50 protein-coding genes, 2 tRNA genes and 1 riboswitch (2 of these 53 only partly in view) are annotated in these 56,777 nt (G+C 72.1%); of the genes, 20 read left to right on the top strand and 32 right to left on the bottom strand.

Annotated features, from left to right (window positions below; all coding sequences use genetic code 11):
- From OOJ98_RS20005 to OOJ98_RS19980, 6 genes are all read left to right on the top strand, one after another.
- On the top strand, positions 1-65 hold the final stretch of the coding sequence (locus tag OOJ98_RS20005; RefSeq protein ID WP_267056295.1) for an MMPL family transporter. 2,149 nt of this gene lie to the left of the window's left edge; 65 of the gene's 2,214 nt are visible here — the last part of the coding sequence; its start codon lies off the left edge, out of view; its stop codon occupies positions 63-65.
- 33 nt (positions 66-98) lie between these two features.
- Entirely contained in the window at positions 99-1,076 is a 978-nt protein-coding gene (locus OOJ98_RS20000) for a helix-turn-helix transcriptional regulator (protein WP_267056294.1), read from the top strand.
- Positions 1,077-1,220: 144 nt separating this feature from the next.
- Positions 1,221-1,514, top strand: coding sequence for a DUF3311 domain-containing protein (locus OOJ98_RS19995; protein ID WP_267056293.1), 294 nt, complete (start codon positions 1,221-1,223; stop codon positions 1,512-1,514).
- Entirely contained in the window at positions 1,511-3,136 is a 1,626-nt protein-coding gene (gene mctP, locus OOJ98_RS19990; protein WP_267056292.1) for a monocarboxylate uptake permease MctP, read from the top strand. The genes OOJ98_RS19995 and mctP overlap by 4 nt, the downstream gene beginning before the upstream one ends.
- Positions 3,137-3,154: 18 nt before the next feature.
- A riboswitch (cobalamin riboswitch) is annotated at positions 3,155-3,315 on the top strand.
- Positions 3,316-3,439: 124 nt separating this feature from the next.
- The gene (locus tag OOJ98_RS19985; protein ID WP_267056291.1) at positions 3,440-5,845 is read left to right on the top strand and encodes a ribonucleoside-diphosphate reductase subunit alpha; all 2,406 of its coding nucleotides are present in this window, start codon (positions 3,440-3,442) and stop codon (positions 5,843-5,845) included.
- On the top strand, positions 5,845-6,858 hold the full coding sequence (locus OOJ98_RS19980; protein ID WP_267056290.1) for a ribonucleotide-diphosphate reductase subunit beta: 1,014 nt from the start codon (positions 5,845-5,847) through the stop codon (positions 6,856-6,858). The genes OOJ98_RS19985 and OOJ98_RS19980 overlap by 1 nt, the downstream gene beginning before the upstream one ends.
- 79 nt (positions 6,859-6,937) lie before the next feature.
- Here OOJ98_RS19980 and def read toward each other — a convergent pair whose 3' ends face one another.
- The 8 genes from def to OOJ98_RS19940 form a co-directional block, all read right to left on the bottom strand.
- Entirely contained in the window at positions 6,938-7,570 is a 633-nt protein-coding gene (gene def, locus OOJ98_RS19975) for a peptide deformylase (protein WP_267056289.1), read from the bottom strand.
- Between the two features lie 79 nt (positions 7,571-7,649).
- Entirely contained in the window at positions 7,650-8,630 is a 981-nt protein-coding gene (locus OOJ98_RS19970; protein WP_267056288.1) for a hypothetical protein, read from the bottom strand.
- 117 nt (positions 8,631-8,747) lie between these two features.
- Complete coding sequence (locus OOJ98_RS19965; RefSeq protein ID WP_267057036.1) at positions 8,748-9,932, bottom strand: HD-GYP domain-containing protein; 1,185 nt, start codon at positions 9,930-9,932, stop codon at positions 8,748-8,750.
- A 68-nt stretch (positions 9,933-10,000) separates the two neighbouring features.
- Entirely contained in the window at positions 10,001-11,440 is a 1,440-nt protein-coding gene (locus OOJ98_RS19960; protein WP_267056287.1) for an HD-GYP domain-containing protein, read from the bottom strand.
- A gap of 268 nt (positions 11,441-11,708) precedes the next feature.
- Positions 11,709-12,023: a mycothiol system anti-sigma-R factor gene (rsrA, locus tag OOJ98_RS19955; RefSeq protein ID WP_100575009.1), complete on the bottom strand. Its 315-nt coding sequence runs from the start codon at positions 12,021-12,023 to the stop codon at positions 11,709-11,711.
- Positions 12,020-12,829, bottom strand: coding sequence for a sigma-70 family RNA polymerase sigma factor (locus tag OOJ98_RS19950; RefSeq protein WP_267056286.1), 810 nt, complete (start codon positions 12,827-12,829; stop codon positions 12,020-12,022). The genes rsrA and OOJ98_RS19950 overlap by 4 nt, the downstream gene beginning before the upstream one ends.
- A gap of 82 nt (positions 12,830-12,911) precedes the next feature.
- Entirely contained in the window at positions 12,912-13,547 is a 636-nt protein-coding gene (locus OOJ98_RS19945; protein ID WP_267056285.1) for an alpha/beta family hydrolase, read from the bottom strand.
- A gap of 51 nt (positions 13,548-13,598) precedes the next feature.
- Positions 13,599-14,414, bottom strand: a complete 816-nt coding sequence (locus OOJ98_RS19940) for an SOS response-associated peptidase (RefSeq protein ID WP_267056284.1) — start codon at positions 14,412-14,414, stop codon at positions 13,599-13,601.
- A gap of 291 nt (positions 14,415-14,705) precedes the next feature.
- On the opposite strand from OOJ98_RS19940, the gene OOJ98_RS19935 reads away from it, so the two are divergent.
- From OOJ98_RS19935 to OOJ98_RS19920, 4 genes are all read left to right on the top strand, one after another.
- Entirely contained in the window at positions 14,706-15,407 is a 702-nt protein-coding gene (locus tag OOJ98_RS19935; RefSeq protein WP_267056283.1) for a M50 family metallopeptidase, read from the top strand.
- 26 nt (positions 15,408-15,433) lie between these two features.
- Entirely contained in the window at positions 15,434-16,759 is a 1,326-nt protein-coding gene (aroA, locus tag OOJ98_RS19930; protein ID WP_267056282.1) for a 3-phosphoshikimate 1-carboxyvinyltransferase, read from the top strand.
- A 15-nt stretch (positions 16,760-16,774) separates the two neighbouring features.
- Entirely contained in the window at positions 16,775-17,788 is a 1,014-nt protein-coding gene (gene rsgA, locus OOJ98_RS19925) for a ribosome small subunit-dependent GTPase A (protein WP_267056281.1), read from the top strand.
- A gap of 97 nt (positions 17,789-17,885) precedes the next feature.
- Positions 17,886-18,209, top strand: coding sequence for a multidrug efflux SMR transporter (locus OOJ98_RS19920; protein ID WP_267056280.1), 324 nt, complete (start codon positions 17,886-17,888; stop codon positions 18,207-18,209).
- Positions 18,210-18,255: 46 nt separating this feature from the next.
- On the opposite strand, the gene OOJ98_RS19915 is transcribed toward OOJ98_RS19920, so the two are convergent.
- On the bottom strand, positions 18,256-18,873 hold the full coding sequence (locus OOJ98_RS19915) for a TetR/AcrR family transcriptional regulator (RefSeq protein WP_267056279.1): 618 nt from the start codon (positions 18,871-18,873) through the stop codon (positions 18,256-18,258).
- 157 nt (positions 18,874-19,030) lie between these two features.
- On the opposite strand from OOJ98_RS19915, the gene hisN reads away from it, so the two are divergent.
- A complete protein-coding gene (gene hisN / locus OOJ98_RS19910; protein WP_267056278.1) occupies positions 19,031-19,837 on the top strand; it encodes a histidinol-phosphatase in 807 nt (268 codons plus the stop codon).
- 184 nt (positions 19,838-20,021) lie between these two features.
- Positions 20,022-20,420 carry a cyclic nucleotide-binding/CBS domain-containing protein gene (locus OOJ98_RS19905; RefSeq protein ID WP_267056277.1) on the top strand — a complete coding sequence of 133 codons (399 nt, stop codon included), beginning with the start codon at positions 20,022-20,024 and terminating at the stop codon, positions 20,418-20,420.
- Between the two features lie 80 nt (positions 20,421-20,500).
- Here OOJ98_RS19905 and OOJ98_RS19900 read toward each other — a convergent pair whose 3' ends face one another.
- Positions 20,501-21,970 carry a catalase gene (locus OOJ98_RS19900; RefSeq protein WP_267057035.1) on the bottom strand — a complete coding sequence of 490 codons (1,470 nt, stop codon included), beginning with the start codon at positions 21,968-21,970 and terminating at the stop codon, positions 20,501-20,503.
- A gap of 127 nt (positions 21,971-22,097) precedes the next feature.
- Here OOJ98_RS19900 and OOJ98_RS19895 point away from each other — a divergent pair, with 127 nt between their 5' ends.
- Positions 22,098-22,514: a Fur family transcriptional regulator gene (locus OOJ98_RS19895; protein WP_267056276.1), complete on the top strand. Its 417-nt coding sequence runs from the start codon at positions 22,098-22,100 to the stop codon at positions 22,512-22,514.
- A gap of 162 nt (positions 22,515-22,676) precedes the next feature.
- Here the strand turns inward: OOJ98_RS19895 and OOJ98_RS19890 are convergent.
- The 4 genes from OOJ98_RS19890 to OOJ98_RS19875 all read right to left on the bottom strand — a co-directional run bounded on the left by OOJ98_RS19890 (position 22,677) and on the right by OOJ98_RS19875 (position 27,988).
- Positions 22,677-22,750, bottom strand: a tRNA-Met gene (locus tag OOJ98_RS19890).
- Between the two features lie 88 nt (positions 22,751-22,838).
- Entirely contained in the window at positions 22,839-24,671 is a 1,833-nt protein-coding gene (locus OOJ98_RS19885; protein ID WP_267056275.1) for a tetratricopeptide repeat protein, read from the bottom strand.
- 271 nt (positions 24,672-24,942) lie between these two features.
- Positions 24,943-25,016: transfer RNA gene (locus tag OOJ98_RS19880), tRNA-Met, on the bottom strand.
- A gap of 86 nt (positions 25,017-25,102) precedes the next feature.
- Positions 25,103-27,988: a UPF0182 family protein gene (locus OOJ98_RS19875; protein WP_267057034.1), complete on the bottom strand. Its 2,886-nt coding sequence runs from the start codon at positions 27,986-27,988 to the stop codon at positions 25,103-25,105.
- A 135-nt stretch (positions 27,989-28,123) separates the two neighbouring features.
- On the opposite strand from OOJ98_RS19875, the gene OOJ98_RS19870 reads away from it, so the two are divergent.
- Entirely contained in the window at positions 28,124-28,669 is a 546-nt protein-coding gene (locus OOJ98_RS19870) for a PPA1309 family protein (protein WP_267056274.1), read from the top strand.
- Positions 28,670-28,694: 25 nt separating this feature from the next.
- Here OOJ98_RS19870 and OOJ98_RS19865 read toward each other — a convergent pair whose 3' ends face one another.
- From OOJ98_RS19865 to OOJ98_RS19850, 4 genes are all read right to left on the bottom strand, one after another.
- Positions 28,695-29,783: a PDZ domain-containing protein gene (locus OOJ98_RS19865; RefSeq protein WP_267056273.1), complete on the bottom strand. Its 1,089-nt coding sequence runs from the start codon at positions 29,781-29,783 to the stop codon at positions 28,695-28,697.
- A gap of 95 nt (positions 29,784-29,878) precedes the next feature.
- On the bottom strand, positions 29,879-30,100 hold the full coding sequence (locus tag OOJ98_RS19860) for a hypothetical protein (RefSeq protein WP_267056272.1): 222 nt from the start codon (positions 30,098-30,100) through the stop codon (positions 29,879-29,881).
- A gap of 146 nt (positions 30,101-30,246) precedes the next feature.
- Positions 30,247-30,711 (bottom strand): molybdenum cofactor biosynthesis protein MoaE, encoded by a 465-nt coding sequence (locus OOJ98_RS19855; RefSeq protein ID WP_267056271.1) that lies wholly within the window; start codon positions 30,709-30,711, stop codon positions 30,247-30,249.
- Between the two features lie 98 nt (positions 30,712-30,809).
- Complete coding sequence (locus OOJ98_RS19850; protein ID WP_267056270.1) at positions 30,810-31,916, bottom strand: SDR family oxidoreductase; 1,107 nt, start codon at positions 31,914-31,916, stop codon at positions 30,810-30,812.
- A gap of 189 nt (positions 31,917-32,105) precedes the next feature.
- Here OOJ98_RS19850 and OOJ98_RS19845 point away from each other — a divergent pair, with 189 nt between their 5' ends.
- A complete protein-coding gene (locus OOJ98_RS19845) occupies positions 32,106-33,602 on the top strand; it encodes a zinc-dependent metalloprotease (protein ID WP_267056269.1) in 1,497 nt (498 codons plus the stop codon).
- Entirely contained in the window at positions 33,599-34,120 is a 522-nt protein-coding gene (locus OOJ98_RS19840; protein ID WP_267056268.1) for an NUDIX hydrolase, read from the top strand. Before OOJ98_RS19845 ends, OOJ98_RS19840 begins: the two co-directional genes overlap by 4 nt.
- A gap of 264 nt (positions 34,121-34,384) precedes the next feature.
- On the opposite strand, the gene OOJ98_RS19835 is transcribed toward OOJ98_RS19840, so the two are convergent.
- From OOJ98_RS19835 to OOJ98_RS19820, 4 genes are all read right to left on the bottom strand, one after another.
- Positions 34,385-35,140 carry an AIM24 family protein gene (locus OOJ98_RS19835; RefSeq protein WP_267056267.1) on the bottom strand — a complete coding sequence of 252 codons (756 nt, stop codon included), beginning with the start codon at positions 35,138-35,140 and terminating at the stop codon, positions 34,385-34,387.
- 13 nt (positions 35,141-35,153) lie between these two features.
- Positions 35,154-35,834: an AIM24 family protein gene (locus OOJ98_RS19830; protein ID WP_267056266.1), complete on the bottom strand. Its 681-nt coding sequence runs from the start codon at positions 35,832-35,834 to the stop codon at positions 35,154-35,156.
- 14 nt (positions 35,835-35,848) lie between these two features.
- Positions 35,849-37,531 carry a TerD family protein gene (locus OOJ98_RS19825; protein WP_267056265.1) on the bottom strand — a complete coding sequence of 561 codons (1,683 nt, stop codon included), beginning with the start codon at positions 37,529-37,531 and terminating at the stop codon, positions 35,849-35,851.
- Between the two features lie 106 nt (positions 37,532-37,637).
- A complete protein-coding gene (locus OOJ98_RS19820; protein WP_267056264.1) occupies positions 37,638-38,234 on the bottom strand; it encodes a M48 family metallopeptidase in 597 nt (198 codons plus the stop codon).
- 383 nt (positions 38,235-38,617) lie between these two features.
- Between OOJ98_RS19820 and OOJ98_RS19815 the strand changes: the two genes are divergently transcribed.
- Both OOJ98_RS19815 and OOJ98_RS19810 read left to right on the top strand, forming a co-directional pair.
- Positions 38,618-39,742: a ThiF family adenylyltransferase gene (locus tag OOJ98_RS19815; RefSeq protein WP_267056263.1), complete on the top strand. Its 1,125-nt coding sequence runs from the start codon at positions 38,618-38,620 to the stop codon at positions 39,740-39,742.
- A 40-nt stretch (positions 39,743-39,782) separates the two neighbouring features.
- A complete protein-coding gene (locus OOJ98_RS19810) occupies positions 39,783-41,267 on the top strand; it encodes an AarF/ABC1/UbiB kinase family protein (RefSeq protein WP_267056262.1) in 1,485 nt (494 codons plus the stop codon).
- 81 nt (positions 41,268-41,348) lie between these two features.
- On the opposite strand, the gene OOJ98_RS19805 is transcribed toward OOJ98_RS19810, so the two are convergent.
- From OOJ98_RS19805 to OOJ98_RS19785, 5 genes are all read right to left on the bottom strand, one after another.
- Positions 41,349-41,519 carry a hypothetical protein gene (locus OOJ98_RS19805; RefSeq protein ID WP_267056261.1) on the bottom strand — a complete coding sequence of 57 codons (171 nt, stop codon included), beginning with the start codon at positions 41,517-41,519 and terminating at the stop codon, positions 41,349-41,351.
- 143 nt (positions 41,520-41,662) lie between these two features.
- Positions 41,663-41,986, bottom strand: a complete 324-nt coding sequence (locus tag OOJ98_RS19800; protein ID WP_267056260.1) for a hypothetical protein — start codon at positions 41,984-41,986, stop codon at positions 41,663-41,665.
- Positions 41,983-42,351: a WhiB family transcriptional regulator gene (locus tag OOJ98_RS19795; RefSeq protein ID WP_053729898.1), complete on the bottom strand. Its 369-nt coding sequence runs from the start codon at positions 42,349-42,351 to the stop codon at positions 41,983-41,985. Before OOJ98_RS19795 ends, OOJ98_RS19800 begins: the two co-directional genes overlap by 4 nt.
- A gap of 166 nt (positions 42,352-42,517) precedes the next feature.
- On the bottom strand, positions 42,518-42,871 hold the full coding sequence (locus OOJ98_RS19790; RefSeq protein WP_267056259.1) for a hypothetical protein: 354 nt from the start codon (positions 42,869-42,871) through the stop codon (positions 42,518-42,520).
- Between the two features lie 181 nt (positions 42,872-43,052).
- The gene (locus tag OOJ98_RS19785; RefSeq protein ID WP_267056258.1) at positions 43,053-45,236 is read right to left on the bottom strand and encodes an ATP-dependent DNA helicase UvrD2; all 2,184 of its coding nucleotides are present in this window, start codon (positions 45,234-45,236) and stop codon (positions 43,053-43,055) included.
- A gap of 212 nt (positions 45,237-45,448) precedes the next feature.
- On the opposite strand from OOJ98_RS19785, the gene OOJ98_RS19780 reads away from it, so the two are divergent.
- Positions 45,449-45,691: a mycoredoxin gene (locus tag OOJ98_RS19780; protein ID WP_120721504.1), complete on the top strand. Its 243-nt coding sequence runs from the start codon at positions 45,449-45,451 to the stop codon at positions 45,689-45,691.
- A gap of 104 nt (positions 45,692-45,795) precedes the next feature.
- On the opposite strand, the gene nudC is transcribed toward OOJ98_RS19780, so the two are convergent.
- The 5 genes from nudC to OOJ98_RS19755 form a co-directional block, all read right to left on the bottom strand.
- Positions 45,796-46,785: an NAD(+) diphosphatase gene (nudC, locus tag OOJ98_RS19775; protein WP_267056257.1), complete on the bottom strand. Its 990-nt coding sequence runs from the start codon at positions 46,783-46,785 to the stop codon at positions 45,796-45,798.
- A gap of 97 nt (positions 46,786-46,882) precedes the next feature.
- On the bottom strand, positions 46,883-48,310 hold the full coding sequence (locus OOJ98_RS19770) for a dipeptidase (protein ID WP_267056256.1): 1,428 nt from the start codon (positions 48,308-48,310) through the stop codon (positions 46,883-46,885).
- 10 nt (positions 48,311-48,320) lie between these two features.
- Positions 48,321-51,908: a UvrD-helicase domain-containing protein gene (locus tag OOJ98_RS19765; RefSeq protein WP_267056255.1), complete on the bottom strand. Its 3,588-nt coding sequence runs from the start codon at positions 51,906-51,908 to the stop codon at positions 48,321-48,323.
- A 690-nt stretch (positions 51,909-52,598) separates the two neighbouring features.
- Positions 52,599-55,952 carry an ATP-dependent DNA helicase gene (locus OOJ98_RS19760; RefSeq protein WP_267056254.1) on the bottom strand — a complete coding sequence of 1,118 codons (3,354 nt, stop codon included), beginning with the start codon at positions 55,950-55,952 and terminating at the stop codon, positions 52,599-52,601.
- Positions 55,953-56,113: 161 nt separating this feature from the next.
- Entirely contained in the window at positions 56,114-56,524 is a 411-nt protein-coding gene (locus OOJ98_RS19755; RefSeq protein WP_267057033.1) for an MGMT family protein, read from the bottom strand.
- Between the two features lie 209 nt (positions 56,525-56,733).
- On the opposite strand from OOJ98_RS19755, the gene OOJ98_RS19750 reads away from it, so the two are divergent.
- On the top strand, positions 56,734-56,777 hold the 5' end (the start) of the coding sequence (locus OOJ98_RS19750) for a lysylphosphatidylglycerol synthase domain-containing protein (RefSeq protein ID WP_267056253.1). It continues 2,833 nt past the right edge of the window; 44 of the gene's 2,877 nt are visible here — the first part of the coding sequence; its start codon is at positions 56,734-56,736; the stop codon falls past the right edge of the window.

Below are 56,777 nucleotides of genomic sequence, written 5' to 3'. Positions count from 1 at the left end.
CTAGACCTAGATCGTGTCCGAGTCATACGATCCCCCTGGCCGAACCATCGGACCACGCACAGTGACATGACGGCATTCGCGAACCTGGGGGAAAACGCATGCTCGAAGCGCTCGGAATCCAGCAGTCCACCGAAATGGTCTACCGGCTCCTGCTGGAGCAACCCGGATACGGGATACCGGAGTTGGCCGAGCAGCTGGGCTGGCCGGAGGGCGAGGTCAGGGTGGCGCTCACCCACCTCGCCGACCTCCGGCTCGTCCTCATGGACGACGCGTCGGACGGCGTGGCCCCCTTCAACCCCGATGTCGGGTTCGCCTTCCTGCTCTCGCGCGCCGAGGCCGAACTGGCCAAGCGCAGACGCCAGATGGAGCAGGCCGAGCAGGCGGTGACCTCGATCCTCGCCAAGTTCAGCGCGGGCGGCACCTTCCGGCACGACGTCGTCGACCGCATCCACGGGGTGGACGCGGTGCGCGAACGCCTGGAGGACCTCGCCGGCAGCGCCCGCGCCGAGTGCCTCTCCCTGCTGCCGGGCGGCGCCCAGCTGCCCGACACCATGGACGCGAGCCAGCCCCTGGACGAACTCGCGCTGGAACGCGGGGTGAAGATCCGCAGCATCTACCAGGAGAGCTTCCGCAACGACCCGCCCACCCTGGAGTACGTGCGCTGGTACTGCGACCTCGGCGGCGAGGCCCGCACGGTGCCGATCGTGCCGATGCTGATGGTGATCGTCGACCGCAGCGCGGCGCTCGTCCCGGTGGACCCGGGCGACGCGCGGGCCGGAGCGCTGGAGGTCCGCAGCCGCGGCCTGGTCAACGCGCTGGTCGTCCTCTTCGACCATCTGTGGGAGGCGGGCACCCCGTTCGGGGAGTCCCCGCGCCGCAACGAGCACGCTCTCTCGCCCCAGGAACGGGAGTTGCTCCTGCTCCTCGGCATCGGCTGCACGGACGACGTGGCCGCGCGGCGGCTCGGGATCTCGCTGCGCACGGTGCGCCGGATGAATTCGGACCTCATGTCACGCCTGGGCGCCCGCAGTCGGTTCGAGGCCGGCGTCCGGGCCGCCAAGGAGGGGTGGCTCTGACGTCTCGGCAGAGGGCGCGGCGGGCAGTCGCGGCGCGTCCGGAATCCGGACGGGGGTTCCCTTGACCGATTCTCTCCCCTAGATTTCCTCCGCATTGCCAAGTGATCCAACGCACAGGTGATCGTGAGGGGACGGAGCCGCCCAATGCCGGATTCGACGGAAGTGAGGAGACCGGTGATCACGCCCGTGCGTGTGGTCATCGCTCTCTGCCTGGTCGCGCCCTTCGTGGCGATGATGTGGGTGAGCTCGTACGCCAAGGCCGACCCGAAGCTCGGCGGCATCCCGTTCTTCTACTGGTACCAGATGCTCTGGGTGCTCATCTCGACCGCGCTCACCATGCTCGCGTACAAGCTGTGGCAGCACGACCAGCGTTCGCGCGCGACCGGCACGGCCTCCGCGTCCGCCTCCGACGAGAAGAAGGGGGGTGCGTCCAAGTGAAGGACGGCGTGAACGGCGTCGCACTCGGCGTCTTCATCTTCTTCTTCCTGGCCGTCACCGTGATCGGCTTCATGGCCGCCCGCTGGCGCAAGGCCGAGAACGAGGCGAGCCTCGACGAATGGGGCCTGGGCGGCCGGTCGTTCGGCACCTGGGTCACCTGGTTCCTGCTCGGCGGCGACCTCTACACGGCCTATACGTTCGTGGCCGTCCCGGCGGCGATCTACGCGGCGGGCGCGGCGGGCTTCTTCGCGGTCCCGTACACGATCCTGGTCTACCCGCTGATCTTCACCTTCCTGCCGCGTCTGTGGTCGGTCTCGCACAAGCACGGCTACGTCACCACCTCGGACTTCGTGCGCGGCCGGTTCGGCTCCAAGAGTCTCTCGCTCGCGGTGGCCATCACCGGCATCCTCGCCACGATGCCCTACATCGCGCTCCAACTGGTCGGCATCCAGGCCGTGCTCGACGTCATGGGCGTGGGCGGCGAGTCCGGCAACTGGTTCGTCAAGGACCTGCCGCTGCTGATCGCGTTCGCGGTGCTCGCGGCGTACACGTACTCGTCGGGCCTGCGCGCGCCCGCGCTGATCGCGTTCGTGAAGGACGGCCTGATCTACCTGGTGATCGCGGTCGCGATCATCTACATCCCGATCAAGCTGGGCGGCTTCGACGCGATCTTCAGCGCGGCGCAGCACAAGTTCGCGACGCCGAACCCGGCGACCGGGAAGCCGACCGGGGCGCTCGTGCCCGGCGAGGCCGGCCAGTGGACGTACGCGACCCTCGCGCTCGGCTCGGCGCTCGCGCTCTTCATGTATCCGCACTCGATCACGGCGACGCTCTCCTCGCGCAGCCGCAACGTCATCCGCCGCAACACCACGATCCTGCCGCTGTACTCGCTGATGCTCGGCCTGCTCGCGCTGCTCGGCTTCATGGCGATCGCGGCGGGCGTCAAGGTGAGCAACGGCCAGCTGGCCATCCCGCAGCTGTTCGAGGACATGTTCCCGGACTGGTTCGCGGGCGTCGCCTTCGCGGCGATCGGCATCGGCGCGCTGGTCCCGGCGGCGATCATGTCCATCGCGGCCGCGAACCTTTTCACCCGCAACATCTACAAGGACTTCATCAAGCCGGACGCGACGCCGTCGCAGGAGGCCAAGGTCTCCAAGCTGGTCTCCCTGGTGGTGAAGGTCGGCGCGCTGATCTTCGTTCTGACCATGGACAAGACGGTGGCCATCAACTTCCAGCTCCTGGGCGGCATCTGGATCCTCCAGACCTTCCCGGCCCTGGTCGGCGGCTTGTTCACCCGCTGGTTCCACCGCTGGGCGCTGCTCGCCGGCTGGGCGGTCGGCATGGCGTACGGCACGCTCGCCGCGTACGGCGTGGCCTCGCCCACCCAGAAGCACTTCGGCGGCTCCTCCAAGGAGATCCCGGGCATCGGCGAGATCGGCTACATCGGCCTCACCGCGTTCGTCCTGAACGTGGCGGTCACCGTGGTCCTGACCTTCGTCCTGCGCGCCGTGAAGGCACCCGACGGCGTCGACGAGACCTCTCCCGAGGACTACACGGCGGACGCCGGCGACCCGGGTGTCGCCACGGAACTCCCCCCGGCGACGGCGGGCGCGGCTCACTGAGGCCGACCAGCGACACAACATGTGGGGGGTGCCGTCCGCGGCGCCCCCCACATGTATGCTCGACCTCGCTGTCGCCGCAGGGGAATCCGGTGAGAATCCGGAACTGTCCCGCAACGGTATGACCTGTACCTCTTTGTACGGGCCGAGTCCGAAGACCTGCCGATGGCGCATCCGGCTCGACCGATCCGGATGCCAGACGTCCGGGCCTCGCGGTTGGGCCGGTGGACGACGCGCCGAGGGCTGCCCCGAGGCGTGCCGACGCCTCCCCCCAAGGCCCCGTGCCGAGCGAGGGAGTGCCCCCACGTGACCATCGCCCCAGCGGATCCCGCTTCAGCGATCACCGACGAGCTCGCGGATGCCCCCGGGACCGCGCTGCTGCGGACCCTGACGGAGTTCACCGCCGACCTCCCGGACACCGACCCCGGCCGGGTCGCCGCCGCGGCGCTGCGGGGCCGCAACGCCCGCTCCGACGAGGCCGAGCTGCGCGAACTCGCCACCGAGGCCGCCGCGGGGCTCATCTCCGAGGACCCTGCGTACTCCCGCCTCGCCGCCCGCCTGCTCACGGTCACCATCGCCGAAGAGGCCGCGAGCCAGGGCGCGGTGTCGTTCTCCGCGTCCGTGGCCGTCGGCCACCGCGAGGGCCTGATCGCCGACCGCACCGCCGACTTCGTGCTCGCCCACGCGGAGCGCCTCGACGCCCTGGTGGCGGCCGCGCTCGCCGACGGCGCCGACGACCGCTTCGGCTACTTCGGCCTGCGCACCCTCTTCTCCCGCTACCTGCTGCGCCACCCGATCACCCGCAAGGTCGTCGAGACCCCGCAGCACTTCATGCTGCGGGTCGCCTCCGGCCTCGCCGAGGACGGCACCGTACGGGCCCTGGACGAAGTGGCCTCCCTGTACGGCCTGATGAGCCGCCTCGACTACCTGCCGTCCTCCCCCACGCTCTTCAACTCCGGCACCCGCCACCCCCAGATGTCGTCCTGCTACCTGCTCGACTCGCCGCTCGACGAGCTGGACTCCATCTACGACCGCTACCACCAGGTCGCGCGCCTCTCCAAGCACGCCGGCGGCATCGGCCTCTCGTACTCCCGCATCCGCGGCCGCGGTTCGCTGATCCGGGGCACCAACGGCCACTCCAACGGCATCGTGCCGTTCCTCAAGACGCTCGACGCCTCCGTCGCCGCAGTCAACCAGGGCGGCCGGCGCAAGGGCGCGGCCGCGGTGTACCTGGAGACCTGGCACTCCGACATCGAGGAGTTCCTGGAGCTGCGCGACAACACCGGCGAGGACCAGCGCCGTACGCACAACCTGAACCTCGCGCACTGGATCCCCGACGAGTTCATGCGCCGCGTCGACGCCGACGGTACGTGGTCGCTGTTCTCGCCGGCCGACGTGCCCGAGCTTGTCGACCTGTGGGGCGAGGAGTTCGACGCCGCCTACCGCAGGGCCGAGGCCGCCGGGCTCGCCCAGAAGACCATGCCGGCCCGGGACCTGTACGGCCGCATGATGCGCACCCTCGCGCAGACCGGCAACGGCTGGATGACGTTCAAGGACGCCTCCAACCGCACCGCCAACCAGACGGCGGAGCCCGGCCACACGGTCCACTCCTCCAACCTGTGCACCGAGATCCTGGAGGTGACCGACGACGGCGAGACGGCCGTGTGCAACCTCGGCTCGGTCAACCTAGGCGCGTTCGTCGACACCGCCGCCCACGACATCGACTGGGAGCGCCTGGACGAGACGGTCCGCACCGCGGTGACCTTCCTCGACCGGGTCGTCGACATCAACTTCTACCCGACCGAGCAGGCCGGCCGCTCCAACGCCCGGTGGCGTCCGGTGGGCCTGGGCGCGATGGGCCTCCAGGACGTCTTCTTCAAGCTGCGCCTGCCCTTCGACTCCCCCGAGGCGAAGGCCCTGTCGACGAAGCTCTCCGAGCGGATCATGCTGACCGCGTACGAGGCCTCCGCCGACCTCGCTCAGCGGTCGGGCCCGCTGCCCGCCTGGGACAAGACCCGCACCGCACGCGGGGTGCTCCACCCCGACCACTACGACGTCGAGCTGAACTGGCCGGAGCGCTGGGCGGCCCTGCGGGAGCGCATCGCCGCCGTCGGCATGCGCAACTCACTGCTCCTCGCGATCGCGCCGACCGCGACCATCGCGTCCATCGCGGGCGTGTACGAGTGCATCGAGCCGCAGGTGTCCAACCTGTTCAAGCGCGAGACGCTCAGCGGTGAATTCCTCCAGGTCAACGGGTACTTGGTGGAGGAGCTGAAGAAGCTCGGCGTGTGGGACGCGCAGTCCCGCGAGGCGCTGCGCGAGGCGAGCGGCTCGGTGCAGGGCTTCGGCTGGATCCCGGCCGACGTGCGCGCCCTGTACCGCACGGCGTGGGAGATCCCGCAGCGCGGCCTGATCGACATGGCCGCCGCGCGCACCCCCTTCCTCGACCAGTCGCAGTCGCTCAACCTGTTCCTGGAGACGCCCACCATCGGCAAGCTGTCGTCGATGTACGCGTACGCCTGGAAGCAGGGGCTGAAGACGACGTACTACCTGCGCTCGCGCCCGGCGACCCGGATCGCCCGCGCCGCGCAGGCCGCCACCATCCTCCCCCTGCCTTCGGCGGGGGGACCCCCAGTCCAGCAGGCCGCGCCCGACGCCGACGCGGTCGCCTGCTCCCTGGAAAACCCCGAGTCCTGCGAGGCCTGCCAGTAATGAGCTCCACCGACAAGAATCTCCTCGACCCGGGCTTCGAGCTGACCCTGCGTCCCATGCGCTACCCGGACTTCTACGAGCGCTACCGGGACGCGATCAAGAACACCTGGACCGTCGAGGAGGTCGACCTCCACTCCGACGTCGCCGACCTCGCGAAGCTGACGCCGGGCGAGCAGCACATGATCGGCCGGCTCGTCGCGTTCTTCGCCACGGGCGACTCGATCGTCTCGAACAATCTGGTGCTCACGCTCTACAAGCACATCAACTCCCCCGAGGCGCGGCTGTACTTGAGCCGTCAGCTCTTCGAGGAGGCCGTGCACGTCCAGTTCTATCTGACGCTGCTCGACACCTACCTGCCCGACCCGCAGGACCGCGCGGCCGCGTTCGACGCGGTCGAGGAGATCCCCTCGATCCGCGAGAAGGCGCAGTTCTGCTTCAAGTGGATCAACGAGGTCGAGAAGCTCGACCGCCTGGAGACCAAGGCCGACCGGCGCCGTTTCCTGCTCAACCTGATCTGCTTCGCGGCGTGCATCGAGGGCCTGTTCTTCTACGGGGCCTTCGCCTACGTCTACTGGTTCCGCAGCCGGGGTCTGCTGCACGGCCTCGCGACCGGCACCAACTGGGTGTTCCGCGACGAGACGATGCACATGAACTTCGCCTTCGAGGTCGTGGACACCGTCCGCAAGGAGGAGCCCGAGCTCTTCGACGACGAGCTGGAGCGGGAGGTCACCGACATGCTGAAGGAGGCGGTCGCCGCCGAGCTGCAGTTCGGCCGTGACCTGTGCGGCGAGGGCCTGCCCGGCATGAACACCGAGTCGATGCGCGAGTACCTGGAGTGCGTCGCCGACCAGCGTCTGACGCGGCTCGGCTTCCCCGCGGTGTACGGCTCGTCGAACCCGTTCTCGTTCATGGAGCTCCAGGGCGTCCAGGAGCTGACGAACTTCTTCGAGCGCCGCCCGTCCGCCTACCAGGTGGCGGTCGAGGGCTCGGTCGGCTTCGACGAGGAGTTCTAGCCGACGGCTGCCCGCCGGACACGGTCGAGGCCCCGCTCCCACGGGGGAGAGCGGGGCCTCGACTCATGGGCCTGCTACGTCAGTTGTTCGGGACCGTCTCGTAGCGGGCGGTGCCCTCCTCCATCTGACGGAGCGCGTCCTTGCGGTCGCGCTTGGAGAGGCGGTCGATGTAGAGCCGCCCGTAGAGGTGGTCCGTCTCGTGCTGGAGGCAGCGCGCGAAGTAGCCGGTGCCGCGCACCTTGATCGGGTTGCCCTCGGCGTCCTGGCCGCTGACCTCCGCGTAGTCGGGGCGGGCGAGCTCGGCGTAGGCGGTCGGCACCGAGAGGCAGCCCTCGTTGGACTCGTCCAGGACGCGCAGCTCGGCCGGGAGCTCCTCGACGACCGGGTTGCACACCAGGCCCACGTGGCGCACGCCCTCGTCGTCGAGGCAGTCGTACACGAAGACCTTCAGGTCCACGCCGATCTGGTTGGCCGCGAGACCGACGCCCTCGGCCGCCTTCTGGCTGGCGAACATGTCGTCGACCAGCTTGGCCAGCTCGCCGTCGAAGGCGGTGACGTCCTTGCACTCCTTGTGGAGGACCGGGTTGCCGACGACCGTGATCGGGCGGGCGGTGCCGCGCTCGCGGTAGGCCAGCTCACGCGCCTCGCAGTCCTCTGTGTCCACGACGAACCCGTCGTTCTCGACCTGCTGGTCCGTCTGCTGCTGCGCCATGTCCGCCGTAAGCCTTCCTGAAAACCCGATTCCGATCCCGTACAGCCTAAGGCCCGGCCCGGCCGAGGTCCTCTGAAGCTCAGCAGACTTCCTCAAGATCTCGCCACTCGCGGCTGTCCGGGTTGTCGGCGACCCAGCCGTCGAGGAGCCCGCGCACCAGGCCGGCGGGGGCCGCGAGGCCGCATTCGCGCTCCGGGACCCACAGGTCGCCGTTGGTGCGGTGGCCGAGCGGGCCGGGGTGGCCGGGCTCGCTGTGGTCGTGCGGGTCGAGATGCTCGCCGTCGCCCTCGTCGCTCGGCATCTGCGACTCGGAGCAGGCCCGGCACAGCAGCCGCACCGACGACGACCAGTCCTCGGCGGCGAAGCCGGCGTCGGCCGCGAGGCGCTCCAGGGCGTCCCGGTCGGCCTCGGTGGCCGCCTCCAGGAGGACCACCCAGGTCGGCACGGGTGAGGGTGCCCACAGCTCGATCTCGTCGAACACCGGGAACGACGGGCCCGCGGCGGTGGTGCGCTCGCCGTGCGGGACGCCGTCGTGCAGCACGACCTCGCCCCAGCGGCGCCCCGAGGACGGCAGCGGAATGGAGAGCACTTCCATCCGGGCCGGGTCGAGCCTGCGGCCCCACACCACCTCGGCCTCGCCCTCGGGCGAGAGCCGCACGGCGGCGCTGCCCAGCTCCATGCCGACGGGTTCGCCGCTGCCGGTGGCCTCGCCGGGCACCTTCAGGCCGTACGCCTGCCAGGCGCGGCGGGCCAGCGGCCAGTCCTGGAGGGCGGTGGCCGCGATGCCCACGTTCCACCAGTCGGGGGCCCCGGACTCCTTGTCGAGCAGCGCCACGGCGCGCAGCCCGGCGGCCCGCGCCTGCTCCCAGTCGTGCCGGAACTTGTGCAGGAGCGCCAGGTTGAACCAGGACTCCGACAGCCAGGGCTCCAGGTCCGCGGCGCGCGTCAGCAGCGCGCCGGCGTCCTCGTACCTGCCGTCGCCGATCAGCGTGAACGCACGGTCTGTGGCCTGCCGCCACGAGGCGGAGGGCCGGTGCCGTCCCTTGCCGAAGATCCTCACGATTCCCGCCTGCCCAGACCGGCCCCGGCTACCGGGTCGGTCTTACGGTCTCCCAGTTTTCTGGGTTCTTTTCGCATCCAACCATGCCCGGCCGGAAGGCCGCTCATTACTCCTGGGTTACCCAGGAGGCACCCGGGTCAGACAGCCCCGGGCCAGCACGCGTGCCAGGGATTCGACAACGTGCGGATGGTAGTCACGACCGGTGCCGAGGCGCAGCTGTTCGAGTGCGTTCAGTGGGCTGCCGGGTCCGGCGGTGCCCTCCGCGAGGTCGTCGTAGGCGTTCACCGCGCGGATGATCCGGGCGGCGAGCGGCTGCTCCCGGTACGGGTCGGCCTGCCGCTCCACGATCAGGGCGACGTCGGCGGGGACCCCGGTCTGGCGTACGACGGCGCCGCCGAGCAGGGCGATGCGGCGCTGCTCGGCCGCGGGCAGGGCGGCGGTGGCACCGGCGGGGACGGGGTCGAGCAGGGAGAGCTGCCCGATGTCGTGCATGAGCGCGGCGTGCTCCAGGACGGTCAGCTCGCTCTCGGAGAGCCCGAGCTCGCGCCCGACGGCCCGGCTCAGCTCGGCGACCCGGCGGGCGTGGCCCGGCTTGGTGTATCCGGCGATCTCGGTGGCGCGGGCCAGGGAGGTGATGGTCTGGCGGTAGGTGGTGCGGACGGCCGCGTACCGCCGGAAGGCCAGTTGGGTGAGGAGCAGCGGCACACAGAACACGGGCAGCGCCCACAGGCCCGCGACGGCGACCGCGAGGGCGATGACGGTGCCGGTGGCGCAGACGGCGGACCCGATGCCGAGCAGTCCGCGCAGCTCGTCGCGCAGCAGCGGGCCGAAGGGGTAGCGGGTGCGGGCGCACAGGAGCAGGGCGGCGACGACCGCGTCGCACAACGCGGTCAGGACGAGCAGCAGCAGGAGGACGAGGGCGAACCAGGGCCCGTAGCCGACCCGGTCGTCGAGGAGCCCGGCGTTGTGGAGCGGCTGGAAACAGACGGCGGCGAAGGCGACGGTGAGCACCCGGCGGGCCGTCTCGTCGGGGCTCGGCCCGCGCCCCGCGGCCACGTGGGGTACGGAGCCGAGCAGCATCGCGGCGACCACCACGGCGATGACCTGGAGCGCCCCGTGCCGGGTGGCGTGCCCGGCGCTCTGGCCGAGCAGCGCGTAGGCGAGCGCACCCGCGGAGGCGAGCGGCGCGGGGTCGCGTTCGCCGTCCCGCGCGCCCCACCGGGCCAGCTCGCCCACCACGATGAGGGCGCCGAAGGCGGCCGCGGTGCGGGGCTCGGTGAGGCCGCCGCGCAGGGTCGCCACGAGCGCCCAGGCGGTGAGGGCCCAGGCCAGGGCGTGGGTGACGAGCACGGGGGCGGCGGCCCGGACGGTCACGTCGGGCCCCCCGGGACATGGGAGGGGCGCGGCTCGGGGCGGGGGTCTGTCGGTGGCGGGGCGTGGCCCGCACCGGGGGGCCTGGGGGGAGGCACGTTTCCGCGCCCGCCCGGTGCCCCCGGTTCGTCGGCGGTGACCTCCACGTGCCAGCCGTGGCGGGAGAGCGCCCGCACCAGGCCCTCCACCATCCGCGGATCGAACTGCGCGCCCGCGCACCGCTCTAGCTCGGTGACGGCGACGGCGACGGGCCGGGCCCGCCGGTAGGAGCGGGTCGAGGTCATCGCGTCGAACGCGTCGGCCACCGCCACCACCCGGGCGGCCTCCGGGATCTGCGTGCCGACGAGCCCGTAGGGGTAGCCGCTGCCGTCCAGCCGTTCGTGGTGGTGCAGGATCGCGGCGCGGGCCTCGCCGAGGAAGCCGATGCCGCGGACCATCTCGTGGCCGTACTCGGGGTGCAGCTCGATCACCGCCCGTTCCTCCGGGGTGAGCGGACCGTCCTTCCTGAGCACCCGGGTCGGCACGCCGAGCTTGCCGACGTCGTGCAGGATTCCGGCGAACCGGATGACCTCCAGCCGCCCTTCCTCCATGCCGAGTTCGCGGGCGATCATCTCCGAGGCCCGGCCGACCCGTTCGCTGTGGCCGCGGGTGTAGCGGTCCTTGATGTCGACGGCCTGGACGAGGGCGCGGATGGTGGCCTGGTGGGCGGCGCGCTCGCGCTGGTACTGGGCGAAGACCCAGCAGGAGATGTACATGGGCAGCAGCACGAACAGCGCGGCGGGCGGCCCGAACCGGCTGCGCCACAGCACGGCCATCATCAGCCCGGCGAGCCCGTGCACACAGTGCGGGGCGAGCGAGCGCAGCAGGAGGCCGCGCCAGGCGGTGCGGGCCGGGCGGCGTTCGGCGGTGGCGAGGATGAGGCCGTCGAGCGCCGTGAGGACCAGGCAGAAGACGAGGGCGGCGGCCCCGGCCGGCAGCAGGGCGTACGGAAAGTCGGGGGCGGCACCGGGGCCGCGACCGCCGAGCGCGGCCCGGCCGCCGAGCAGCTCGTGGGCGCGGGCCGCCGTCGAGGCGGCGACGGCGAGCTCGGCGGCCCGCCAGATGCGGCGCACCCGGCGCGGCTCGTCCTCGACGTACGCGATGAGCGCGCCCGGTACCGCGACGAGCGCGGCGGCGGCCGGCGGGAGCAGGAAGACGGCGGCGAGCAGCACGGGGAAGAAGGAGCCGGCGGCGATCGGCACGTCCACCCGGCCGGCCAGGACGGGGCAGCGGGCCGGCCATTCGCAGAGCGCGTACAGACCGGCGAGGAGCGCGACGGCCGGCCAGGGCACCCCCTGGTGCAGTACGGGCAGCGCGCACGCGCCCGCCGCGACGACGGCGCCCGTGACGGCGAGGCGCGCGCCCGCCGGAATGTCCCGCGCTCCCCGCGGCTCCGCCATGGCCCCCACCTCCCCATCCGCCCGGTCGGCCCGTTGCGTACAGCTTCGCGAGGATAGGCCCGTGGGCGGCGGCGGTCAGGCGCATGGACCAAATAGGGGGTTTCGAGCCACCCGGATTCGCACCTACGGGTGACGTTGCGCGGAAAAAGAGGAGAGCGGCCCCGGCCGATGGCCGGGACCGCTCTCAACTGTCCTGCCGCGGGCGGCAGTTCACCGTTCTCGATCGTCGCTCCGTACCGTCCGCGTCACAGGGGGCGGACGGCCCGGGTCACTCGGGCCTGAGCGTCGGCACCTCTCCGGTGACGACGTCCTGCTCGGGCACGGCCTGCCCGGAGCGGATCAGGTCGATGCGGCCCATCACCTTGGACCGCAGATCGCTCGGCACGTCGTCCGAGCCGCAGCAGCGCTTCACCAGCTTCTTCACGGCCTGTTCGAGGCCGTACTTCTCCAGGCACGGCGAGCACTCCTCGAAGTGCACCTCGAACTTGTCGCAGTCCGTGGGCGGCATCTCGTGGTCGAGGAACTCATACAGATGGTCCAGGACCTCGGAGCAGTCCGTCTCGTGCGGCTCTCCGCAGCTCATGAGCCCGAGCCTTTCGCTTCGTCCGTCTCACCGGCGCCGGCCGGGACGAGCCCGCGGTCACGGGCGTAGTCCTCCAGCATTCCGCGCAACTGGCGGCGGCCCCGGTGCAGTCGGGACATCACCGTACCGATGGGTGTACCCATGATGTCCGCGATCTCCTTGTACGCAAAGCCCTCTACGTCCGCGAGATACACGGCGATGCGGAACTCCTCCGGAATGGCCTGCAGGGCGGCCTTCACGTCCGAGTCGGGCAGGTGGTCGAGCGCCTGCGACTCGGCGGAGCGCAGCCCCGTGGACATGTGGGACTCGGCGCGCGCCAGCTGCCAGTCCTCGATCTCCTCGGCGGCGCTGCGCTGGGGTTCGCGCTGCTTCTTGCGGTAGGAGTTGATGAAGGTGTTGGTGAGAATCCGGTAGAGCCAAGCCTTCAGGTTGGTGCCCTCGCGGAACTGGTGGAACGACCCGTACGCCTTGGCGTACGTCTCCTGCACCAGGTCCTCCGCGTCGGCCGGGTTGCGCGTCATGCGCAGCGCCGCCGAGTACATCTGGTCGAGGTAGCCCAGGGCGTCCCGCTCGAAGCGCGCGTTGCGCTCGGCGGTGGTCTCTTCCACGTGGCCGTCGTCGGTCCCTGTGACCGGACCCACCTCCTCGAACGGTGTGCTGAGCCCGATGCCGGACCCACTCGAATCGGAGGATAGACGACGATCCGCTCCGCCCGCCGCTCGAATAGAGCTGGTCCTGGCCGCGGAAAGCACCGTCCACTCCAGGTCAGAGGCGGCCTTGCGGCTCGGGCAGATGGTCGAACCCATGCGACGGACTCCCTCTCCACAGCTGGTCTGCGTATCCCTTACGTGGGCCATAACAGCCGCTCCCCATCCGGCATTCCCGGCGTCAGAGGGCGAGCGCGGCGAGCCAGCCGCCGGCCGCCGCGGTGATCACGTCCAGTGCGTCCTGCTGGGTGAGCGCGGCCCGTTTCGGCACGGCGAACCCGTGGTCGGCGGCGGGCACCTCCGTCATCTCGTACGGCCCTTCGGGGAATTCGGCGGGCTTGCCGAAGGGGTCGTTGCCGCCCTGCACCACGAGGGTGGGCACGCCCGCGCCGAGCAGCTCGGGTGCCCGGGACTTCTCCGGCCTGCCCGGCGGGTGCAGCGGGAAGCTCAGGGCCAGGACCCCGGCCGCGCCGAGCTCCGCCGCCGTGCGGCAGGCGACCCGCGCCCCGGCGCTGCGCCCGCCCGCGACGACGGGCAGTCCCTTCGCGGCCAGGGCCGGCCACAGGTCCCGCCAGCCGGTGTCCAGGGTCTTCGGCGCCGGGGCCAGCTTCTTGCCGGCCACCCGCCAGGGCTGCTCCACCAGAGCCACGCTCACCCCGAGCGGGGGCAGCGCGGCGGCCAGGGCCACCAGGTCGCGGGCCTCGATGCCGCCGCCCGCGCCGTGGCTCACCGCGAGGACGAGGCGCGCCTTCGCGGCGGGCCGCCACGTGATGCGCGCCTCACCGGCGCCGGTCTCAACGATCTCGCTGTCGCTCACGGGCCCCATCCTGCGTCAGAACGGGGCGCGCGCGGGGCAGCGGAGCGGCGATCAGAACAGGGTGCCCTCTTCCGGCCCCTCCAGCTCCGTCAGCAGTTCGGGTCCGTTGTTGCGCACGTTGCTGACGGCCGTCGGCACCGGGTAGGCCCGCATCAGGCCGCCCGGCGGCGGCGCGAGCAGTCCCCGTATCTCCTCGATGTCCTGGCGGGCCGGGTCGAGCCACGACGACCAGCGGTCCCGGGTCAGCATCAGCGGCATCCGGGGGTGGATGTCGGCGAGTGACGAGGGGCCCTCGGCCGGGGCGACGCCGAGCGGGCCGGTCTCCGCCTCGGTGGTGAGGACCGAGCAGGTCACCCACCACGCCGAGGGGTGGTCGTCGGGCAGGGTGCGGTCGCGCCAGAACTCGTAGAGCCCGGCCATCGCGAAGACGGAGCCGTCCGCCGGGGTGACGAAGTACGGCTGCTTGCGGGGCCGCTTCTTCTTCCCCTCGACCTCCAGCTCCCGCTCCCCCGTGCCGGTGACCCATTCGTAGTAGCCGTCGGCGGGGATGATGCAGCGGCGCGAGGCGAAGGCCTTCTTGAAGGAGGGCTTCTCGTGGACCGTCTCGGCCCGCGCGTTGATCATCCGGGCCGCGCCCTCGGGCGACTTCGCCCACGCGGGCACGAGCCCCCACTTCAGCGTGCGCAGCTGGCGCACCGGGCGGCGCTCGTCGGCGTCCTTGAGGGGACGTTCGAGGACGACGTGGACCTGCTTGGTGGGGGCCACGTTCCAGTCGGGCTCCACCGCCTCGGCCGGGTCCCACCTCTCCACGTCGAAGACCCCGGCGAGATCCTCGGGCGCGCGAGTCGCCGCGTACCTGCCGCACATGTCCAGCCTCCCCACTGAGCCGCACCGACGCCGGGTCGTGCGGCCGCGTCCCGCAGCGCACCGGCGCGGTGCCCCGTCTTCGCAGCGTCCATCCGCAGCGTCCAAGGGTGGCAGACCGGCGGCGCCGGGCGCCGGGCGCGTCCGGTGGCCCGTACCAGGGGCGGACGGAACCTTTCGCACGGTGGCGCTCGTCCTCCCCACCACAGCCCACCAGCGACCCGCCGCACACCAGCGCGGTGCCCGGTGCCAGACTGCCACGGCGCCCGTACCCCCTGAGGAGCCGTCCCCGACATGTCCGCGCTGCAAGACTTCCAGCTCTTCGGCACCCAGAGCCCGCCGGACCAGTGGCTGGTCATCGCGACCGGCGTGGTCGCGCTCGCCGCCGTCGTCCCGCACGGCCTGTGGCGGCTGTCGCGCAACGCCATCACCATCGCCCACGAGGGCGGCCACGGCCTGGTCGCGCTCCTCTCCGGCCGCCGCCTCGACGGCATCCGGCTGCACTCCGACACCAGCGGGCTCACCGTGAGCCGGGGCAAGCCGTACGGCCTGGGGATGATCCTCACCGCGGCCGCCGGCTACACCGCGCCGCCCCTGCTCGGCCTCGGCGGCGCCTGGCTCCTCACCGCCCACCACGTCACGCTCCTCCTGTGGCTGGCCACCGCGCTGCTCCTCGCGATGCTGGTGATGATCCGCAACGCGTACGGCGTCCTGACCGTGGTGGTCACCGGGGCCGCGTTCCTGCTGATCTCCTGGCTGACCGGCCCCGACGTGCAGTCGGCGTTCGCCTACACGGCCGTGTGGTTCCTGCTGCTCGGCGGCGTGCGCCCGGCGTTCGAGCTCCAGCGCAAGCGCCGCCGGCACAACGACGGCGACTCGGACGCCGACCAGCTCGCCCGGCTCACCCACGTACCACCGGCGCTCTGGCTCTTCCTCTTCCACGCGGTTTCTGTCTGTTCCCTGATCGGTGGTGGCCGCTGGCTGCTCGGTGTCTAGTCCACGGCCCCACTAAAGTAAGGACCATGACCGAAACGCCCGTGCACCACGCCCTCTGGCCCGCCCCTCTCGCGAGCAAAGCCGTCGACGCGACGGTCACCGTGCCCGGATCGAAATCGGTCACCAATCGCGGGCTCGTCCTGGCCGCGCTTGCCGCCGAGCCCGGCTGGCTGCGCCGCCCCCTCCGCTCCCGCGACACCCTCCTGATGGCCGAGGCGCTGCGCACGCTCGGCGTCGGCATCGAGGAGGGCGTGGGCCCCGACGGCTCCGGCGAGGCCTGGCGCGTGATCCCGGCCGGCCTGCACGGCCCGGCCACGGTCGACGTCGGCAACGCCGGCACGGTCATGCGCTTCCTTCCCCCGGTCGCCGCGCTCGCCGACGGCCCGGTCCGCTTCGACGGCGACCCGCGCTCCTACGAGCGCCCGCTCGGCGGCGTGATCGAGGGACTGCGCGCGCTCGGCGCCCGCATCGACGACGACAACCGCGGCGCGCTCCCCATGACCGTGCACGGCGCGGGCGCCCTCGAAGGCGGCCGGGTGGAGATCGACGCCTCGTCCAGCTCCCAGTTCGTCTCGTCCCTGCTGCTCTCCGCGCCCCGCTTCAACCAGGGCGTCGAGGTACGCCACGTGGGCGGGGCCCTGCCGTCGATGCCGCACATCCGGATGACGGTCGACATGCTGCGCTGTGTGGGCGCCCAGGTCGACGAGCCGGAGACGGGCGGCGAGCCCAACGTGTGGCGGGTCACCCACTCCGCGCTGCTCGGCCGCGACCTGACCGTCGAGCCCGACCTCTCCAACGCCCAGCCCTTCCTGGCCGCCGCGCTGATCACCGCCGGCACCGTCGTCATCCCGGACTGGCCGGCCCGCACCACCCAGCCCGGCGACCAGCTGCGCCAGATCTTCACGGAGATGGGCGGCACCTGCCAACTGACCGACCGCGGGCTGGTGTTCCGGGGCTCCGGCCGCATCCACGGCATCGACGTGGACCTGAGCGAGGTCGGCGAACTCACTCCGGGCATCGCCGCCGTCGCGGCGCTCGCCGACTCGCCCTCCACGCTGCGCGGCGTCGCCCACCTGCGGCTGCACGAGACGGACCGCCTCGCCGCGCTCACCAAGGAGATCAACGAGCTCGGCGGCGATGTGACGGAGACCGAGGACGGGCTGCACATCCGCCCGCGCGCGCTGCACGGCGGCGTCTTCCACACCTACGACGACCACCGGATGGCGACGGCGGGCGCGATCATCGGCCTCGCCGTCGAGGGCGTGGAGATCGAGAACGTGGCGACGACGGCCAAGACGCTGCCCGACTTCCCCGACATGTGGGAATCCATGCTGGCGGGGTCCGGAAGCTGAGCGGGGCCTAGAACCATGCGCCGCTACGGCAAGAACCCGGACGAGGACGACATCCGCGTCCGCCCCAACCCCAAGGGCAACCGCCCCCGCACCAGCATCCGCCCCAAGCACGAGGACGCGGCCGAGGGCATGGTCCTCACCGTGGACCGCGGCCGGCTCACCTGCCTGGTCGAGGGCCGCTCGATCCACGCCATGAAGGCCCGCGAACTGGGCCGCAAGGCGGCCGTGGTGGGCGACCGGGTCGACATCGTGGGCGATCTGTCCGGGAAGAAGGACACGCTCGCGCGGATCGTACGGATCGGCAAGCGCACCTCGGTGCTGCGGCGCACCGCCGACGACGACGACCCGTACGAGCGCGTGGTCGTCGCCAACGCCGACCAGCTCGCCATCGTCACCGCGCTCGCCGACCCCGAGCCCCGCCCCCGCCTCATCGACCGCTGCCTGGTCGCGGCGTACGACGGCGGGCTCGAACCGCTCCTGGTGCTCACCAAGTCGGACCTGGCTCCGGCCGGCGAACTCCTGGAGATGTACGGCGCGTTGGGCGTCCCGTACGTGGTCACCTCGCGCGAGGAGCTGTACGAGGGCGACGCGGCGGACCGGGTGCGCGAACATCTGCACGGCCGGGTCACGGCGTTCGTGGGCCACTCGGGCGTCGGCAAGACGACCCTGGTCAACGCGCTGGTGCCGGAGGCGCAGCGGCGCATCACCGGCCATGTCAACGCGGTCACCGGGCGGGGCCGGCACACCACCACCTCCGCGCTCGCGCTGCCCCTGGACAGCGTGGACGGCGGCTGGGTCGTGGACACCCCGGGCGTGCGGTCCTTCGGCCTCCACCACGTGGATCCGTCCCGGGTGATCCTGGCCTTCCCCGATCTGGTGCCGGGCACCGAGAACTGTCCGCGCGCGTGCAGCCACGACGAGGCGGAGTGCGCGCTGGACCAGTGGGTGGCCGACGGCCACGCGGATCCGGCCCGGCTGTACTCGTTGCGCCGTCTGCTCGCGACACGGGAGCGACGCGAGGGGGACTGACCGTTTCCACGGGCGGGTACGTGCCTCGCATTGCATAATCACACCAAGTGTTGACCATGCAGTTCGCGACGAGACGCGTTGTGGGAGGCCCAGGACAATGGCGTGGCTGCTGGTCGTGGTGGCGGGGATCCTCGAAACGGGGTTCGCCGTCTGCTTGAAGCTGTCGCACGGTTTCACCCGGCTGTGGCCGACGATCGCCTTCGTCACCTTCGCGCTGGGCTCCTTCGGTCTGCTGACGCTGTCGCTGCGGAAGCTGGACGTGGGGCCCGCCTACGCGGTGTGGACGGGCATCGGGGCGGCCGGGACCGCCATCTACGGCATGGTCTTCCTCGGCGATGTGGTCTCGACCCTGAAACTGGTGTCGATCTCGCTGGTCATCGTGGGCGTGATCGGCCTGCAGATCTCCGGCTCGGCGCACTGACCGCCGCCGTCACGGCGGTGGGGGACGCACACCCGTGGGCGCGCGTTCACCTCGTCGCGCGTACGGGCAACCCGGCGAGCATCGCGCGCAGCTGCCCGGTGTGGCCCCCGGCCCGTGCGGCCGGCGCCACCACGAAGGACAGGCCGAGCCGTACCGCGGTCTCGCAGTAGCGGCCGAGCTCCACCGGGTCGGCGCCCGGCACCTCGTGTTCGAGCACCGCGAGCGCCCTGTCCCGTACCGCGGCGACGAGTTCGGCGGGTCCCGGCACCCCGGCGTCGGCCCGGCGCTGGGCGGGCACGGCGGAGACGGGGGCGCCGGTACGGACCGAGGGCGCGGGCAGCCGTGCGCTCCAGGCGCCCGTGAGCAGGGCCCGCACCAGGGCGCTGGAGCGGGCGGCGCCGAGCGTCCACTCCGCCACGTCGACCAGGCGCTCGGCGGGGGCGGAGCGGAGGGCGAGCGCTCTGTCGACGCCGCGCAGATAAACATCGGCCTCCCGGCGCACCAGCGCGCGGGCGAGCCCCTCCTTGCTGCCGAACTCGTTGTAGAGCGTCTGCCGCGAGACCCCGGCGACGGCCGCCACGTCCACCATGCGCACCGCCGGCCACGGCAGTCCCGCGAGCGCCGAGAGTGCCGCGTCCAGTAAGGATTCCCGCGCTGTGGGCATGGTCGCCTCCCGGGGCCCCCGACGGCCTGGGGGCGGCTCCGCGTTCAGCGTTGACGCGGGCGAATCACGTGTCAAGGGGCGCCGGGGGCGCTCGCACGGGCGTCCCGGAGTGCGGGCGCTGTGGTCCGTACCGCGGACGATCGCTACGGTGGTGGCCATGCCCGACTATCACGATGATCTGCGTCTCGCCCACGTTCTCGCCGACGCCGCCGACGCGGCCACCATGGACCGGTTCAAGGCGCTCGACCTGAAGGTCGAGACCAAGCCGGACATGACGCCGGTGAGCGAGGCCGACAAGGCGGCCGAGGAGGTCATCCGGGGGCATCTCCAGCGAGCCCGGCCACGGGACGCGATCCTCGGCGAGGAGTACGGCCTGGAGGGCACGGGCCCGCGGCGCTGGGTGGTCGACCCGATCGACGGGACCAAGAACTACGTCCGCGGCGTACCGGTGTGGGCGACCCTGATCTCGCTGATGGAGGCCGGCGAGAACGGCTTCCAGCCGGTGGTCGGCGTGGTGTCGGCACCCGCCCTGAACCGGCGCTGGTGGGCGGCGAAGGGCCACGGCGCGTTCACCGGCCGCAGTCTGACCTCGGCGACGCGCCTGAAGGTGTCCAGCGTCTCCGAGCTGGCCGACGCCTCGTTCTCGTACTCCTCGCTGAGCGGCTGGGAGGAGCGGGGCAAGCTCGACGACTTCCTCGATCTGACGCGGGAGTGCTGGCGGACCCGGGCGTACGGCGACTTCTGGCCGTACATGATGGTCGCCGAGGGCTCGGTGGACTTCTGTGCGGAGCCCGAGCTGTCGATGTGGGACATGGCGGCCAATGTGATCGTGGTGCAGGAGGCCGGGGGCGTCTTCACCGGCCTCGACGGCCGGCCGGGCCCGCACAGCGGCAACGCGGCGGCCTCCAACGGCCTGCTCCACGAGGAACTGCTCGGCTACCTGGGCGACGCGCCGCAGCCCTGAGGCCCCTGTGGGGCGTGAGTCGTACTTTTACGCGCCCCTCAACTGACCTCTACTCAGCCCTTGTTGACGGCCCGCCCCGATGCGACTCTAGGAGTCCCCCCACTTGTGAACGTGTGAATTCCTTTCGGAGCGGGCTCCGTTCGCCGTGCCGGAAGTCGAATCCACCCAGGAGGTGGCTCCTTTCATGCTCGTCCGTGACGCCATGAGCACGATGGTCCTCACCATCGGTCCCGCCCACACCCTCCGACAGGCCGCCCGTCTGATGTCCGCGCGCCGGGTCGGCGCGGCCATCGTCCTCGACCCCGACACCAGCGGCCTCGGCATCCTCACCGAACGCGACATCCTCAACTCCGTCGGCCTGGGCCAGGACCCGGACCACGAGACGGCCGGCACCCACACCACCACCGACGTCGTCTTCGCGGCACCCGCCTGGACGCTGATCGACGCCGCCGAGGCGATGACCCACGGCGGCTTCCGCCATCTGATCGTCCTCGACGGCCACGGCCCGGTCGGCATCGTCTCGGTCCGCGACATCATCCGCTGCTGGTCCCCGGCCCGGCGCGAGAGCGCACTGACGGGCTGACGGACCGGCGGGTACGCCAGGAGGCCGGACCCCCGATGGGGAGTCCGGCCTCCTGTTCATCCTCGGCAGGCGGGCCCTGATCAGCCGCGAAGGGCCTGGACCGCGGCTTCGAGCCGCTTGCCGAAGTCGGCGTCCGCCTGGCGGAAGTTGTTGATCGCGCGCTCGGCGATGTCGTCGCGCGACACCTTGGCGATGAACCCGGCCAGGTTGTCGATCAGGCGGGCCTTCTCGTCCTCGGAGTAGAGCCGGTAGAGGTTTCCGGCCTGTACGAAGTCGTTGTCCTCGGCGTGCACCGGCGCGACGGTGGTGCCGGTGACTCCGGTGACCTGGCTGCCCTGCCACAGCGGGCGGTCGGTCTGGAAGGGGCCGCCGAAGCTGTTGGGCTCGTAGTTCTTCGCGCCCTTGTGGCGGCCGTCGTACAGGTAGCCGTCACGGGAGTTGGTGCGCGCCTCGGTGGCGTGCGGACGGTTCACCGGCAGGTGGTCGGCGTTGATGCCGACGCGGTACCGGTGGGCGTCGCCGTAGGCGAAGAGCCGGCCCTGGAGCATCTTGTCCGGGGAGGGACCGATGCCGGGAACGAAGTGCGCGGGGCTGAAGACCGACTGCTCGACCTCGGCGAAGATGTTCTCCGGGTTGCGGTTGAGCTCCAGCTTGCCGATCTCGATCGGCGGGTAGTCCTCGTGCGGCCACACCTTGGTGAGGTCGAACGGGTTGAAGCGGTACGTCGCCGCGTCCGCCTCCGGCATGATCTGCACCTGCACGGTCCAGGACGGGAAGTCGCCGCGCTCGATGGCCTCGCGCAGGTCGCGCTGGTGGCTGTCGGGGTCCTCACCGGCGAGCTTGTTGGCCTCGTCCTGGGTGAGGTTCTTGATCCCCTGGTCGGTCTTGAAGTGGTATTTGACCCAGAAGACCTCGCCGGCCTCGTTGTTCCACTGGAACGTGTGCGAGCCGAAGCCGTTCATGTGGCGCAGGGTCGCCGGGATGCCGCGGTCGCCGAAGAGCCAGGTCACCTGGTGGGTGCTCTCGGGGCTCAGCCCCCAGAAGTCCCAGACGTTGTCGGCTTCCTGGCTGCCGGTGTACGGGTCGCGCTTCTGCGTGTGGATGAAGTCCGGGAACTTGATGGCGTCCTTGATGAAGAAGACGGGCGTGTTGTTGCCGACCAGGTCGTAGTTCCCCTCCTCCGTGTAGAACTTCAGCGCGAAGCCGCGGGGGTCGCGCACGGCATCGGCGGAGCCGAGGTTGCCGGCCACGGTGGAGAAGCGCAGGAAGGTCTCGGTCTCCTTGCCGACCTCGGAGAGGAACGCGGCGCGCGTCCACTGCGAGACGTCACGGGTGACGGTGAAGGTGCCGTACGCGCCCGCGCCCCGGGCGTGCACGATGCGCTCCGGGATGCGCTCGCGGTTGAAGTGGGCGAGCTTCTCCAGGAGCGACTGGTCCTGGATCAGGACCGGACCGCCGGCGCCCGCGGTCGCACTGTTCTGGTTGTCGGCCACCGGTGCGCCGGCCTCCGTGGTGAGCGGTCCCTGTGTCACGCGCGCCTCCTGCGTCATGTCCTGCACGTCCTGTCCCTCGGTGTCTACCGGAACCGATCCTACAATGGACATTGTCTAAGTCAAACAGTGATCCAAACCCACACCTGTTCGGGACTGGGCCTCTTCCCCTGTTAGGCTGGTGTCCATGAGTGACCTGTTGGAGCGATTGCGTGGCCGCGGCTGGCGGATGACCGCACAGCGGCGCGTCGTGGCCGAGGTCCTGAACGGCGACCACGTCCACCTGACCGCCGACGAAGTGCACGCGCGCGCGGTGGAGCGGCTGCCCGAGATCTCCCGGGCCACGGTCTACAACACGCTGGGCGAGCTGGTGACGCTCGGTGAGATCCTTGAGGTCTCCACCGACCGCCGCGCCAAGCGGTACGACCCGAACGCGCACCGCCCGCACCAGCACCTGGTGTGCGCCCAGTGCGGCGCGATCCGCGACGTCCACCCGCAGGGCAACCCGCTGGCGGACCTCCCCGACAGCGAGCGCTTCGGCTTCACGATCGCGGCCGTCGAGGTCACCTACCGCGGCACCTGCCCGAACTGCGCGGCCGCCTGACCCGCCCCGTAATGTGAAGAAGCCCTCCGGCCGGTGGCCGGGGGGCTTCTCTGTTGTGCGGGCGTCTTTCGTCCGCGGGATGTCGGCCTCGCCTGCCGGGCAGTTGGCGGACATACGACTGAGGCCCGAATCCCCCAAAGGATTCGGGCCTCAGTCTTCAAGTAGCGGGGACAGGATTTGAACCTGCGACCTCTGGGTTATGAGCCCAGCGAGCTACCGAGCTGCTCCACCCCGCGTCGGTGAACCCAACCTTACGGGACGGCACCGACCAGCGCAAATCTGTTCCCCGGGGACCCCGGGAAGGCCCGAGGAGACCCCAAGCAGCTAGGCCGTGAGCTCCTGGTGCAGCGCCTCGCGCAGCCGTGCCGCGCGCTCCGCGACCTCCGCGGGACCCAGCTCGACCGCCTTGGCGCACCACCGCTGCCCCTCGCTCAGCTCGCCGTGGCGGGCGGCGAGCAGGGCGAGGCGCAGCGCGGCCCGCCCGTGGCCGGCGTGGGCGGCGCGGCTCCACCACAGGGCCGCCTCACGCTCGCGGCCCTCGCGGGCGAGCAGCAGCCCGAGGTTGAAAGCGCCGTTGCGGCTGCCCGCCTCGGCCGCCTCCCCGTACCAGCGCGCGGCCGCCTCCAGGTCGCCCCTGGCCGCGGCGAGCATGCCGACCCGCACCTGGGCGCGGCGGTGGCCCTGCTGCGCTGCCCGCTCGTACCACTCCTCGCACTCGGTCTTCTCGGCCATCGGCTCGCCGAGCGCGGGCGGGCCGGGCGGCGGCTGGCGCGCGTCGAGGAGCGTGGCGAGCCGGAAGGCGGCCTCGGCGCTGCCGCCGCCGGCCGCGCACCGCAGATGGCGCTCGGCGGCCTGCTCCTCGCCGTCCCGCAGCAGCGCGATGCCGACCTGGAGGGCCGCGTCGGTGTGCCCGGCGGCCGCGGCCCGCTCGTACCACTTCAGGGCGGTGCGGTCGTCGTCGCGCCCGGCGAAGAGGATGCCGAGGTTGAAGGCGGCGTCCACGCTGCCGGCCTCGGCCGCTTTGGAGAACCACGGCTCGGCGCCGGTCGGGTCGCCGGCCTGGAGCAGCAGGATGGCGAGCGCGTTGGCCGCCTCGCGGTGTCCGCTGTAGGCGGCCCTGCGGTACCACTGCTCGGCCTGGGCCGTACGGTTCTGGGCGGCGCAGAGCAGCCCGAGGTTGTACGCCCCGTTGACATCGCCCGCGGTCATCGCCGCGCGGTACCAGCGCTCGGCGGTCTGCTGCTCGCCGCGCGCGGCGTGCAGCGCGCCGAGCGCGTTGGCGGCGTTGCCGTCGCCGTCCTGGGCGGCGCGCAGCCACCACACGGCGGCGCTCTCCTCGTCCCCCGCGTCCCTGAGCAGGAAGCCGAGCGCGCAGGCGGCCTTGGCCTCGCCGTCCTTGGCGGAGGTCAGGTACCAGCGGCCCGCCTCCTTCAGGTCGCCGCGCTTCTCCAGGATCGCGCCGAGGTGCAGGGCGGCGCGGCGGTGCCCGCGCGCGGCGGCCTGCCGGTACCACGGCTCGGCCTCGTCGGCCGCGCTCTCGCCCTCGGGTGCCCGGTCGACAGCGATGTCACCGTGGCCTTCGCCGGACGCCCCCTCCTCGCCGCGCCGGTCGATGAGGCGGGCCAGGCGGTAGGCGGCCTCACGGTGGCCCTGCTCCGCGGCGGCCCGCAGCCACCGCTCGGCGCCCACGTCACTGCGGTGTTCCAGGAGGTCGGCCAGGGCGTACGCGCCCAGTGCGTGGCCCTGTTCGGCGGACTGGCGCAGCCAGTACTCGGCGGCCGGCTCGTCGCCGCGCTCGCGGTAGTGGCGGCCGAGCGCGTGTGCCGCGGCGGCGGATCCGGCGACGGCGGCGATGCGCCACCAGCCGGCCGCCTCGTCGGTGTAGCCGCGCTGGTGGAGCAGGACACCCAGGTTGTTGGCGGCGGCCCGGTCGCCCTCGGCGGTGGCGCCGCGCAGATAGGGCTCCGCGCTGTCGAGGTCGCCGCGGCGCAGCAGCAGGGAGCCGAGGACGCTCATCGACTCGGCGTCGCCGCTGTCGGCGGCACGCCGGTGCCGCGCCTCGGTCTCGGCGTCAGCGGTGTCAGCATCCTCATCGGAGCGTGTCTGCACAAACCGCCCTGTCTCCAACAGAGTTGCCCTGTCCCCCATAAATACCATCGTCGCACCACCCGCAACCGGCGTACACCTGGTATACCGCAGCTCGTGAGGTCACTTCAGCGTTTTGTCGACATGCCCACAGAGAGACACACCAAACCCCGTGTACCCCAACTCACCCTGACAAGACCAGATTTCACGCCAGCAGGTTCCAGCCACCGGTCATCGGACATCTGCCCCGCCCGCCGACCGCCGTCGGGCTCCCCCGGCCGCACGGGGTGCGGACGCGACGAGGGCCCGGATCCTTGAAAGGATCCGGGCCCTCGTCAGTGAGTAGCGGGGACAGGATTTGAACCTGCGACCTCTGGGTTATGAGCCCAGCGAGCTACCGAGCTGCTCCACCCCGCGTCGGTAAACCCAACGCTACCACGCGGTGGAGGTGGCTCCCGACCGGAGCCGACCCGTCTGCCCAGGTCAGCTCCGGTCCGGCCGGATCAGCTCGCGGGCCTGGCCGCCTTGGCCTCCGCCTCGGCCGCCTTCTGCAGGGCGTCCTGGAGCGCCTTCTGGCTGTCGCCGTAGGTCTTCCAGTCGCCCTTGGCGAGCGCCTTCTGGCCGTCGTCGTACGCCTTCTGGGCGTCCTTGATGGCCTGGTCGACCGTGGCGTTGCCGGACGGTGGCGTGGTGGGCGGGTTGGTCGTGGACGGCGGGTTGGTGGTGGACGGCGGTGTCGCCCCCTCCGCCCCGAAGACCGCGCTCAGTGCGTCCGCCAGGTTGTCCTTGAAGAACGTCTTGTCGCCGTAGGAGACGCCGACCTTCTTCAGGAGCGGATAGTTGGCGCTGCCACCGCGCGCGTACACCGGCTCGATGTAGAGGAAGCCCCCGCCGAGCGGCACCGTCAGCAGGTTGCCGTAGTCGATCTCGGAGTCGGTGCCTCTCAGGTTCCGCACGAACTCGGCGACTTCGGGCGAGCCGTTCAGCTTGCTCTGCACCTGCTGCGGGCCCTGCACGTTGTCGGTGACCCGCAGCAGTCTGATCTTGCCGTAGTCCGGGCTCGCGGCATCGGCGTCGACCGCCATGAACCCGCCCAGGTTGGGCCGGCCGTTGGGCGTGAACGTCGTGGTCAGCGAGAACTTCTTGCCCTCCTGCTCGGCGCCCGGCACCTTCAGGGACAGGTAGTACGGCGGGACCGCGCTGTTGTCCTTGTTGGTCGGGTCGTCCGGCACCTGCCAGGCGTCACTGCCGCTGTAGAACTGCGCGGGGTTGGTGACGTGGTAGCGGGTGAGCAGCTCGCGCTGGACCTTGAACATGTCCTGCGGGTACCGCAGGTGGGCGAGCAGGTCCTTCGGGATCGCCGACTTGGCCTTGACCGTGCCGGGGAACGCCTTCATCCAGGTCTTGAGGACCGGGTCCTTGTCGTCCCACTGGTACAGGGTGACCGTGCCGTCGTACGCGTCGACGGTCGCCTTCACCGAGTTGCGGATGTAGTTGACCTGGTTCTGCTGGGCCACCACCGCGCGCTGGTTGTCCGTCAGGGAGTCCGTGGTGGTCTCGCCGAGCGTGGTGCGCGAGGCGTAGGGGTAGCCGTTGGTCGTCGTGTACGCGTCGACGACCCACTGGATGCGCTTGCCGACGACCGCCGGGTAGGCGTCGCCGTCGATGGTCAGCCAGGGGGCGACCGCCTCGACGCGCTCCTTCGGGGTGCGGTTGTAGAGGATCTTCGATCCCTTGCCGATGGCCCCCGAGTACAGGATCTGCGGCTCGTTGAGGGTGACGGCGTACGCGGCCCGGTTGAAGGGGTTGGACAGGCTCACGCCGCCCTTGCCCTGGAAGCTCGTCGTGACCTGGCCCTTGCCCTCGCTCTCGTAGTCGAGCTCCTTCTGGGGCCCGCCGACGATCGAGTACTGGTCGGTCTTCTCGCCGTAGTAGACGCGCTGTTCGTAGTCCGAGGGGAGCTGGCCGCTGGTGGGCAGCCCCGACTCGGTGAAGTCCGGCGCGCCGTTGCCGTCGACGCTGGTGCCCTTGGCCGCGATCGCGCCGAAGCCGTGGGTGTAAGTGAAGTGGTCGTTGATCCAGTTGCGCTTGTCGATGCCCTTGAGGTCGAGCTCGCGCAGGCCGATGACGGTGTCCTGCTCCTTGCCGTCCTTGTCCTGGTAGCGGTCCACGTCGAGCGTCGAGGGGAACTGGTAGTACTTACGCTCCTGCTGGAGCTGCTGGAACGCGGGCGAGACGACGTTGGGGTCGATGATGCGGTAGCTGGCCGCCGAGTCGGCGTCCGAGCGGAGCTTCGCGTTGTCCTTGGTGTCCGTGGTGCCCTTGTAGTCCGTGACGTCCGCGTCGTTGATGCCGTAGGCCTTGCGGGTGGCGTCGATGTTCTTCTGGATGTACGGCGCCTCCTTGGCCTGCTCGTTGGGCTGGACCTGGAACTTCTGCACGATCGCCGGGTAGAGCCCGCCGATCAGGATCGCCGAGAGCACCATCAGGCCGAAGCCGATGACGGGCAGCTGCCAGGTGCGGCGCCACAGGGTCGCGAAGAACAGCACGGCGCAGATGACCGCGATGCAGAACAGGATCGTCTTCGCCGGGAGGTAGGCGTTGGCGTCGACGTAGCGAAGGCCCGTCCAGTTGTTGGTCGCCTTGAAGTCGCTCGACTTGACCGCGAGCCCGTACCGGTCGAGCCAGTACGCCACGGCCTTCAGGAGCACGAAGACGCCGAGCAGCACCGAGAGGTGACCGGTGGCCGCTCCCGTGGCGCGCGCGCCGGGGCTGGTGACGCGCAGCCCGCCGTACAGGTAGTGCGTGAGCGCGGCCGCGATGAGCGAGAGGACGGCGGCGGCGAAGCCGAAGCCGAGCAGGAAGCGGTACCAGGGCAGGTCGAAGGCGTAGAACGACACGTCCAGCTTGAACTGGGGGTCCTTCTGCCCGAACGGCACCCCGTTGACCCACATCAGCCAGGTGCGCCACTGACCGGAGGCCGACGCGCCGGCGATGAGGCCGATGAGCGCGGTGATCCCGAGCAGCATCCACTTCTTGTACGGGGCGATGCCCATCCGGTAGCGGTCGAGGCTCTGCTGCTCCAGGGACATCGCGCTGAGCGGCGGCCGGAGCCGGTGCGCCAGCCAGATGTTCAGGCCGACGGCGAGGGCCATCAGGAGTCCGAAGACGCAGAACAGTCCGATCTTCGTCCACAGCTGGGTGGTGAAGACCGACGAGTAGTGGACCGAGCGGTACCAGAGCCAGTCGGTCCAGAACCCCGCGAACATGACGAAGGCCATGGCAAGCACGGCCAGAATGCCCAGTGTCATGAGCAGGGTCCGGACCCGGCGGGACGGCCGGCCGACTCTGATCCGTGGCCCGGACGGGCCTGAGCCGCGGTCCGGCATCTGGAAAGCCAAGGTGCGCACCTCGAAGTTCGCTGTCGTATGGGCGGGCCCAGCGATCGTAGAGCCCACTCATGCAACTTACTGAGGCTTTACTCAGTTCCCGATCGGGGGGTGAAAGAGGGCAGGATGTTGTCCATGTCCAACGTTTCCCCCTCAGGCCCCCCGATGGCCGCGAGCCCGCTCACCCGCGCGGTGCTCGAAATCGACGAGTACGCATCCGGTCTCGGCTGGGACAAGCCGGCCCGGCTCTTCGCGCTCGTCGACACCGCCAAGCTCCGTGCCCAGGCCCCGAACCTGGTCTCCACCGCCGACGACGCGCCGGTCTCCGGGCTGACCCCGATCGAGCAGGAGGAGATCCCGCGCAACAAGCCGCTGGACAAGTTCCTCGGCACCATCGCCTGGCCCGACTCGGTGGCCGGCTGCGCGCTCACCGTGGAGCGTCTGATGCTGCCGCCGTCCGCCGAGACCTCCGTGCCGGAGGGGCTCAGCGACAAGGAGCTCGCCCAGTGGGTGGCCGCCCACCCTGACCGCCAGGAGGTGCGGATGACGGTGGCGGTGCTGCGCGGCGGTGCCCGCGAGTCCGCGATCCGGCTGCGCGAGAAGGACTCCGCCACGGAGGTCCTGACCGGCCCCGACCTGGTGCCGGGCCTCGCCGAGGCGCTGGCCGCGACCTTCGCCTAGCCGCGGCGCGGGGGCGCGGCCGGCGTCACTTGGCCGAGCAGCTCGGCAGCCCGGCCGTGTCCCCCGTACGGATCTTGTCGAGCGCCTGCCGGGCGTCGTGGATGGTGTCGACCTTCACCAGGGTGAGGCCCGAGGGGATGTCGGCCGCGGCGGACGCGCAGTTGTCCTTGGGCGTCAGGAAGTAGCGGGCGCCCGCCTGGCGCGCGCCGATCAGCTTCATCTCGATGCCGCCGATCGGGCCGACCTGGCCGGTGTCGTCGATCGTGCCGGTGCCCGCGACGAACTTCCCGCCGGTCAGGTCCTCGGGCGTCAGCTTGTCGACGATGCCGAGCGAGAACATCAGGCCGGCGCTCGGCCCCCCGACGTCGGCGAGCTTGATGTCGACGGTGAACGGGAAGGCGTGGTCGCTGCCGGCCTGGATGCCGACGATGGCGCGGTCGCTGTCCTGCGCCTTCTCCGTGGTGATGGTGACCTTCTCGCCGCCCGACGGCACCTTGCCCGCCTTCTTGGCGGCCTCGGCCTCCTTGGCGGGCACGACCGTGAAGACCACGTTCTGGCCGGGCTTGTGCTTGGTGACGAGCGTCGCGACGTCGGCGGGCTTGGTGACCTTGGTGCCGTCGACGGCCTGGATGGCGTCGCCGGCGTGCAGCTTGCCCTCGGCCGGGGTGCCCTTGACGACAGAGGAGACGATGACCCAGCTCGTCACCGGGATGTGCAGCTCGTTCAGGGCCGCGACCTTGGCGCTCTCCTGGGACTGGCTGAACTCCTCGGCGTTCTCCTGGTTGGACTGCTCGTCGGTCTTGCCGTCCGGGTAGAGCGTGTCGTGCGGGACGACCACGCTGTCGTGCGCGAGCCAGCCGTAGACCGCTTCGAAGAGGTTCATCCGGTAGTCCGCGCCGGTGACCCTGACCGTCGTCATGTTGAGGTGACCGGTCGTCGGGTACGTCTTGCGGCCGGAGATCTGGAGCACCGGCTCACCGCCGGCGTCGCCGAGCGTGTTCACGGTGGGCCCGGGAGACATCTCCGCGTACGGCACTTTGATGAGTACCCCGGCGCAGAGCAGCGCGATCAGCACGAGGGTGGAGGCGAGCATCGTCGCGGTGCGGCGTGGCATGGAACGACAGTACGGGACCGACCTGTGCGGCCACCCGTGGGGCCGGTCCGTACGGGGTCTCCGTACGCGGTCCTCGGGGGGCCTCGGGAGACCCGCTACGAGCCGACCGCGGTGTGCTGCGCGGGGGCGCACTCGACGGGCGCCGCCGGGGCGTCATCGATTCCGGCGTGGGACCGTTCCATCGCTTCTCGGAACCGGCTGTAACCGGCGAGTTCTGACACATCGCCGCTGGTGCGATCACGGGCTGCCCAGCGCGCCCATATCGCCGCTCCGACAGCAGCGAAAAGCGGAATCAGCAACCAGGCAAGTGCGGCCATTTCCGACCTCCCGTCCCCAATAGGCGACCGTGAACTGACAGATCAGCAGACTAGTCGTCCGCCGGTTCAACGCTCGTGCCCGGGGGGCGGTTACGCAAATCGGGGCGCATGGCGTCCGACGGGGTTTCAGATGGCCGAAGCCCCGGTCAGCAGGCGCCGACCCACTCCTCCGTACCGTCGGAGAACCGCTGGTGTTTCCAGATGGGAACCTCGTGCTTGAGGTCGTCGATCAGCTTGCGGCAGGCCTCGAACGCCTCCGCGCGGTGCGGGCAGGACACGGCGACGACGACCGCGATATCTCCCACCGCCAGATCACCCACACGGTGGACGGCGGCCAGCGCGCGGACCGGATAGTCGGCCACGACCTTCTCCGCCACCCGGCGCATCTCCGCCTCGGCGCTCGGATGGCAGGAGTATCCGAGCGTGTCGACGTCGGTGCCGCCGTCGTGGTTGCGCACGGTGCCGACGAAGAGGGTGGTGCCGCCCGCCGCGAAGTCGCCCGAGGCCGCGAAGACCTCGTCGAGCGAGAGCGGCGTGTCACGGATCGCGAGGAGGCGGATCGGGTCGTGCGCCGCCTGCTCGCCGGGGTGGTCGGGATACGTGCGTGCCATGGTTCCATCGTGCCGTACGGGAGTGACATCCCGGAATAGCTCTTTCGACCGGGCGGCGCGACCCTCCGTAGGAGGGTCCTACAGCCCCGGGCCGGGAGCTAGATTCCGCGGCGCTTGCGGGCCCTGCGCACCACGGCGGCGGCGCCGAGCAGCGCGACCGTGGCGCCGGCGGCTCCGGCGGCGGTGGCGTCCTTGCGGCCGAGCCTGCGGCCGGCGACGGTGTGCCGGCCCGCGACCTCTTCGAGGAGTTCGGCGAGGACCTCCTCGTTGGTCCACTGCGGCCGCCACCCCGCGTCGTGCAGCCGCCCGACGCTCACCACCCACGGGTGCATCGTGTACGCGAGGTCACCGGCGGGAGACGGGGTGAGTCCGATCCGGTGCAGCCGGGCCGCGGCTCCCAGGGCGACGGCCGAGGGCAGCTCCATGCGGCGGATACCGCTGAGCTCCTCGACCTCCTCCTGTTCGAGCCAGCCGTCGCAGCCGACCGCGAACTCCCCCTCGGCCTTCTCCAGAGCCGCGTACTCCAGGGCGCTGCACAAGTCGTCGACGTGGCAGAACTGCCAGGTCGGCCGGGATCCGGCGACGACCAGGAGGCGCGGCGACTCGAAGTACCGGGTGAGGGCGGTGTCGGTGCCGCCGACCAGGACGGCGGGCCGCACCACGGTCACGTTGAGCCCGGGGTGGGCGCGCGGGGCCCTGCGCCCCAGGCGCTCGATCTCCAGGAGGTCGCCCACGCCGGTCGCCTCGGCGGTGGCGCGCAGCTCGGCGTCCTCGGAGAGCGGGATGTCGTTGTCGGGCAGCGCCCCGTAGACCATGGCCGACGTGCAGAGCACCACGCGGTGGACGCCGGCCGCGGCCGCCGCGGTCAGGACGGTCTGGGTGCCGCGCACGTTGTAGGCCGTGCGGGCCGCCGGGTCCGTCTCCAGGTCGAGGTCGAGCGCGAGGTGTACGACGACGTCGGCGCCGCGCAGCTTCTCGGCGATCGCCGGGTCCCGTACGTCCAGAATGTGCCAGGTCGCCTCGGAGACGTCGCCCCGGCGCTCATCGATGGCGACGACCTGCTTGACCTCCTCGGACGCGGCGAGCCGCGCGGTCAGCAGGGCGCCGATCCCGGATGCGGCACCGGTCACGGCGACGACGGGGCCGCGCGAAGTCGAGGCGGAGAGGTTTCGCGCTGCGCGAACCTGCGGATCTGGGGAACTCACCGGGCGTCTCCAGCGGTTGTCTTCAGTACGTACGTTAATGACGCGTACGTACCAGGTGGCGTCCATCCTGCCGCAGGCCGCGAGGCAGCGGAGCACCGAGCCCCAATCCCGTTCGGATGTCTACGCTGGTGGTGTTGTGGGCCAGCCGCCGTCGGCACGAGCCGGCGGCCTAACGAGCCGAGGAAACCCGTGAGTGACACCCCATTCGGATTCGGCCTTCCGCCGGAGGAGCCGGACAACGGCGACGGCAAGAAGAAGGACCCTGCCGGAGGCGGTCAGGGTGCCGGTGGCCAGGGCGGCAACCCCCTCGGCTTCGGCGCGGGCGGCCCTGGCGGCGCGGACAACCCGTTCGCCGCGATGTTCGGTTCGATGAACCCGAACGATCTGGGCGCCGCCTTCCAGCAGCTCGGGCAGATGCTCAGCTACGAGGGCGGTCCCGTGAACTGGGACATGGCCAAGCAGATCGCCCGCCAGACGGTCGCCCAGGGCACCGCGGACGGCACCAAGGACGAGAGCGTCGGCCCCGCCGAGCGCGCCGCGGTCCAGGAGGCCGTCCGCCTGGCGGACCTGTGGCTCGACGACGCGACGTCGCTGCCGTCGGGCTCCACCACCGCCGTGGCCTGGAGCCGCGCGGAGTGGGTCGAGGCGACCCAGCCGGCCTGGAAGGAGCTGGTCGACCCGGTCGCGGAGCGTGTCGGTGCGGCCATGGGCGGTGTGCTGCCCGAGGAGATGCAGGCCATGGCGGGCCCGCTGATCGGCATGATGCGCTCCATGGGCGGCGCCATGTTCGGCCAGCAGATCGGGCAGGCCATCGGCGTGCTGGCGGGCGAGGTGGTCGGCTCGACCGACATCGGGCTGCCGCTCGGCCCGGCGGGCAAGGCCGCGCTGCTTCCGCTGAACATGGCGGCGTTCGGCAAGGACCTGGGCGTGCCGCAGGACGAGATCCGGCTCTACCTGGCGCTGCGCGAGGCCGCCCACCAGCGGCTCTTCGCCCATGTGCCGTGGCTGCGCTCGCACCTGTTCGGCGCGGTCGAGGGCTATGCGCGCGGCATCACGGTCGACACCGCCAAGCTGGAGGACGCGGTCGGCCAGCTCGACATGTCGAACCCGGAGCAGCTGCAGGAAGCCCTCCAGCAGGGCATGTTCCAGCCGGAGGACACCCCGCAGCAGAAGGCCGCCCTGGCCCGTCTGGAGACGGCGCTCGCGCTGGTCGAGGGCTGGGTCGACGCGGTGGTCCACGCGGCCGCCAAGCCCCGGCTGACCTCGGCGGACGCGCTGCGCGAGATGCTGCGCAGGCGCCGGGCCACCGGCGGTCCCGCCGAGCAGACCTTCGCCACCCTGATCGGCCTGGAACTGCGTCCGCGCCGGCTGCGCGACGCTTCGCGCCTGTGGGCCTCGCTCACCGACGCCCGGGGTGTGGACGGCCGGGACGACCTGTGGGAGCACCCGGACATGCTGCCGACCGCGTCCGACCTGGACGACCCGGACGGCTTCGTGCACCGCGAGCACCTCGACTTCTCGGAGCTGGACAAGATGCTGGGCGAGGCCGCCCAGCAGAACGGTCCCTCCTTGACGAAGGACGAGCCGAAGGACGAGCCGAAGGGCGAGGCCGAGGGCGAAGCGAAGGACGAGCCCAAGGACCGGAAGAGCGACGGGAACGACGCAGAGGGCGAGTCCGGCAAGTGACCCTGCACGACGACGCGGTCCTCGTCCTGAAGGCGTACGAGGGCCAGCCCGAGCTGCGCCAGACCTATCTCGATCATCTGTCGGCGCACCCCGACGGGATGTGGAAGGCCTGCGGGGCCGGTCACCTCACGGCGAGCGCGCTGGTGATCGACCCGGAGCAGGGCCGTGTGCTGCTCACGCTGCACAAGAAGCTGAACATGTGGCTCCAGATGGGCGGCCACTGCGAGCCGGGCGATGCTTCGGTGGCCGCCGCCGCGCTGCGCGAGGCCGAGGAGGAGTCCGGTGTCGCCGGCCTGACCCTGCTGCCCGGCGGTCCGGTGCGGCTCGACCGGCATCCGATCCCGGCGCCCTGCCACTGGCACCTGGACGTGCAGTACGCGGCGCTCGCCCCGGCGGGCGCCGTCGAGGCGATCAGCGACGAGTCGCTCGACCTGCGCTGGTTCACGTACGACGAGGTGGCCGGGGTCGCCGACACCTCGGTGGTCAACCTGGTGGAAGCGACGCGCGCACGGCTGTAGCTACAGCCGCAGGAGAAGGCTCGCGCGGCTGTGGCGGCCGGCCCGGGGGCGCCGTATCGGCGGGCTCGGGCAACACATCGGGTGCAGCGGGCCGTCAACTGGCAGAGGAGTAAGGGGCGTTCGCCATGGCGAGCGCCCCTTACCGTGCCTTGGGTGCGTGTCCTGGGCGCGTGCGCCCTGGGTGCATGCCCTGGGTGCGTGTCCTGGGCGCGTGCGCCCTGGGTGCATGCCCTGGGTGCGTGTCCTGGGCGCGTGCCCTGGGCGCTAGCTCCAGGCGTTGCCCTGGTTCTGCGCATGGACGCCCTGCTGGCCCACGCCGTACTGGGCCCGCAGGCCCTGGCCGATCACCGCGTTCTGCGGCGGCAGCACCTCGCTGGGCTGGACGAGGGCGAAGCCCTGGCCCAGGAAGCTCAGCTCCCAGCCCTCGCCCGTGTTGCCGCGGCGCCGCCACACGCCCGTGGAGTGCGTCTGCGCCTGCATCTGGACCCGGAGCGAGGTCGACCAGGCGACGATCGCGTCGGCGTCGGCGTTGACGTACTTGTCGGGCGTGACCTGGAGCGCCAGCGGCTGGCCCGAGGTCATGAGGACGACCTTGCCGGTGCCGGTGATGTTGAGCTGGTACTTGCCGGTGCCGGAGACCCCGTACTGACTGTCCACGGCGATGACCTCGTGGTGCAGCGAGGAGTCCATCGCGAGGACGTAGCTGCTGTCGACGGTCAGGCCGTCTCGGTCGATGTCCACCACGTGCACGTGCTGCGCCAGGTTGGCGAGGTAGACCGTGCCCTGTCCTGAGACGCGCATCAGGTCGAGGCCCTCACCGGTGCGGGTCCGGGCGTTGCGCTGCCCGCCCGACTGGTACTCACCGTCGAACTCCAGCAGTCCCTGGTAGGCGACCATCGAGCCCTTGCGGGCCAGGACGTCGTCGTGCCCCGTGAGCACGGCGCGCAGCAGCTGGGCGTTCTGCGCGGTGTAGCGCTCCTGGGACTGCTGCTCGGTGTAGCTGAAAAGCGAGCTCTGCATCGGTGTCTCCCCCTCAGCCCCGGGCCCGCAGGCGGTCGGTGCTGTCCTCACTCGGCTGTACGACGACGATGCCCTGGCCCGAGAAGGCCATCTGGTACGCCTCTCCGCTGCCCCGGCCGATCAGCGAGGACGCCTTGAAGCTGCGCTTGCCCTTCACCTTCAGGTTCGGGGACCAGGCGACGAGCGCGTCGGGGTCGACGTACGTCTCGTCCTCGCCCTTGCCGCAGTCGACGACGACCGGGGTGCCGCGCGAGGTCAGGGCGACCCAGCCGGTGCCGGAGATCTTCACGTTGAACAGGCCCTGGCCGGCGAACTTGGCGAGCCCCTTGACCCGCTCGACGCCCCACTGGAGGCTCGCGTCGAAGGCGAGCACATTGGTGCCGTTGACGGAGAGCGCGTCGTTGTTGAGATTGACGATGACGACGTTGGCGCCGTAGTCGGCGAGGTAGAGCAGCCCGTCGCCGGTGCACTTCATCAGGGGTGCGCCCTCCCCGGTGATCCAGTCGCGCGCCATCTGGCGCACGGCGGGCGGGTTGGGCTCGTACTGGATGAAGCCTTCGTACGCGACCATGGAGCCGACCCGGGCGAACAGGTCCTGCCCGGTGGCCATGGCCACCTTGAGCATGGCGCTGCCGTGGTTCTCCATGCGGGCCGCGACGGGGGTGGGGGCGTAGCCCGCGAGTTGCTGGTTCATTTCTTCGGGCTCCCTCAGACCTCGTACGGCTGGACGACGATGAAGTTGCCGGGGGCGCCCCGGAACTGGAGATTGACGGACTCGCCGCTGTGGCCGGGATAGGCGTTGCGGCGCAGCCTGACCTGGCTGGAGACGATCACCTGGGACGCGGCGGACCAGGCGACGATCGCGTCGCTGTCGGCGAAGGTGGTCGGGGTGACGGGCAGCACCACGGGGGTGCCCTGGGTCATCACGACGACGGTGCCGGTGCCCTGGAACAACATCGTGAACAGGGCGCCGCCGGGAATGCCGTGCCCTTCGATGCGGCGGACCTCGTACTGGAGCGACTCGTCGAAGGCGAGGACGTGCTCGGCGGAGACGCAGATGCCGTCGCCCTGGAGCTCGATGGGGTGCAGGTAGGCGCTGTTCTCTGCGAGGAAGACCTGGCCGCGGCCGGTGCAGCGCATCAGCTGCATCTCCTGGCCGGTCGCGTTGCCGACGATACGGCCGGCGAACCCGGCGCCCTTGTAGCCGAAGTCGACCTTGCCCTGGTACATGACCATGCTGCCCTGGCGGGCGAGGACGGGCTGGCCGCCGGCGCCGAGGTCGACCCGGACCAGTTGCTTGTTCTGCGCGGTCCAGCGCTGGCCCGTGGGCACTTCCTTGTACGACTGGATGGCGGCCTGGAGGCCCCCGCCTCCCTGGGGCATGCCCTGGGGCACGCCCTGCGGCTGACCGTACGGCGCGGGCTGGCCGAAGGGCGCCGGCTGTCCGTAGGGGGCGGGCTGTCCGTACGGCGCGGGCGGCGGCGTCTGGCCCGGGATGTGGCCGGGGCCCTGCCCGAACTGCGGCTGCTGCGGCGGCTGTCCGTACGCGGGTTGCTGCGGCTGGCCGTACGGCGCCGGCGCGGGCGGCGGCACGGCGCCGGGCACCAGGTGCATCGGCGCGGCGATGGTGGGCGCCGCATGGATCTGCGGGTTGGGCGCCGGAGGCGGCGGCGGGGTGGCGCCCTGCGACGGCGCGTACGGCTGCGGCGCGGGGGCCGGCACGGGCGCGCCGAAGGAGGGCGCGGGCTGCGGCGCCTGCGCCGGGGCGCCGAACTGCGGGGCGGGCGCGGCACCTTGGGGCGGCGGCGCGAAGCCGGGGGCCGCGCCCTGGGGCTCGGGCTGCTGCGGGGCGGCGGGCTCCTCGTCGAGGACCTCGCCGCCGAAGTTCTTCAGAAGGGCTTCGAGGCCCCCGTCGAAGCCCTGGCCCACCGCGGCGAAGCGCCAGACGTCCTTCAGGTAGAAGTCGCCGAGCATGACGGCCCGCTCGGTGCTGAACTCCGCGCCGGTGAAGGCGTAACGGACGACTTCCTCGCCGCCGGCCACGACCCGGATGTATCCGGGGCCCACCTGCGACATCTGCCCCGCGCCGTCGAGGCTCGCGGTGAAGGAGAGCTTGTGGATGTGCGACGGGACGCGGTCCAGGGTGACGCGGAACGACTCGCTGTCACCGGACTGCGCGCCGAGGAGCTGGATCGACTCCTCGGGAGACTTCGGCTGGTTGAAGAAGACGAAGTAACGGTCGTCGGACAGCTGCTCATTGGCGTCGAGCCCGAAGCAGCTGATGTCGAAGGTCAGACCCGGGCCGGCGATCTGCACACCGACGTACAGATCCGTCCCTGCCGTGAGATCACTGACCTTGGCCTTGTGGCCGCGCTGGAATTCCCTGGCCATGCGTACCGACCGTCCCCCATCCCGAGGTGAATGCGTCGCGCCAGGCTAACGGCTGCCTCGGACAATCGACGAAGCCGCTACACATTCGGTACACAACCGTCGAGCCCTACTCCTCGCGGGCCGCCGGCAGGTGCGGCAGGCGGTCGGCGGCGACCACGCCCTCCAGGTAGCCGCGGGCACGCTCGGTGCGCGGATAGGCGTCGAGCAGCCGCCAGAACCGGGGCCCGTGGCCCGGCACCAGGAGGTGGGCCAGCTCGTGGAGGAGCACGTAGTCGACGACGTACTCGGGCATGCCCTGCAGCCGGTGCGAGAGCCGGATGCTGCCCTCGGCCGGGGTGCAGGAGCCCCAGCGGGTGTTCTGGTTGGTCACCCAGCGCACCGAAGCGGGGCGGGCCCGGTTCTCGAAGTACTGCTCGGAGAGGCGCTCGGCGCGCTCGGTCAGTTCCGCGTCGCCCAGCATGCGCTTGCTCTCCTGCGCGGCCAGCTTGTCGAGCATCACCGTGACCCAGCGCTGTTCCTCGGCCTCGGACATCCGGGCCGGGATCAGCACGATGGTGCGGTCGCCCTCGCGGTAGGCGGAGACCGTCCTGCTGCGCCGGGCGCTGCGGCGCACCTCGACCGCGCTCGTCGCCGGGCCGCGGGGCGGCAGGCCGGTGGGTCGGCGCGGCGGGCTTCCGGCACTCTGCAGTGGGTCGGCGGGCACGCCCCGACGTTACCCGCTGTCAGTGGGGGAAGTCCCGCCTCCGGGGCGGTTGAGCCATGATCCATCCGCTGAGGTGCACCATTTGAATGACTAATACCCCCTGCCTGTGGACAACTTTTCACGCCGCTCGGCGCGGACGGGCATCGTGGTCCCACGGCGCGCGACGGCTGCCGGCGAGCAGGCGTCACAGGTGCGCGGAGAGACACGACGACGGGGGCAGAACCATGCGTCATCACGGGGGCGGGACCACGGGCGGCACCGGGGTCGGGACCGCGGGTGGGACTACGAGTGGGAGCGGGGCACGGGGCGGGGCCAGGGCCGGGTCCGGCAGCGGGGCGAGGGCCGGGACCACGGGCGTGGACGGCGGCGCGAGCCCGCATCCGATGGTGAAGCCGGCGCTGCGCCGGGCCTGGCGGGACCGCCAGACCGTGCAGTTCGGGATCACCCCCGCGCAGGCCGTGGTGCTGTCGCCGGTCGACCCGGCGACGGGCCATTTCCTGGAGCTGCTCGACGGCACCCAGGGCCTGCCGCTCCTGTACGAGCGGGCCCACGCCCTGGACCTGTCGCCCGGACAGGTAGACGAGCTGCTGGCGCGGTTGACGGCGGCGGGCCTGGTCGACGATCCGACGGCGGGCGGCGCGGCGGCGGAGGCGTTACGGGCCAGGACCGACGCGCTCGATCGGCTACGGCCGGATCTGGCGTCCCTCTCCCTCCTCCATCCCCGGCCGGGCGAAGCGGCGCGAAGACTCGCGGCGCGCAGGGCCATACGGGTCCAAGTGCGCGGGGCCGGCCGGGTGGGCGCGGCGATCGCCGCGGTGCTCTCCGGATCCGGCGTGGGCCGGGTCGACGTCCTGGACGCGGGCGTGGCGCAGCCGGGTGATGTGACACCGGGCGGGCTGCCCGCGCGGGCCGTCGGCGAGCGGCGTGCCACGGCGGCCGGGCAGCTGGTGCGACGGTCGGCGCCCGGTGCTCCGCCGCGCCGCGAGCGGGACGGTGAGCAGCCGGGGCTGTCCCTGATCGTGGTCGCCCCGCGCGAGGCACTCGATGTGCACGCGCCGAACGCGATGGACGCCGAGGAATGGATCCGTGCCGGAATTCCCCATCTTTATGCGGGAGTTGTAGAGACGACAGGGGTGGTGGGGCCGCTGGTCCTGCCGGGTGGCACGGGGTGCGCGGGGTGTCTGGCCCTCGGCCGCACCGAGCGCGATCCGGGCTGGCCGCGACTGCTCGCGCAGTGGCGCTCGGGCCGGCAGCGCACCTCCGTGCCCGCCTGTGACCTGGCACTGGCGACCGCCGTGGCCGGCCTTGCGGCGGCGCACGCGCTGGCATTTCTCGACGGTGATCTGCCGACGAGCACGGGCAGCCGCTGCGAGGCGTCCCTGCCCGGACTGGACTGGCGGTTGGCCCCGGTCGAGCCGCACCGGGACTGCTTCTGCGGGGCGGCCGGGAACACTCGGGGGGAGCGGGCCTCGGGTGCCGCGGGGCCACACGACACAATGGCTCGGTAGCGCCTGCGAGGGCGTGGCTGTCTGGGATTTGGAGGGGCGCATGTCTGATCTTCCCCGGAAGGCGGTCACCCGGACCGCCAAGCTGGCCGCACTGCCACTTGGCTTCGCCGGCCGGGCCACGTGGGGCCTGGGCAAGCGGATCGGCGGGAAGTCCGCCGAACTGGTGGCCCGCGAGCTCCAGCAGCGCACCGCCGAGCAGCTCTTCAAGGTCCTGGGTGAGCTCAAGGGCGGGGCGATGAAGTTCGGGCAGGCGCTGTCCGTCTTCGAGTCGGCCCTGCCGGAAGAGGTCGCGGGTCCATACCGGGCGGCCCTGACCAAGCTCCAGGAGGCGGCGCCCCCGATGCCGAGCCGCACGGTGCACTCCGTGCTCGCGGAGCGGCTCGGTGCCGAGTGGCGCGAGCTGTTCCTGGAATTCGAGGAGAAGCCGGCTGCCGCCGCGTCGATCGGGCAGGTGCACCGGGCGGTCTGGCACGACGGGCGCGAGGTGGCCGTCAAGGTGCAGTACCCGGGGGCCGGTGAGGCGCTGCTCTCGGATCTGACGCAGCTGAGCCGGTTCGCCAGGCTGCTCGGTCCGCTGATCCCGGGCATGGACATCAAGCCGCTCATCGCCGAGCTGCGCGACCGGGTCTCGGAGGAGCTGGACTACGAGCTGGAGGCGCGGGCGCAGCGGGAGCACGCGGCGGAGTTCGCGGGCGACCCCGATGTGCTGGTGCCCGATGTGGTGCACCAGAGCGAGCAGGTCCTGGTGACGGAGTGGATGGACGGCACACCTCTCTCGGAGGTGATCAAGGACGGAACGCCCGAACAGCGGGACCGCGCCGGTCAGTTGCTGATGCGGTTCCTCTTCTCGGGCCCGGCGCGGACGGGGCTGCTGCACGCCGATCCGCATCCGGGCAACTTCCGTCTGCTGCCGCCCGAGCGGGAGGACGGACCGTGGCGCCTCGGCGTCATGGACTTCGGCACCGTGGACCGGCTGCCCGGCGGCCTGCCCGCCACCATCGGTGCTTCCCTGCGGATGACGCTCGAGGGCGATGCGGAGTCGGTCTACGAGATGCTGCGCGAGGAGGGCTTCGTCAAGGAGTCCATCGCCCTCGATCCGGACGCGGTGCTCGACTATCTGCTGCCGATCATCGAGCCGGCCCAGGTGGAGGAGTTCACCTTCAGCCGGGGCTGGATGCGCGGGCAGGCGGCCCGGATCGCCGACCCGCGCTCCCCCGCCCACCAGTTGGGCAAGCAGCTCAATCTGCCGCCCTCGTACCTCCTGATACACCGGGTGACGCTGTCGACGATCGGGGTGCTCTGCCAACTGGAGGCCACGGTGCGCATGCGCGACGAGCTGGAGGAGTGGCTCCCGGGCTTCGTGGCCGATGTCCCGCATCCGGGGACCCCGGCCTCCGAGGGCATGGAGGAAGCCGAGGCGGCCGGGGTGGCGAAGGTGCCCGAGGCGGCGAAGGAGGCCGCCGTGGCGAAGGAGGCCGGGCCTACGGAGAAGGCCGGGGTGGCCGGGGTGGCCGAGGAGGCGTGAGGGCGGGCGCCGTTACGGGCGCGGTGGTCGGCCCGGTTCTCCGGCGGCCCCGACCTGATCCCCGCATGGCCGGGCGGGGTGTTACCACCAGGCCGCGTCGAGCCGGCCTTCGATGGCTCTGATGTTGGCGCGGGCGCAGGCGTCGCAGTAGTAGCAGCCGGCGCCGTTCTCGACCGAGTAGATCCAGGTGGGCGGCGGGCCGCCGGCCGGGGCCGGGGTTCCGCAGTGGGAGCACACGAGGGTTTCGGCCATCGGCCGATTCTGGTCGTCCACCTCCCGACGATACCGCCGCGCCGGACGCTTTGGGGCCACAACGCACCGCGGGGGCCGGTCCGTTCGGACCGGCCCCCGCGTCATTCACTGGGTGAGCGTCGTGCGCCGCAGGGCGTCGGCCGTCAGTGCATGACGGCCATCGCCAGGGCGCGGCGGGCGCGCATCGACGCGCGCTCGGCACGCTGCTGCAGGCGCCGGGCGGCCACCAGGCGTCGCGCCTGGCGTTCCGACTCGGCTTCCTGGAGGCGCTGATGCATATGCGCACGAGCCAGGGCTTCTGGCATGAGTTGCATTTCGAGGGTCCTGTTCTGACGCGACTTGTGCGCGCCGGTGGTGGTGAAGTCTGGGGTCGCGGAGCCGGTGGGCTCGCTGGCGGACGTCGTCATCGGGGCCTGCTTCTGGGGGTCGTTCGTTCGGGGACGGTCGATGGTTCCCGGGCGGTTCATGCGGCGACCGGGTTCTTGCGCGGGCGGCCACGCGGCCGCTTGCGGGCGACGACCACGCCCTGGACGAAGAGCTCCCCGCCCCAGACGCCCCACGGCTCACGCCGCTCCTTGGCACCCGCGAGGCAGGCGGCCATCAGGGGGCAGGTCTGGCAGAGCGACTTGGCGTACTCGACGTCGGCCGGCGACTCGGCGAAGAAGACCTCCGGGTCGAAGGAGCGGCAGGGGACGGGTACGCCGAGGTTCTCGATGGCGTCGTCGAGCGCGGTGAGCGCGGTGAGGGGAGTCAAGGCGGGGTCCTCCGTGAGACCGGGCGGGGGGAGAGTCGGGGCGGGCGGTACGGACGGGGCGTGCGCTTCGAGTTGCACGGTGTTTTCTTCCTCGTCTTGTTCGGCTGTGTCGGTCCGGCCGGTCGGCCGGGTGTCGGCTGGTACCGAGGCCCCCTTCGCTCGGTCCGTCCCGTTCGGGACAAACAGAAGGGCCGCGGATCCCGGGTGGGGTTCCGCGGCCCTGAAGGCGCCTGCCTGATCTGAATCAGGCTGGATCACTCCAGGGTTCGAGCCCACGGAAGGCCCACATCGTGTGGTGCTGGTACTTCTTCGTCTGCTGTTCCGCTCCTGCGCCGGTGGCCGCGAAGGCGTGGGCCTGGGCCCGTCCCCTCACTACTGCTGCTGCCGGCGCCAGAATCGGTCGCTCATTGCGCTCATCACGCACGGGAAGGCTCGCCATGGGGGCCGGAACCGTCGCGCTGAGGCCGAGCAGACCCGAGACACCGGAGGACAGACCGGTGCCCTGGAACGCAGAGCCGAGCGGGCAGGTGGCGACGACCGAGCGGACGGTCACTTTGGTGGTGATGGAGCTGGTCTTGGTCTCGATGTAGCTGGCCACTGGTCTCGCCTCCTCTCGGCGTCTCGGGGACTTCGGCCCGCGAAGGCCTGGTCCCATGCGTATTCGGATAAGTACAGCTAAGTACAGCACGGAGACCCGGCTTCGGAGAAGCTCTCGTTTCCGTGGTTAAGAACCTATGGGGATCCCCGGGGCGGGCGCAAACTATTTTTTCGACGAGTTTTCAGGAACCTTCCTCGTCGGCTCCGCCACGTTCGTCACCTGCACAGATGGCCAGGACATCGGTGCCGAAGCGGTCCAGCTTGCGGGCGCCGACGCCGGAGATCACGGCGAGCTCATGGCCGGTGGACGGCACGGCCTCGGCGATCGCCATCAGCGTCTTGTCGGTGAAGACGACGTACGGCGGCATGCCGAGGTCCTTCGCCTGGTGGGAGCGCCACTCGCGGAGCCGCTCGTACAGCGCCTCGTCCATGTCCGAGGGGCAGTCCTCGCAGCGCATCAGCTTCATCTCGCCGGCCTCGGTGAGCGTCTTGCCGCAGACCCGGCACAGCACCGGCCCGCGGCGGGTGCGCTTGCGGGCGGCGGGGCCTCGCTCCACCCCCGCGGCGGCCCCGGCCGTCGCACGGGCGGCGCGGGAGCCGGAGCCCGGCCGCAGCCCGTTCAGGAACCGGCTGGGGCGGCGCGAGGCCCGGCCGCCGGGAGAGCGCGACAGGGACCAGGAGAGCCCGAGGTGGACCCGGGCCCGGGTGACGCCGACGTACAGCAGCCGGCGCTCCTCCTCGACCTGCTCGTCCGTCTTGGCGTACGTGATCGGCATCATGCCCTCGGTGAGGCCGACCAGGAACACGGCGTCCCACTCCAGGCCCTTCGCCGCGTGCAGCGACGCCAGGGTGACGCCCTCGACGGTCGGGGCGTGCTGGGCGGCCTCCCGCTCGCGCAACTCGGTCACCAGGTCGGACAGGGTCGCGCCCGGCTTCGCCCGTTCGTAGTCCTCGCCCAGGCGGACCAAGGCGGCCAGCGACTCCCAGCGGTCGCGGACCGCGCCGGAGCCGGCCGGCGGCGCGGCCGTCCAGCCCTTGGTGCCGAGCACGGCGCGCACCTGGGACGGCAGGTCCACCGCGTCGTCGAGCAGCGAGTCGTTGCCGCCGGCGCGGGCCGCGCCGCCGAGCGCCACGACCGCCTCGCGGACCTCGGGGCGCTCGAAGAACCGCTCGGCGCCGCGCAGCAGGTAGGGCACTCCCGCGTCGGCCAGGGCCTGCTCGTAGATCTCGGACTGGGCGTTGATGCGGTAGAGCACGGCGATCTCGCCGGCCGAGACGCCGGAGGCGATCAGGTCGCGGATGCGGCGGGCGACGCCCTCGGCCTCCGCGGGCTCGTCGCCGTACTCCGTGTAGACGGGCTCGGGGCCCGCGGGGCGCTGCGAGACCAGTTCGAGCCGGTGCTCGGCGGCCCGGCCGGTGGCCTGGCTGAGCAGCCCGTTGGCGAGGTGCACGACCTGCGGGGTGGAGCGGTAGTCGCGGACGAGCTTGACCACCGTCGCGTTCGGGTGGCGGGTGCGGAAGTTCAGCAGGTGGTCGGGGGTGGCACCGGTGAAGGAGTAGATGGTCTGGCTCGCGTCGCCCACCACGCACAGCGAGTCGCGCTCGCCGAGCCACAGGTCGAGCAGGCGCTGCTGGAGCGGGCTGACGTCCTGGTACTCGTCGACCACGAAGTGCTGGTACTGGCGGCGGACCTGGTCGGCGATGTCGTGCCGGTCCTGGAGCACGCCGACCGTGAGGAGCAGCACGTCCTCGAAGTCGATCACCCCGCGGTCCTGTTTGAGCTGCTCGTACATCCGGTAGATCTGGGCGATCTCGGCCGGGTCGCGCGGCGCGTCCCGATGGGACTTGGCGACCGCCGCCGGGTAGTCGCCGGGGACGGTCTGGGTGACCTTCGCCCACTCGATCTCGCCCGTCACGTCGCGCAGCTCGTTGCGGTCGAGCCGCAGCCGGCAGCGGGCGGCCGCCTCGGCGACGAGCTGGACCTTGCGCTCGACGAGCCGGGGCAGCGGGCCGCCGACCGCCTTGGGCCAGAAGTACTGGAGCTGGCGCAGGGCCGCCGAGTGGAAGGTGCGGGCCTGGACGCCGCCGGCGCCGAGCTGGCGCAGCCGGCCGCGCATCTCGCCGGCCGCCCGGTTGGTGAAGGTGACGGCCAGCACGCTGGAGGGCTGCAGGATGCCGGCGCGCACCCCGTACGCGATCCGGTGGGTGATCGCGCGGGTCTTGCCCGTGCCCGCGCCGGCCAGCACGCACACCGGGCCGTTCAGGGCCGTGGCGGCCTCGCGCTGCTCGGGGTCGAGCCCGTCGAGCACCGCGTCGGCCGTCTCGGGGACCTGCGGGAAGGGAGTGGAGTGCGTTGCTGCTGTCACCCCGCCATGCTGCCAGGTCGCCCGGGGCTGCCGCGCCGCGTCGTCCACAGGGGGCGCGAGTAGTCGTACTTTTCGGGGGGCTCGACGAGGCGGGCCGTGACGCTTCGGTCACATGCGGGAATGGTGTTCGCCTCCCGTACGTTCCACCCCGTGCGGAACCGCATCGGGCGGGGCGCGCACGCCAGTCGGCGATACAGAGGAGCGCGAGAGACATGCCGGGCACTGTGACGATGTACAGCACCACCTGGTGCGGCTACTGCCAGCGGTTGAAGAAGCAGATGGACCGCGAGGGCATCGCGTACACCGAGGTCAACATCGAGCACGACCCGGCGTCGGCCGCGTTCGTGGAGAAGGCCAACGGCGGCAACCAGACGGTGCCGACCGTCCTCTTCGACGACGGCTCCACGCTGACCAACCCGTCGCTCGCGCAGGTCAAGCAGAAGATCGGCGTCTGACGCCGGCCGCCGCGCCGCATACGGCACGAGGCCCCCGTCCGAGCCCCTGAGGGCTGGGGCGGGGGCCTCGCTCGTACCCCGGGCAGCCCCGGCGGGGTCCCGGGTCAGTGCGTCGGCTTCGGCAGGGGTTCGCCGTACCAGAGCTCGATGAGGCGGGCCGCGATCGAGATGCCGTACGGGGGCAGGACCTCGCCGGAGGCGAACGCCGCGGCCAGGTCCTCGCGGGAGAACCAGCGGGCCTCGTGGATCTCCTCGCCGTCGACGTTGATCTCGGACGAGACGGCCTTCGCCATGAAGCCGAGCATCAGGCTGGACGGGAAGGGCCAGGGCTGGCTCGCCACGTACTCGACGGGGCCGACCGTGACGCCGGCCTCTTCGAAGACCTCGCGGCGCACCGACTGCTCGATGGACTCGCCGGGCTCCACGAAGCCGGCGAGGGTCGAGAAGCGCCCCTCGGGCCAGTGCACCTGGCGGCCGAGCAGCGCCCGGTCCTGGTCGTCGGTGACCAGCATGATCACGGCGGGGTCGGTACGCGGGTAGTGTTCGGCGCCGCAGGCCTGGCAGCGGCGGATGTGACCGGCCGCCGCGATCACGGTGCGCTCCCCGCAGCGGGAGCAGAAGCGGTGCAGCCGCTGCCAGTTCTCCAGGGCGACGGCGTGCGTCACCAGACTGGCCTCGCGCGCCGACAGCAGCAGGCCGGCCTCGCGCAGCCCCGCGGGCCTCGCCGACTGGTCCATGCGGCCGGGCAGCGCGTCCTTCTGCAGCGCGAAGTAGCTCACGCCGTCCTCGTCGGTGCCCAGGAAGTAGCGGTGGGTCTCGGTGACCGGGGCCTCGAAGGCGGGGGTCATGACCAGCTCGGTGCGGCCGGGCTCGCCGTCCGTGCCGTCCGCGCCATTCGCGGGTTCGTCGATCAGGACCTGGCCGCCGGAGACCACGAAGACCCGGGTGGTCGGGTGGCTCCAGGCCGCCGCGAGCCAGGCCTCGTCGAGGCGGTGGTGGGCGGCGCGGTCGATGCCGTTCGGCTCGGTGAGGCCGATGGGCGTGGCGAGCCCGGTCGGCCGGTCCGTGAAGACGTCACTGCTGGTGGTGCTCACAGGTGCTTCCAACTCCCCCGGGTGGACGGTGTGTTCAGCGATTTCTGGCAGCCGGTGCTCGGGCCGGCGGGCTGCGCGGTGGGGCTGCACGTGGGGCTCAGGTGACGGACGGGGCCGCGGTGGCCGCGAGGTCGCTCCACAGGTGGGCCGCCGTCTCGACGCCCTTGAACAGGAGGTCGAGCTCGACCTTCTCGTTGGGCGCGTGCCAGCCGTCCGAGGGGACCGAGATCCCGAGGAACAGGACGGGCGCCCGCAGGACGTCCTGGAGGTCGGCGGCGGGGCCCGAGCCGCCCTCACGGGTGAAGCGGACCTTGGTGCCGAAGGCGGTGCCCATCGCCCGCACGACGGCCTGGAGCGCCGGGTGGCCGAGCGGCGTCAGACACGGGCGGGTGCCCGCGCTCCAGCTGATCTCGTGCCGGATCCCGGCGGGGACCTGGCCCGCGGCCCACTCCGTGACGAGTTTCTCGATGTGCGCCGGGTCCTGGCCGGCGACCAGGCGGAAGGACAGCTTCACCATCGCCGACGACGGGATGATCGTCTTCCCGCCGGGGCCCTGGTAGCCGCCGCCGATGCCGTTGACCTCGGCGGTCGGCCGGGCCCAGATCCGCTCCAGGGTGGAGAACCCGGCCTCGCCGTGGACCGCCCGCGACTTGGCGGTGTCCAGCCACTCGGCCTCGTCGAAGGGCAGCTCGGCGAAGAGCTCGCGCTCCGCGTCGGTCAGCTCGGCGATGCCGTCGTAGAAGCCGGGGACGGTGACGTGTCCGTCCGCGTCGTGCAGGGCCGCGACCAGGCGGGCCGCGGCCGTCGCCGGGTTGGGTACGGCACCGCCGAAGGAACCGGAGTGGATGTCCTGGCCCGGTCCGTACAGCTGGATCTCGCACTCGGCGAGGCCGCGCATGCCGGTGCACACGGTGGGGGTGTTCTCCGACCACATGCCGGTGTCGGAGACGATCACGGTGTCCGCGGCGAGCCGCTCGGCGTGCTGCTCGACCAGGGCGCGGAAGTGCGGCGAGCCGGACTCCTCCTCGCCCTCGATCAGGAGCTTCAGGTTGACGGCGGGCGCCGTGCGGCCGGTGGCGGCGAGGTGCGCGCGGACGCCGAGCGTGTGGAAGAACACCTGGCCCTTGTCGTCGGCGGCGCCGCGCCCGTACATCCGCCCGTCGCTGATCACCGGCTCGAACGGGTCGGTGTCCCAGCCGTCCTCACGGGCCGCGGGCTGCACGTCGTGGTGGCCGTAGACCAGGACGGTCGGCGCGCCGGCGTCGCCCGAAGGCCACTCGGCGCAGACGGCGGGAGCGCCCGGGGTGTCCAGGATCTCGACCACCGGGAAGCCCGTCTCGCGGAGCTTCGCGGCGAGCCATTCGGCGCTGCGGCGCACATCGGCGCCGTGGTCGGGCTGGGCCGACACCGACGGGATGCGCAGCCACTGCGCGAGGTCGTCGAGGAACGCGTCGCGGTGCTGCTCGATGTACGTGCGCACCGACGCGGTGGCGGTCTGGACGGCGCTGTCCGGGGTCTCGCTCATGGCCTCGACCCTATCCGGCCGGGGGCGGTGGCCCGTCCCCCGGTCCGCCCTGCGGACGCGGGCCCAACAGGATCGCCTCCAGCTCGGCGCGGCCCGGCAGACGCCCGGGACGCACCGTCTCACCTGTGCGTACGTAGACGAACGCGGCTTCGACCGACTCCGGCGGCACACCCATCTGCTCGGCCCAGGCGACCCGGTAGACCGCCAGCTGCAGGGGGTCGGCGGTGGCCTGGCGCCCGGTCTTCCAGTCGACGATCTCGTACGTGGCGAGCGCGCCCTCGCCCTCCTTGTAGACGGCGTCGATCCGGCCCCTGATCACCCGGCCCGCGAGGGTCAGCTGGATGGGCGCCTCGGTGCGGAAGGGGGTGCGCGTCGCGTACGGGGTGCGCTCGAAGGCGTCCTTGAGCGCGGCCAGGTCCTGCTCGTCCGCGATGTCGGCCTCGCTGTCGTCGGCGCCCGGCAGCTCGTCGGGGCCGAGCATGGGCAGCGGGAGCTCGTCGAAGCGGGACTCCACCCAGGCGTGGAACCGGGTGCCCCTGCGGGCGGCCGGCTGGGGGCGGCTCGGCATGGGCCGGGCCAGTTCCCGTGCGAAGGCATCCGGGTCGGCGGCCAGTCGCAGCAGTTCGGACGCGGTGAGCGAGGCGGGCACCGCGACCTCGCGGGTGGCGGCGCGGGCCCGGCGCAGCTCGGTGGTGAGCGCCTCCAGGTCGCGGTCCCAGGAGTGCAGCGCACGGCGGTCTTCGGGGGTGAGCCGAGGAGCGGGGATGGCGAGGGGCGCACCGGCCTGGGCGTGGTCGCGGGCACCGGTTCCGTCGGGGGCCGCGGTGCGGGTGTGCTCGGCGGAAGGCTCGGTGCGGGTCTGCTCGGAAGGGGCCGGGCGGTCGGCGGGCGGTACGGAGGAGGCCGGGCGCTCGGTGGGGAGCAGGTCCCAGTCGCCGTCGTCGAGATCCTCGGGGAGGCCGAACTCCTCGGCCCCGTACGGCTCGTCCCCGAAGGGAGCGTCCTCATAGGGCGCGTCGTCCAAGGGCGCGTCCCTGTAGGGCGCGTCCGCGTATGCCTCGTCCTCATAGGAGGAGGGCGTTACGGCATGGCCGGGAGGCGTTGCGTCCTCGGGCGCGGGGGCCGCCGCCACGTGGGCCAGGACCCGCTCCGCGGCGGCGCGGCGGCGTGCGAGGGATGCCGCGTCGAGTGGGAGCGGCCAGGCGTGGGAGACCGCGGACTCGTGGAGCACGGGGTTCTCCGCGTCCTCGGCCGGCTCGTCCGCCCACGCCTCGATCTCGCCGTGGCCGGCCGCGCAGTGCTCGTACAGCGCGTGCAGGAAGGCGGACGGGCCGCGGGGCTTCTTCTGGCTCGGCCCCCACCAGTGGCCGGAGCCGAGCAGCAGGGTGCGGGGGCGGGTGAACGTGACGTATCCCAGGCGCAGTTCCTCCGTGTGCTGGTGGTCCTTCATCGCCTCCTTGAAGGACTTGAGCCCCTTCGCGTCCCACTTGTCGACGGCCGGCAGCGTCGGGGCGTCGCCGCGCAGCGCGTGCGGGAGGACCTTCGCCTGGGCGGTCCAGGCCTCCCTCGCCCTGGTCGACGGGAACGTGCCGGTGACCAGGCCGGGCACGGCCACCACGTCCCACTCCAGGCCCTTCGACTTGTGCGCGGTGAGCACCTTGACCGTGTTCTCGCCGCCGGGCAGCGCCGTGTCGAGCCCCTTCTCGTACTGGGCGGCGGTCCGCAGGAAGCCGAGGAAGGCGAGCAGCGAGGCCTCGCCGTCGAGCGCGGCGAAACTCGCCGCTATGTCGAGGAAGCCGGAGAGCGTCTCGCGGCGGCGGGCCGCCAACGCGTGCGGCGATGCGGAGAGTTCGACCTCCAGGCCCGTGACGGTCAGGACGCGGTGCAGGACGTCCATGAGCGGGTCGGCGAGCGAGCGGCGCAGATCGCGCAGTTCGGCGGCGAGACGGGCGAAGCGGACGCGAGCCTCTGCGGAGAAGGGCAGGCCGTCGTCCTCGGCGCCCTCCAGGAAGGTGTCGAGCGCGTCGGCGAGGGAGATCACCTCGGCGGGATCGACACCCTCGACGGCGTCGGCGAGACGCTGGTCGGGGTCGTCGGAACCGGCCGATGCGCGCCGTACGAGAAGGCGCGCGCGGCGGCCGAGCAGCGCCAGGTCGCGGGGGCCGATGCGCCAGCGCGGGCCGGTCAGGATCCGTACCAGGGAGGCGTTGGCGCCCGGGTCCTGGAGGACTTCGCAGACCGCCACCAGGTCGGCGACCTCGGGCAGGTGGAGCAGCCCGGAGAGCCCGACGACCTCGACGGGGATGTCCCGGGCCACCAGGGCGCCCTGGATCCCCGGGAAGTCACCCGCGGTGCGGCACAGGACGGCGATCTCGCCGGGCGCCTTGCCGGTGCGCACCAGGTGGGCGATCGAGTCGGCGAGCCACTCGATCTCCTCCTCGTGGGTGGTGTGCAGGGCGATGCGCACGCTGCCGTCGCGCTCGGCGCCGGGCGCGGGGCGCAGCGCCTCGACCCCTTCGTGCATCGAACGCAGCGGTGCGGCAAGGGAGTTGGCGAGGTCGAGCAGGCGGCCGCCGCTGCGGCGGTTCTCGGAGAGCGCGTGGCGGGTGGCGGGGCGGCCATCGGCGTACGCGAAGTGGCGGGGGAAGTCGTCGAGGTTGGCCACCGATGCGCCGCGCCAGCCGTAGATCGCCTGGCAGGGGTCGCCGACGGCGGTCACCGCGTGGCCGGTGCCGCCGCCGAAGAGCGCGGCGAGCAGGCGGCGCTGGGCGACCGAGGTGTCCTGGTACTCGTCGAGGAGCACCACCTTGAACTCCTCGCGCAGGATCCGGCCGACCTCGGGGTGGGTGAGGGCGAGCTCGGCGGAGAGCGCGATCTGGTCGCCGAAGTCGAGGAGGTCGCGGCTCTTCTTCGCGGCGCGGTAGCGGGTGGTGAGGTCGAGCAGTTCGAGCCGGGCGGTGGCGGCTTCGGGCACCTTGCGCAGCTCGGCGTTGCTGAGCCTGGCGTCCGCGAGGGTGCGCAGCAGGTCGTGGTCGTACGCGGCGAGACGCTCCGGGCGTACGAGGTGTTCCGCCAGCTCGGCGTCGAGCGCGAGCAGGTCGCTGACCAGGGAGGCGAACGACTTGGTCAGCGCGGGGTACGGGCCCGGGGCCTCGCGCAGCACGCGGGCGGCGAGCTGGAAGCGGGTGGCGTCGGCGAGGAGGCGGGAGGTGGGCTCCAGGCCTATGCGCAGGCCGTGGTCGGTGAGGAGCCGGCCGGCGAAGGCGTGGTACGTGGAGATGCCGGGCTCGCCCTGCTCCGGCTCGGGGGCGTCGGGGTCGGTGATGCCGGCCCTGACCAGCGCGGTGCGCACGCGCTCCGCGAGCTCGCCCGCGGCCTTGTTGGTGAAGGTCAGGCCGAGGACCTGCTCGGGCGCGACCTGGCCGGTGCCCACCAGCCATACGACGCGGGCCGCCATGACGGTCGTCTTGCCGGAACCGGCTCCGGCCACGATGACCTGCGGGGCGGGCGGGGCGATGATGCAGGCCGTCTGCTCCGGGGTGAAGGGGATGCCGAGCAGCTCTTTGAGCTGTTCGGGGTCGGTGAGGTGGGTGGGCACGCTTGGAAGGGTAGTGGGGGGTGCCGACAATGCGGGGTTTGTGCAGGTGGGGGCGCCTGCGGCGGACGAGGCGAAGGGTCCTTCCCGAGGCGGAGCCCCTGCCCCTCCACTGGGCTCCGCCCCGTCCCACCACGGGGCTCCGCCCCGACACCCCCCACGGGGCTCCGCCCCGGACCCCGAGAACTTCGTCCGCGGACCGTGCGTGGTCACCCGCGCAGTTCCCCGCGCCCCCAAACAGCACCGCCGAGACGCACCGCCCTGGAGAGGCCCGGCAAACGACGCGCCCAACCCCCACCGCCCGCAGACGAAGCCGCCCCCAGGGCCGCGAGGAACTGCGCGACCAGCCCCCCACAGCCCGCAGACGAAGGCGCGCCCTAGGGGCGCGAGGAACTGCGCGGCCAGCCCCCACAGCCCGCAGACGAAGACGCACCCCTTAGGGGCGCGGGGAACTGCGCGACCAGCCCCCCACAGCCCGCAGACGAAGACGCACCCCTTGGGGGCGCGGGGAACTGCGCGACCAGCCCCCCACAGCCCGCAGACGAAATCGAACCCCTTGGGGGCGCGGGGAACTGCGCGGCCCGGCTCTACGGCTCGCGGGCGGAAGCGGGCTCCGGGGCGCGGGGTACTGCGTATCACCGGCTCGCCCGGCGGGGGCGCCGGCTCCTGAGCCGACCCGCACGGGTCGACGCCCTACTCCACCACCTGCCTCCCCTCCGGCTGGGCCGTGCAGGAGGCGCGGAACGTGCAGTGGGTGCAGTGCGTGCCCGGTGTCGGGGTGAAGTGTTCGTCCAGGACCTTGCCCGCCGCCGTCGCGAGGAGGTCGCCGACCCATTCGCCCTCCAGGGGCTGCTGGGACTGCACCTTGGGGTACGCCTCGCCGCCCTCGCGCTGGGGCGCGGCCTGACGGAGGTGGACGAGTTCCGCGCCCGCGGGGTCGGGGCGGCGGCCGTCGAAGGCCTCGTCCAGGGCGCCCTCGCGGACCGCCAGCTGGTAGACGGCCAGCTGCGGGTGGGCGGCGACCTCGGCCGCCGTCGGCGCCTGCTTGCCGGTCTTGAAGTCGACCACGTAGGCGCGGCCCTCGACGTCCTGCTCCACCCGGTCCATGGAGCCCCGGATGCGGACGGCGTACTCCCCCGCCTCCAGGGTCACGTCGAAGCCGTGTTCCGTGGCGACCGGGGTGCGGCCGGCGCGGTCGAGGGTGTGCCACTGGAGGAACCGCTCCAGGGCGGCGCGCGCGTTCTGCTTCTCCTGGAGCGACTTCCAGGGCGCGTCGAAGGCGAGCGCGTCCCACACGGAGTCGAGCCGTTCCATGAGGACGGCCAGGTCGGCGGGCGTACGGCCGGAGGCGACCTCGTCGGCGAGGACGTGGACCACGTTGCCGAAGCCCTGCGCGGCCGTCGCCGGCGCGTCCGCCTTCACTTCGCGGCCGAGGAACCATTGCAGCGCACACGTGTTGGCGAGCTGGTCGAGGGCGCTGCCGGACAGCGCGAGGGGCAGCTCGCGGTCGCGCAGCGGGACCTCGGAGCGGGTCGGGTCGTACAGGCCCCACCAGCGGTGCGGGTGCGCCGCCGGGACCAGCGGCTGGCCCTCGTCGTCGGTGAGCGCGGCAAGCCGGCCCAGGCGTTCGGCGGCGGCCTCGCGCAGCGCGTCGGAGGCCGCCGGGTCGACGGTGGTGGCGCGCAGTTCGGCGACGAGCGCCGCGACCGCGAGGGGGCGGCGGGGGCGGCCGGTGGTGTCGCGGGGCTCGACGCCCAACTCGGTGAGGAAGCGGGACGGCTGGTCGCCGTCGTCGGCGGGCGCCTTCACGGCGGTCACGATCAGGCGGTCGCGGGCGCGGGTCGCCGCCACGTAGAACAGGCGCCGTTCCTCGGCGAGGAGCGCGCCCGGGGTGAGCGGCTCGGCCAGGCCGTCGCGTCCGATGCGGTCGGCCTCCAGGAGCGAGCCGCGCCGGCGCAGGTCGGGCCAGAGCCCTTCCTGGACTCCGGCCACCACGACGAGGCTCCACTCCAGGCCCTTGGAGCGGTGGGCGGTCATGACGCGGACCGCGTCCGGGCGGGCCGCCCTGCGGGTGAGGGTGTCGGCCGCTATGTCCTGCGCGTCGACCTCGTCGAGGAAGTTGAGCGCGCCCCGCCCTCCGGTGCGTTCCTCGGCGCGGGCCGCGGTGTCGAACAGGGCGCACACCGCGTCGAGGTCGCGGTCGGCGGCGCGCCCGCCGGGTCCGCCACGCAGGGCCGAGCGCTCCAGGCGCCCCGGCCACGGGGTGCCGTTCCACAGCTCCCACAGTGCCTCGGCCGCGGTGCCGCCGCCTTCGAGGAGTTCACGTGCCTTGCGCAGCAGCGCGGCCAGGCGCTGGGCGCCGCGGGCGTACGAGGGGTCGTGCGCGACGAGCCGTTCGGGTTCGGCGAGGGCGCGGGCGAGCAGCACGTCGGAGGGCGCGGGAACGCGGGCCCCGGCGGCCCGCTCCTCGTCGCGCAGGGCCCGGCCGAGGCGCCGCAGGTCGGCGGTGTCCATGCCGCCGAGCGGCGAGGTGAGCAGGGTGTGCGCGGTTTCGGTGTCGAGTCCGGCGGGGGGCGCGGCGGGCTCGGCCGGCGCGGTCCGGCCGGGGTGGATCAGGCTGACCCGCGGGGGCGCGGGCGCCGCGGGGCCCTGCCCGGCGCGGCCGAGCGCCGCCTCCGCGACCACCCGCAGCGCCGTCAGGAGGGGCGCCACCGCGGGCTCGTCGCGCAGCGGGGTGTCGGCGCCGGAGGTGTCGACGGGGACGCCCGCGGTGGTCAGGGCGCGGCGCAGCGCCGGGATGGCGCGGGTGCTCGCGCGGACCAGGACCGCCATCTCCTGCCACGGGACGCCCTCTTCGAGGTGGGCGCGGCGCAGCAGGTCGGCGATGTTGTCGAGTTCGGTGGAGGCCGTCGGATAGGTGTACGTCTCGACCCGGCCGCCGGTGCGGGTCGGCCGCAGGTCGCGGTGGGCGCGGACCTGTTCGGCGGGCAGCCGCGGCATCGGCATGCGGCGCGTCAGGAGCCGCGTCGCGTCCAGGAGCGCGGTGCCGGAGCGGCGCGAGGTGGTGAGGACTTCGACCGGCGCGGGCGTTCCGTCGGTCCGCGCGAAGGTGTCGGGGAAGTCGAGGATGCCGTTGATGTCGGCGCCCCGGAAGGTGTAGATCGACTGGTCGGGGTCGCCGAACGCGACCAGGGTGCGTCCGCCGCCCGCGAGCGCCGTGAGGAGGCGTACCTGCGCGGGGTCGGTGTCCTGGTACTCGTCGACGAACACCGCGTCGTAGGAGGGCAGCGGGGTGCGGTCCGCGAGCAGTACCGCGCGGTGCACCAGCTCCGCGTAGTCGAGGACGCCCTGGAGGTCGAGCACGTCGAGGTATTCGGCGAGGAAGGCCGCGGCGGCCGTCCAGTCCGGACGTCCTGCGCGCTCGGCGAAGCGGGCCAGCTCGTCCGGGCCGAGGCCCAGTTCGCGGCTGCGGGCGAGGACCGCGCGGACCTCGTCGGCGAAGCCGCGCGTGGTGAGGCAGGCGCGCAGCTCGTCGGGCCAGCGCACATGGGCGAGGCCGGTGCGCTGGAGGTCGATCTGGCCGGCCAGGAGGTCGCGTACGGCCACGTCCTGTTCGGGCCCGGACAGCAGGCGCAGCGGTTCACGGAAGAGCTCGGCGTCCTGGTGGGCCCTGACCAGGGCGTAGCAGTAGGAGTGGAAGGTGGTGGCCTGCGGGCTCTTCGTGCCGGCGCCGAGGCGCAGCGCCATGCGGTCGCGGAGTTCCACGGCGGCCTTGCGGCTGAAGGTGAGCACCAGGATCCGCTCGGGGTCGGCGCCCGCCGCCACCTTGGCCGCGACGGCCTCGACCAGGGTGGTGGTCTTGCCGGTGCCGGGTCCCGCGAGCACCAGAAGTGGACCCGCGCGGTGGTCAACCACCCTGCGCTGGGGTGCGTCAAGGAGAGGGGGCTCCACCGGGGCCGGCGGTGTGCGCACCAGCCGGTACGCGCCGGGGGCCGCCCGGCGCACCTGTTGGTACGCCGTACGCCCGGTGGAGGAGGAGGAGCTCACGTGGATCGCCGGTCCTGGTGGGTGTGCTGGTCGTGATGGTGAGTGCGGGAACCGCGCGCTCGGCGCGGACCCTCGACGGTACGCCGAACCGTGCCCGCGACGCAGCGGGTCATCCGTACGGTCCTCCGGCCGCCCGGGGCGACGCGGGATGCCACAAGCTGTCAGGTATGAGCCGCCTCGCCGCCGAGCCCGCCGACCGTGCCGCCGCCGTGGCCGTCCCAGCGTGCCCGCTTCATGTCGAGCCGGGGCAGGTGCCCCTCGGCGGACCGGCCGGCCTCGCGCAGCGGTGTGGCCTCGTCCCGGTAGTGGCCGAGGGCGCGCAGTTCGTGGCCGGGCAGCAGCGCGCCGTCCGAGCGCACCACGCGCCACCAGGGCGCCGCGGCGCCGTAGAGCGCCATGACCCGGCCGACCTGGCGCGGCCCTCCCTCGCCGAGCCATTCGGCGACGTCCCCGTACGTCATCACCCGGCCGGGCGGAATGTGCTCGGCCACGTCGAGCACCCGTTCCGCGTACTCGGGAAGCTCGGGCGGCTCGCCCGCCCGGTCCCTGCGCTGCTCGCTCATCCGCCCCATCCTGCCGTACGCCACCGACAGCCGCCCCGGGTCCGCTCCTGTGCGGGGACGGGTTCGGGGCGTGGCGAAGGGGCGCAAGTCACACCGCGCACGCCCGGCGAATACACCCTGCTGCCCCTCTGGGATCTCTGGACATGCCACCATCATGCGGGCGGTGAGCGGTGATACGAGACAGAGACAAGACGGACGAGTCGGCGAAGGAGCGGGGCGTGCAGCCACCCGAGGCGGCGGCGAGCAGCAGCCCCGAAGCGGG

Source organism: Streptomyces sp. NBC_00083 (assembly GCF_026343295.1).
Classification (GTDB): Bacteria; Actinomycetota; Actinomycetes; order Streptomycetales; family Streptomycetaceae; genus Streptomyces.
The sequence above is the reverse complement of the archived record's forward strand: the minus strand, read 5'-3'. Positions and strand labels throughout refer to the sequence as shown.

Coding starts and splice junctions, on each gene's coding strand:
- OOJ98_RS19800 (WP_267056260.1), bottom strand. CDS start 41,986: ATGAACCGCCCGGGAACCATCGACCGTCCCCGAACGAACGACCCCCAG.
- OOJ98_RS19940 (WP_267056284.1), bottom strand. CDS start 14,414: ATGTGCGGCAGGTACGCGGCGACTCGCGCGCCCGAGGATCTCGCCGGG.
- OOJ98_RS19835 (WP_267056267.1), bottom strand. CDS start 35,140: ATGCAGAGCTCGCTTTTCAGCTACACCGAGCAGCAGTCCCAGGAGCGC.
- OOJ98_RS19920 (WP_267056280.1), top strand. CDS start 17,886: ATGGCGTGGCTGCTGGTCGTGGTGGCGGGGATCCTCGAAACGGGGTTC.
- OOJ98_RS19860 (WP_267056272.1), bottom strand. CDS start 30,100: ATGGCCGCACTTGCCTGGTTGCTGATTCCGCTTTTCGCTGCTGTCGGA.
- OOJ98_RS19885 (WP_267056275.1), bottom strand. CDS start 24,671: ATGGTATTTATGGGGGACAGGGCAACTCTGTTGGAGACAGGGCGGTTT.
- OOJ98_RS19905 (WP_267056277.1), top strand. CDS start 20,022: ATGCTCGTCCGTGACGCCATGAGCACGATGGTCCTCACCATCGGTCCC.
- OOJ98_RS19895 (WP_267056276.1), top strand. CDS start 22,098: ATGAGTGACCTGTTGGAGCGATTGCGTGGCCGCGGCTGGCGGATGACC.
- OOJ98_RS19950 (WP_267056286.1), bottom strand. CDS start 12,829: ATGGGTTCGACCATCTGCCCGAGCCGCAAGGCCGCCTCTGACCTGGAG.
- OOJ98_RS19805 (WP_267056261.1), bottom strand. CDS start 41,519: ATGGCCGAAACCCTCGTGTGCTCCCACTGCGGAACCCCGGCCCCGGCC.
- hisN (WP_267056278.1), top strand. CDS start 19,031: ATGCCCGACTATCACGATGATCTGCGTCTCGCCCACGTTCTCGCCGAC.
- OOJ98_RS19810 (WP_267056262.1), top strand. CDS start 39,783: ATGTCTGATCTTCCCCGGAAGGCGGTCACCCGGACCGCCAAGCTGGCC.
- OOJ98_RS19825 (WP_267056265.1), bottom strand. CDS start 37,531: ATGGCCAGGGAATTCCAGCGCGGCCACAAGGCCAAGGTCAGTGATCTC.
- rsgA (WP_267056281.1), top strand. CDS start 16,775: ATGCGCCGCTACGGCAAGAACCCGGACGAGGACGACATCCGCGTCCGC.
- OOJ98_RS19935 (WP_267056283.1), top strand. CDS start 14,706: ATGTCCGCGCTGCAAGACTTCCAGCTCTTCGGCACCCAGAGCCCGCCG.
- def (WP_267056289.1), bottom strand. CDS start 7,570: ATGGCGCAGCAGCAGACGGACCAGCAGGTCGAGAACGACGGGTTCGTC.
- OOJ98_RS19830 (WP_267056266.1), bottom strand. CDS start 35,834: ATGAACCAGCAACTCGCGGGCTACGCCCCCACCCCCGTCGCGGCCCGC.
- OOJ98_RS19995 (WP_267056293.1), top strand. CDS start 1,221: ATGCCGGATTCGACGGAAGTGAGGAGACCGGTGATCACGCCCGTGCGT.
- OOJ98_RS19980 (WP_267056290.1), top strand. CDS start 5,845: ATGAGCTCCACCGACAAGAATCTCCTCGACCCGGGCTTCGAGCTGACC.
- OOJ98_RS20000 (WP_267056294.1), top strand. CDS start 99: ATGCTCGAAGCGCTCGGAATCCAGCAGTCCACCGAAATGGTCTACCGG.
- OOJ98_RS19915 (WP_267056279.1), bottom strand. CDS start 18,873: ATGCCCACAGCGCGGGAATCCTTACTGGACGCGGCACTCTCGGCGCTC.
- OOJ98_RS19755 (WP_267057033.1), bottom strand. CDS start 56,524: ATGGGGCGGATGAGCGAGCAGCGCAGGGACCGGGCGGGCGAGCCGCCC.
- OOJ98_RS19875 (WP_267057034.1), bottom strand. CDS start 27,988: ATGCCGGACCGCGGCTCAGGCCCGTCCGGGCCACGGATCAGAGTCGGC.
- aroA (WP_267056282.1), top strand. CDS start 15,434: ATGACCGAAACGCCCGTGCACCACGCCCTCTGGCCCGCCCCTCTCGCG.
- OOJ98_RS19865 (WP_267056273.1), bottom strand. CDS start 29,783: ATGCCACGCCGCACCGCGACGATGCTCGCCTCCACCCTCGTGCTGATC.
- OOJ98_RS19870 (WP_267056274.1), top strand. CDS start 28,124: ATGTCCAACGTTTCCCCCTCAGGCCCCCCGATGGCCGCGAGCCCGCTC.
- rsrA (WP_100575009.1), bottom strand. CDS start 12,023: ATGAGCTGCGGAGAGCCGCACGAGACGGACTGCTCCGAGGTCCTGGAC.
- OOJ98_RS19855 (WP_267056271.1), bottom strand. CDS start 30,711: ATGGCACGCACGTATCCCGACCACCCCGGCGAGCAGGCGGCGCACGAC.
- OOJ98_RS19780 (WP_120721504.1), top strand. CDS start 45,449: ATGCCGGGCACTGTGACGATGTACAGCACCACCTGGTGCGGCTACTGC.
- OOJ98_RS19770 (WP_267056256.1), bottom strand. CDS start 48,310: ATGAGCGAGACCCCGGACAGCGCCGTCCAGACCGCCACCGCGTCGGTG.
- OOJ98_RS19815 (WP_267056263.1), top strand. CDS start 38,618: ATGGTGAAGCCGGCGCTGCGCCGGGCCTGGCGGGACCGCCAGACCGTG.
- OOJ98_RS19960 (WP_267056287.1), bottom strand. CDS start 11,440: ATGGCGGAGCCGCGGGGAGCGCGGGACATTCCGGCGGGCGCGCGCCTC.
- OOJ98_RS19900 (WP_267057035.1), bottom strand. CDS start 21,970: ATGACGCAGGAGGCGCGCGTGACACAGGGACCGCTCACCACGGAGGCC.